At 71.0% G+C, this 57437-nt stretch carries 50 protein-coding genes and 2 pseudogenes (1 of these 52 only partly in view); 23 read left to right on the forward strand and 29 right to left on the reverse strand.

Going from position 1 to position 57437, the window contains the following annotated elements; all coding sequences use genetic code 11:
• Window positions 1-275: 275 nt before the first annotated feature.
• Both ACYVLT_RS08040 and ACYVLT_RS08045 read left to right on the forward strand, forming a co-directional pair.
• Window positions 276-1436 (forward strand): S1 family peptidase, encoded by a 1161-nt coding sequence (locus ACYVLT_RS08040; RefSeq protein WP_461119487.1) that lies wholly within the window; start codon window positions 276-278, stop codon window positions 1434-1436.
• A gap of 391 nt (window positions 1437-1827) precedes the next feature.
• Window positions 1828-3237: an aminotransferase-like domain-containing protein gene (locus ACYVLT_RS08045; RefSeq protein ID WP_461119488.1), complete on the forward strand. Its 1410-nt coding sequence runs from the start codon at window positions 1828-1830 to the stop codon at window positions 3235-3237.
• Window positions 3238-3256: 19 nt separating this feature from the next.
• On the opposite strand, the pseudogene ACYVLT_RS08050 reads toward ACYVLT_RS08045, so the two are convergent.
• Window positions 3257-3862: pseudogene (locus ACYVLT_RS08050) on the reverse strand (cellulose binding domain-containing protein); the annotation flags it as partial.
• Between ACYVLT_RS08050 and ACYVLT_RS08055 the strand changes: the two are divergent.
• Window positions 3750-4133 (forward strand): VOC family protein, encoded by a 384-nt coding sequence (locus ACYVLT_RS08055; protein WP_461119489.1) that lies wholly within the window; start codon window positions 3750-3752, stop codon window positions 4131-4133. The pseudogene ACYVLT_RS08050 and the gene ACYVLT_RS08055 overlap by 113 nt on opposite strands.
• 159 nt (window positions 4134-4292) lie before the next feature.
• Window positions 4293-4517 (forward strand): hypothetical protein, encoded by a 225-nt coding sequence (locus ACYVLT_RS08060; protein ID WP_461119490.1) that lies wholly within the window; start codon window positions 4293-4295, stop codon window positions 4515-4517.
• Window positions 4518-4599: 82 nt separating this feature from the next.
• Here ACYVLT_RS08060 and ACYVLT_RS08065 read toward each other — a convergent pair whose 3' ends face one another.
• The 3 genes from ACYVLT_RS08065 to ACYVLT_RS08075 form a co-directional block, all read right to left on the reverse strand.
• Window positions 4600-5247, reverse strand: coding sequence for a hypothetical protein (locus ACYVLT_RS08065; protein ID WP_461119491.1), 648 nt, complete (start codon window positions 5245-5247; stop codon window positions 4600-4602).
• The gene (locus tag ACYVLT_RS08070; protein WP_461119570.1) at window positions 5244-5894 is read right to left on the reverse strand and encodes an RNA polymerase sigma factor; all 651 of its coding nucleotides are present in this window, start codon (window positions 5892-5894) and stop codon (window positions 5244-5246) included. The genes ACYVLT_RS08065 and ACYVLT_RS08070 overlap by 4 nt, the downstream gene beginning before the upstream one ends.
• Before the next feature lie 68 nt (window positions 5895-5962).
• Window positions 5963-6376 carry a DUF2000 family protein gene (locus ACYVLT_RS08075; protein WP_461119492.1) on the reverse strand — a complete coding sequence of 138 codons (414 nt, stop codon included), beginning with the start codon at window positions 6374-6376 and terminating at the stop codon, window positions 5963-5965.
• A 50-nt stretch (window positions 6377-6426) separates the two neighbouring features.
• On the opposite strand from ACYVLT_RS08075, the gene ACYVLT_RS08080 reads away from it, so the two are divergent.
• Together ACYVLT_RS08080 and ACYVLT_RS08085 are read left to right on the forward strand one after the other, a co-directional pair.
• Entirely contained in the window at window positions 6427-7206 is a 780-nt protein-coding gene (locus tag ACYVLT_RS08080) for an AraC family transcriptional regulator (protein WP_461119493.1), read from the forward strand.
• Between the two features lie 134 nt (window positions 7207-7340).
• The gene (locus ACYVLT_RS08085) at window positions 7341-7790 is read left to right on the forward strand and encodes a hypothetical protein (RefSeq protein WP_461119494.1); all 450 of its coding nucleotides are present in this window, start codon (window positions 7341-7343) and stop codon (window positions 7788-7790) included.
• Here the strand turns inward: ACYVLT_RS08085 and ACYVLT_RS08090 are convergent.
• Both ACYVLT_RS08090 and ACYVLT_RS08095 read right to left on the reverse strand, forming a co-directional pair.
• Window positions 7771-8253 carry a GNAT family N-acetyltransferase gene (locus tag ACYVLT_RS08090; protein ID WP_461119495.1) on the reverse strand — a complete coding sequence of 161 codons (483 nt, stop codon included), beginning with the start codon at window positions 8251-8253 and terminating at the stop codon, window positions 7771-7773. The two genes, ACYVLT_RS08085 and ACYVLT_RS08090, sit on opposite strands and share 20 nt — an antisense overlap.
• Window positions 8254-8344: 91 nt before the next feature.
• Window positions 8345-8632, reverse strand: a complete 288-nt coding sequence (locus ACYVLT_RS08095; protein ID WP_461119496.1) for a hypothetical protein — start codon at window positions 8630-8632, stop codon at window positions 8345-8347.
• A gap of 244 nt (window positions 8633-8876) precedes the next feature.
• Between ACYVLT_RS08095 and ACYVLT_RS08100 the strand changes: the two genes are divergently transcribed.
• A complete protein-coding gene (locus ACYVLT_RS08100; protein WP_461119497.1) occupies window positions 8877-9869 on the forward strand; it encodes a phosphotransferase in 993 nt (330 codons plus the stop codon).
• Between the two features lie 384 nt (window positions 9870-10253).
• Here the strand turns inward: ACYVLT_RS08100 and ACYVLT_RS08105 are convergent, their stop codons facing one another.
• The 3 genes from ACYVLT_RS08105 to ACYVLT_RS08115 form a co-directional block, all read right to left on the reverse strand.
• A complete protein-coding gene (locus ACYVLT_RS08105; protein WP_461119498.1) occupies window positions 10254-11135 on the reverse strand; it encodes a lysophospholipid acyltransferase family protein in 882 nt (293 codons plus the stop codon).
• The gene (locus ACYVLT_RS08110) at window positions 11135-11914 is read right to left on the reverse strand and encodes a GNAT family N-acetyltransferase (RefSeq protein ID WP_461119499.1); all 780 of its coding nucleotides are present in this window, start codon (window positions 11912-11914) and stop codon (window positions 11135-11137) included. Before ACYVLT_RS08110 ends, ACYVLT_RS08105 begins: the two co-directional genes overlap by 1 nt.
• 91 nt (window positions 11915-12005) lie before the next feature.
• Complete coding sequence (locus tag ACYVLT_RS08115) at window positions 12006-12821, reverse strand: lipase family protein (RefSeq protein WP_461119500.1); 816 nt, start codon at window positions 12819-12821, stop codon at window positions 12006-12008.
• 359 nt (window positions 12822-13180) lie between these two features.
• Between ACYVLT_RS08115 and ACYVLT_RS08120 the strand changes: the two genes are divergently transcribed.
• Window positions 13181-14269, forward strand: a complete 1089-nt coding sequence (locus ACYVLT_RS08120; RefSeq protein ID WP_461119501.1) for a ferritin-like domain-containing protein — start codon at window positions 13181-13183, stop codon at window positions 14267-14269.
• A 189-nt stretch (window positions 14270-14458) separates the two neighbouring features.
• Here ACYVLT_RS08120 and ACYVLT_RS08125 read toward each other — a convergent pair whose 3' ends face one another.
• The 4 genes from ACYVLT_RS08125 to ACYVLT_RS08140 form a co-directional block, all read right to left on the reverse strand.
• Window positions 14459-15358 carry an aminoglycoside phosphotransferase family protein gene (locus ACYVLT_RS08125; RefSeq protein ID WP_461119571.1) on the reverse strand — a complete coding sequence of 300 codons (900 nt, stop codon included), beginning with the start codon at window positions 15356-15358 and terminating at the stop codon, window positions 14459-14461.
• A 122-nt stretch (window positions 15359-15480) separates the two neighbouring features.
• Window positions 15481-17901 carry a thioesterase domain-containing protein gene (locus ACYVLT_RS08130; RefSeq protein ID WP_461119502.1) on the reverse strand — a complete coding sequence of 807 codons (2421 nt, stop codon included), beginning with the start codon at window positions 17899-17901 and terminating at the stop codon, window positions 15481-15483.
• Entirely contained in the window at window positions 17898-19715 is a 1818-nt protein-coding gene (locus tag ACYVLT_RS08135; RefSeq protein WP_461119503.1) for a fatty acyl-AMP ligase, read from the reverse strand. Before ACYVLT_RS08135 ends, ACYVLT_RS08130 begins: the two co-directional genes overlap by 4 nt.
• Before the next feature lie 156 nt (window positions 19716-19871).
• Entirely contained in the window at window positions 19872-20564 is a 693-nt protein-coding gene (locus ACYVLT_RS08140; protein ID WP_461119504.1) for a tectonin domain-containing protein, read from the reverse strand.
• Window positions 20565-20988: 424 nt separating this feature from the next.
• Between ACYVLT_RS08140 and ACYVLT_RS08145 the strand changes: the two genes are divergently transcribed.
• The 8 genes from ACYVLT_RS08145 to ACYVLT_RS08180 all read left to right on the forward strand — a co-directional run bounded on the left by ACYVLT_RS08145 (window position 20989) and on the right by ACYVLT_RS08180 (window position 29314).
• Window positions 20989-22059 carry a hypothetical protein gene (locus tag ACYVLT_RS08145; protein ID WP_461119505.1) on the forward strand — a complete coding sequence of 357 codons (1071 nt, stop codon included), beginning with the start codon at window positions 20989-20991 and terminating at the stop codon, window positions 22057-22059.
• Window positions 22060-22094: 35 nt separating this feature from the next.
• Window positions 22095-23075: a TauD/TfdA family dioxygenase gene (locus ACYVLT_RS08150; protein ID WP_461119506.1), complete on the forward strand. Its 981-nt coding sequence runs from the start codon at window positions 22095-22097 to the stop codon at window positions 23073-23075.
• A 138-nt stretch (window positions 23076-23213) separates the two neighbouring features.
• Entirely contained in the window at window positions 23214-24476 is a 1263-nt protein-coding gene (locus tag ACYVLT_RS08155; protein ID WP_461119507.1) for a hypothetical protein, read from the forward strand.
• 451 nt (window positions 24477-24927) lie between these two features.
• Window positions 24928-25953 carry a hypothetical protein gene (locus ACYVLT_RS08160; RefSeq protein ID WP_461119508.1) on the forward strand — a complete coding sequence of 342 codons (1026 nt, stop codon included), beginning with the start codon at window positions 24928-24930 and terminating at the stop codon, window positions 25951-25953.
• Between the two features lie 48 nt (window positions 25954-26001).
• Complete coding sequence (locus ACYVLT_RS08165; RefSeq protein WP_461119509.1) at window positions 26002-27402, forward strand: NucA/NucB deoxyribonuclease domain-containing protein; 1401 nt, start codon at window positions 26002-26004, stop codon at window positions 27400-27402.
• 64 nt (window positions 27403-27466) lie between these two features.
• Window positions 27467-27913 carry a hypothetical protein gene (locus tag ACYVLT_RS08170; protein WP_461119510.1) on the forward strand — a complete coding sequence of 149 codons (447 nt, stop codon included), beginning with the start codon at window positions 27467-27469 and terminating at the stop codon, window positions 27911-27913.
• Entirely contained in the window at window positions 27886-28413 is a 528-nt protein-coding gene (locus ACYVLT_RS08175) for a hypothetical protein (RefSeq protein WP_461119511.1), read from the forward strand. The genes ACYVLT_RS08170 and ACYVLT_RS08175 overlap by 28 nt, the downstream gene beginning before the upstream one ends.
• 223 nt (window positions 28414-28636) lie before the next feature.
• On the forward strand, window positions 28637-29314 hold the full coding sequence (locus ACYVLT_RS08180) for a hypothetical protein (protein ID WP_461119512.1): 678 nt from the start codon (window positions 28637-28639) through the stop codon (window positions 29312-29314).
• Here the strand turns inward: ACYVLT_RS08180 and ACYVLT_RS08185 are convergent.
• A complete protein-coding gene (locus ACYVLT_RS08185; RefSeq protein WP_461119513.1) occupies window positions 29298-29747 on the reverse strand; it encodes a hypothetical protein in 450 nt (149 codons plus the stop codon). The genes ACYVLT_RS08180 and ACYVLT_RS08185 overlap by 17 nt on opposite strands.
• 112 nt (window positions 29748-29859) lie before the next feature.
• Between ACYVLT_RS08185 and ACYVLT_RS08190 the strand changes: the two genes are divergently transcribed.
• Window positions 29860-30711: an AAA family ATPase gene (locus ACYVLT_RS08190; protein ID WP_461119514.1), complete on the forward strand. Its 852-nt coding sequence runs from the start codon at window positions 29860-29862 to the stop codon at window positions 30709-30711.
• Window positions 30712-30922: 211 nt separating this feature from the next.
• Here the strand turns inward: ACYVLT_RS08190 and ACYVLT_RS08195 are convergent, their stop codons facing one another.
• The 4 genes from ACYVLT_RS08195 to ACYVLT_RS08210 form a co-directional block, all read right to left on the reverse strand.
• On the reverse strand, window positions 30923-31408 hold the full coding sequence (locus ACYVLT_RS08195) for a hypothetical protein (RefSeq protein ID WP_461119515.1): 486 nt from the start codon (window positions 31406-31408) through the stop codon (window positions 30923-30925).
• A 46-nt stretch (window positions 31409-31454) separates the two neighbouring features.
• Window positions 31455-34442 carry a toll/interleukin-1 receptor domain-containing protein gene (locus ACYVLT_RS08200; protein WP_461119516.1) on the reverse strand — a complete coding sequence of 996 codons (2988 nt, stop codon included), beginning with the start codon at window positions 34440-34442 and terminating at the stop codon, window positions 31455-31457.
• 164 nt (window positions 34443-34606) lie between these two features.
• Window positions 34607-36634, reverse strand: coding sequence for a HelD family protein (locus ACYVLT_RS08205; RefSeq protein ID WP_461119572.1), 2028 nt, complete (start codon window positions 36632-36634; stop codon window positions 34607-34609).
• Between the two features lie 248 nt (window positions 36635-36882).
• Window positions 36883-37827 carry a GlxA family transcriptional regulator gene (locus tag ACYVLT_RS08210; protein WP_461119517.1) on the reverse strand — a complete coding sequence of 315 codons (945 nt, stop codon included), beginning with the start codon at window positions 37825-37827 and terminating at the stop codon, window positions 36883-36885.
• Window positions 37828-37898: 71 nt separating this feature from the next.
• Here ACYVLT_RS08210 and ACYVLT_RS08215 point away from each other — a divergent pair, with 71 nt between their 5' ends.
• Window positions 37899-38990, forward strand: coding sequence for a saccharopine dehydrogenase family protein (locus tag ACYVLT_RS08215; protein WP_461119518.1), 1092 nt, complete (start codon window positions 37899-37901; stop codon window positions 38988-38990).
• Here ACYVLT_RS08215 and ACYVLT_RS08220 read toward each other — a convergent pair.
• The 7 genes from ACYVLT_RS08220 to ACYVLT_RS08250 form a co-directional block, all read right to left on the reverse strand.
• On the reverse strand, window positions 38987-39553 hold the full coding sequence (locus ACYVLT_RS08220; protein ID WP_461119519.1) for a dihydrofolate reductase family protein: 567 nt from the start codon (window positions 39551-39553) through the stop codon (window positions 38987-38989). The genes ACYVLT_RS08215 and ACYVLT_RS08220 overlap by 4 nt on opposite strands.
• Window positions 39554-39698: 145 nt before the next feature.
• Complete coding sequence (locus tag ACYVLT_RS08225; RefSeq protein WP_461119520.1) at window positions 39699-40214, reverse strand: YbaB/EbfC family nucleoid-associated protein; 516 nt, start codon at window positions 40212-40214, stop codon at window positions 39699-39701.
• Window positions 40211-41128: a hypothetical protein gene (locus ACYVLT_RS08230; protein ID WP_461119521.1), complete on the reverse strand. Its 918-nt coding sequence runs from the start codon at window positions 41126-41128 to the stop codon at window positions 40211-40213. Before ACYVLT_RS08230 ends, ACYVLT_RS08225 begins: the two co-directional genes overlap by 4 nt.
• Window position 41129: 1 nt before the next feature.
• Window positions 41130-41438 (reverse strand): hypothetical protein, encoded by a 309-nt coding sequence (locus tag ACYVLT_RS08235; protein WP_461119522.1) that lies wholly within the window; start codon window positions 41436-41438, stop codon window positions 41130-41132.
• Between the two features lie 105 nt (window positions 41439-41543).
• Window positions 41544-41789: an acyl carrier protein gene (locus tag ACYVLT_RS08240; protein WP_461119523.1), complete on the reverse strand. Its 246-nt coding sequence runs from the start codon at window positions 41787-41789 to the stop codon at window positions 41544-41546.
• Window positions 41782-43458, reverse strand: a complete 1677-nt coding sequence (locus ACYVLT_RS08245; protein ID WP_461119524.1) for a fatty acyl-AMP ligase — start codon at window positions 43456-43458, stop codon at window positions 41782-41784. The genes ACYVLT_RS08240 and ACYVLT_RS08245 overlap by 8 nt, the downstream gene beginning before the upstream one ends.
• The gene (locus ACYVLT_RS08250) at window positions 43455-44513 is read right to left on the reverse strand and encodes an SDR family oxidoreductase (protein WP_461119525.1); all 1059 of its coding nucleotides are present in this window, start codon (window positions 44511-44513) and stop codon (window positions 43455-43457) included. Before ACYVLT_RS08250 ends, ACYVLT_RS08245 begins: the two co-directional genes overlap by 4 nt.
• 162 nt (window positions 44514-44675) lie before the next feature.
• On the opposite strand from ACYVLT_RS08250, the gene ACYVLT_RS08255 reads away from it, so the two are divergent.
• Complete coding sequence (locus ACYVLT_RS08255; RefSeq protein ID WP_360459265.1) at window positions 44676-45152, forward strand: EF-hand domain-containing protein; 477 nt, start codon at window positions 44676-44678, stop codon at window positions 45150-45152.
• 641 nt (window positions 45153-45793) lie between these two features.
• On the opposite strand, the gene ACYVLT_RS08260 is transcribed toward ACYVLT_RS08255, so the two are convergent.
• Window positions 45794-46846 carry a DUF6042 family protein gene (locus ACYVLT_RS08260; protein WP_461119526.1) on the reverse strand — a complete coding sequence of 351 codons (1053 nt, stop codon included), beginning with the start codon at window positions 46844-46846 and terminating at the stop codon, window positions 45794-45796.
• Between the two features lie 66 nt (window positions 46847-46912).
• Between ACYVLT_RS08260 and ACYVLT_RS08265 the strand changes: the two are divergent.
• Window positions 46913-47050 (forward strand): annotated as a pseudogene (locus tag ACYVLT_RS08265) (IS701 family transposase); the annotation flags it as partial.
• Window positions 47051-47202: 152 nt separating this feature from the next.
• Here ACYVLT_RS08265 and ACYVLT_RS08270 read toward each other — a convergent pair.
• The 3 genes from ACYVLT_RS08270 to ACYVLT_RS08280 form a co-directional block, all read right to left on the reverse strand.
• On the reverse strand, window positions 47203-47634 hold the full coding sequence (locus ACYVLT_RS08270) for a hypothetical protein (protein ID WP_461119527.1): 432 nt from the start codon (window positions 47632-47634) through the stop codon (window positions 47203-47205).
• A 149-nt stretch (window positions 47635-47783) separates the two neighbouring features.
• On the reverse strand, window positions 47784-50513 hold the full coding sequence (locus tag ACYVLT_RS08275; RefSeq protein WP_461119573.1) for an Hsp70 family protein: 2730 nt from the start codon (window positions 50511-50513) through the stop codon (window positions 47784-47786).
• A gap of 162 nt (window positions 50514-50675) precedes the next feature.
• Complete coding sequence (locus ACYVLT_RS08280; protein WP_461119528.1) at window positions 50676-52034, reverse strand: sensor histidine kinase; 1359 nt, start codon at window positions 52032-52034, stop codon at window positions 50676-50678.
• Between the two features lie 414 nt (window positions 52035-52448).
• On the opposite strand from ACYVLT_RS08280, the gene ACYVLT_RS08285 reads away from it, so the two are divergent.
• The 3 genes from ACYVLT_RS08285 to ACYVLT_RS08295 form a co-directional block, all read left to right on the forward strand.
• On the forward strand, window positions 52449-53588 hold the full coding sequence (locus tag ACYVLT_RS08285; protein ID WP_461119529.1) for a trypsin-like serine peptidase: 1140 nt from the start codon (window positions 52449-52451) through the stop codon (window positions 53586-53588).
• A gap of 96 nt (window positions 53589-53684) precedes the next feature.
• Window positions 53685-54545, forward strand: coding sequence for a calcium-binding protein (locus ACYVLT_RS08290; protein ID WP_461119530.1), 861 nt, complete (start codon window positions 53685-53687; stop codon window positions 54543-54545).
• A gap of 78 nt (window positions 54546-54623) precedes the next feature.
• A protein-coding gene (locus ACYVLT_RS08295) for a BTAD domain-containing putative transcriptional regulator (RefSeq protein ID WP_461119531.1) crosses the window boundary here: on the forward strand, window positions 54624-57437 show its 5' portion. It continues 114 nt past the right edge of the window; the window shows 2814 of its 2928 coding nt (coding positions 1-2814); its start codon is at window positions 54624-54626; its stop codon lies off the right edge, out of view.

Consider the following 57437-nt stretch of genomic DNA (forward strand, 5'->3'; position numbering starts at 1 on the left):
CCCGAAGTGTCGAGGCCTTGTCACTACGGAAGGACGAATCCGTGCGCATCGGTGACAAGTTCGACATGACTAAGCGATTCCACATGCCGTGAACTGCCGAAACAATCATCGAACGCCACCGGCTCGGCGGTATGGGCGGGTCGGACCGGAAAGTAGCGTCCCGAATCCGCCGGGTTCATAAACGGCGTTGCCGGTCGGCTCCTGGGCTCCGCTCGCTCATCTCGGGCGACCGACCGGTGTGCTTCCCTGCATCCTCGCCTGAAAGGGCTGCCGAAATGACATCTTCACGTACCGTCCGATTAACCGGAGCGGTCGTCCTCGCGATCGGGCTCGCCATTCCGTCCCTGCCCGCGGTCGCCGCGCCGAGCGGCGTGGCGACCACGTCCCCCACCTCCGCGCCGCGCGTCTCGCTCGGCATGGCCGAGGCGATGAAGCGCGACTTCGGCCTCACCGCCGAGGGCGTGCAGACGCGCCTGGCCCAGGAGGAGAAGGCCCGTGGCGCCGAGGTCGTCGCCCGCAAGCTCTACGGCTCCGCCTACGCGGGCAGCTGGTTCGACCCCGCGACCGGCAAGCTCGCGGTCGCGGTCGCCGGTGATGCCGCGGTCGACAAGACCGGCCTCGACGTCACCGTCGTGCCCGTCGCGCACAGCTACGCCCAGCTCGACGCCGCCAAGACCGCCCTCGACCGGCAGGCCGGCAAGGCCGCGCCCACCGGCGTGAACGGCTGGTACGTCGACGTGCGGACCAACGCGGTCGTCGTCACCGTCAACCGCAACAAGGTCGACGCCGCCGTGGGCACGTTCCTCGACGAGGCCAAGGCCCTCCACCGCGCCGTGCGCGTGGTGGAGGAGGACCACTCCCCGGTGCCGTACGCCGACGTCGTCGGCGGCTGGCCGTACTGGATCAACAACGCGGGCCGGTGCTCCATCGGCTTCGCCGTGTACGGCGGGTTCGTGACCGCCGGCCACTGCGGCACGCCCGGCGCCCAGGCCACCGACCAGAACGGTGCGCTCTACGGCTACTTCGCCGGCTCCACGTTCCCCTACTACGACTACGCGTGGGTGCGGACCGGCGCGGGCGTGAACCTGTGGGGCTACATGGAGGGCTACAACGGCTACTGGTACTACGTGCGCGGTTCCGCGCAGGTCCCGGTGGGCTCCGGCGTGTGCCGCTCGGGCTCGACCACCGGCATGTGGTGCAACTACATCCAGGCCCGCAACCAGACCGTGAACTACCCGCAGGGCGTCGTCTACAACCTGACCCGGACGAACGTCTGCGCCCAACCCGGTGACTCCGGCGGCTCGTGGCTCAGCTCGAACCAGGCCCAGGGCGTGACCTCGGGCGGCTCGGGCAACTGCTCGACCGGTGGGACCACGTACTACCAGGAGGTCAACCCGATCCTGGCCGCCTACGGCTTGTCGCTCGTCCTGTCCTGACCGCTGGAACGTCTCCGATCCGTCGACCCGACCGGCCTTCGCCCTCCGCGAGGAGGCCGGTCGGGTCGACCCGAGCGCGGCGGACGTACCCAGCAAGACCGCTCGGCCACGGCCGGTGTCCCACGAATCACCCCCAGTGCGTGTGGCATCACGATCGGGCAACTCGTCCGTCCATTTTGGACGTCGCAACCCCCGTCCCGTGTCCGGCCGATCGGGCGGAGAAGCGGTTCACCACGCCCCAACTGTGGGGTTCGTCCCCGATTCGTCGGTCGGCACCCGAACCGCAAGCTGGGTGCACGACGAGGGGACGGCGGTGGATCGGGAGGCCACCGCGTGTACCTGCCGCCCGGCGCCGGGAGGTGCGGCGGGAGCAGCACGTACGACTGGGGGAATGATGCGCGACCCGGAGAGCCTGACGGTTCCGATCGAGCTGGACCGCTCCGCCCACCGCCCGTTGCAGGAGCAGTTGGCCGATCAACTGGCCGAGGCGGTCGACCGCGGGCTGCTCGCCCGCGGCGGCCGGCTGCCGTCCACGCGGACGCTGGCCGAGCGGCTGGACATCTCTCGTGGGGTCGCACTGGCCGCTTACGAGATCCTCTACACCCGTGGCTACCTGGAGAGCCGTCGGGGTTCGGGCAGCTACGTCGCCGGTCGCACGGCGGACCAATCCGCCGTGCCCCGCGTGCCGCCGGCGCTGCCCACCGATCTCATCGACTGCACGCCCGGACGGGCCACGGGGGAGGGGTTCCCGCTGGCCGCGTGGCGCACGGCTTGGCGGCACGCGAGCTTCCAGCCGCCGCCCCTGGGCGAACTGCCCCGCGGCGGCCTGCCGGAACTGCGGCGGGCGGTCGCCGAGTACCTGCGCCGCACCCGCGGCCTGGTGTCCGACGAACACGAGGTGCTGATCACCGCTGGTAGCTCGCACGGGCTGCGGTTGGCGCTGGAAGCCCTGGGTGGCCGGGGGCGGCGCGTCGCGGTGCCGGACCCGGCGCCACCGGTGCTGCGGCAAGCGGTCGAGCGCGCCGGCGGCACCGCGGTGGCGCTGCCGACCGACCGGGACGGCGGGTGGACCGGCGCGGTGCCGCCGTCCTGCACGGCCGTGTTCGTCTCACCCGACGGGCAGCCACCGCTCGGCGCGGTCATGTCGGCGCTGCGCCGCCAGCAGCTGGCCGACTGGGCACACCGCGAGGACGGTTACCTGGTGGAGGTGGCCGGCGACCACGTCGTGCCCTCGGCCGGATCGTTGCCCCGGTTGCTGCACCTGGCGGGCGAGCGCGCCGCGCTGGTGGGCGACTTCCGCACCCTGTTCACCCCGTCGCTGCGCGTCGGCTACGTGCTGGTGCACCGCGACCTGCTCGACCCGGCCCGCTGCGGCCGCCAGGACCCCGAGCAGCCGTCCCACGTGGCCCAGTCGGCCATGGCGCACCTGCTGGCCATGGGCCGCGTCGTGCGCCGCCCGCACCAGCTCGGGCGACTGTTCGAGCGCAAGGACGCCCTGGTGCGGGCCATGCTCGCACCCCTGGAGCCCGCGATCCGCGTCGCACCGCCCGGTGCGGCGGGCACGGTCGTGCTGCACTTGCCCGATCGGCTCGACGCCGAGCGAGCGCACGTCGAGCTGCGTCGGCGCGGCGTGGTGGTGCCCACCCTGGCCGCGTTCCACCTGCCCGGCCGCCCGGCGGGCAACGGGCTGGTCCTCGGGCACGGCCACCTGCCCGACCGGGCGCTGCGCAGGGCGGTGTGCGAGCTGGTCGACGTGCGTACCGGCCGGGGGTCAGGTTCGGCAGCCAGTCGGGGGCGTTGACCTGGATGTGGCCGCTGTAGGAGGCGAACTTGCCTCCCGACGTCGTTTGGATGAGGGCGCCGGGGGAGAGGTCGAACTCGACCCACCAGCCGTTCACCGGGTTCGGACCGGTGTTCGTCACCTTCAGCACGGCGTTGAAACCGCCCGTGAAGTTGATGGACGTGTAGTCGAAGCGGCAGGTGGGAGGCCCGCCGGAGAACCCGGTGGACGAGGCTGCTGCGGAAGACCCCGCCGAGGCCGCGGGCGCCACGACGGTCGCGGCGACCGTCAGCACCGCGGCGACGGCGGTGGTGGTGACGGCGGAACGGCGAGTGAGGTGCCGCATGACTTTGCTCCTTCGTCGGTCAGCGGCGCGGGGTGCGTCCGCTTCGACGTTGATCGTCGTGCCGGAGGTTGGCGCACGCCCAGGGCCACTACGCGGTCCCTCGCGGTGTACCACTTCGCCGCGGCCAGTCGGGTCGGTGGGACCGGCCGGTTCGGCGGTGGCGAGTGGTCGTTGGCAAAATGTGGAGATGCGGATCAAGTACCAGGTCGTCACCTTCGATGCCGCCGATCTCGCCGCGGAGAGCCGTTTCTGGGCGGGAGTGCTCGGTGGGGAGGTGGCCGAGGACGGTGACTGGCACATGGTCGTGGTGGACGGTGCGCCGCGGGTCGGCGTGCAGCTCGCGCCCGACCACGTGCCGCCGGAGTGGCCGGACGGCCCGACCAAGCAGCAGGTGCACCTCGACCTGTGGGTCGAGTACTTCGCCGAAGCGCACGAACAGGTGCTCGCCCTGGGCGCCTCGGTGCTGAAGCCGGCGGCCGGGAACACCTCGGGGGACGACTTCCAGGTCTACGCCGACCCGGCCGGCCATCCCTTCTGCCTGTGCTGGCTGATCGCCGAGCAGCGGAAGTGACCTGAACGTCCTGAGTGGATACTCCGACAGGGGCGCCGCGCGCCGCGTCGACGTCCGGGGACTGGGTGATCTCGGCGAAGTGGATTCCCGTCACCCCTCGGTGGGTACTCGATCGGGGGAGAAAGACGTGATCCACAACTCTGTGAAGGGACATCACCCGTGGCTGTTTCGGTCAACTTGGACTCCCAGCTGGACAAGGCGTACGAGGGTCTGACCGTGTCCGAGGTCCTCGACGCGCCGGTCGCCGCGCTGTCCGGCGTCAGCGAGGGCGACGCGCAGAAGCTGGACGCCGCCTTCGGGATCAAGACCGTTCGCGACCTCGGCACCAGCAGGTACTTCACGCTCGCCGCGACGCTGGTGGCCCTGGAGGGCGCCACGAAGTAGGGGTTCGCCCCGCCACCTCGCCCAGGCCCGGCGAAACGCCCTGGGAAGCGATGACGCGCTTCCCAGGGCGTTGCCGGCACGATCAGTTGCCGCCGTGCTGGACGGTGCCCTCCGTGGACGCTTCCGGCTGGGCTTCCTGCCCCCGTTCCACCGGGTCACCTGCGCGCGGCGCCGGCGCGCTCACGCACTCCGGTGCGTCGCCCTTGATCATCGCAGCGGCCAGGGAAACGCTGGTGGACGACTGCGCCGCCGCCAGCAGCAGTGTGCTGCCCGCGGGGATGCCGTCGGCGTCGAACCGCACCGAACCGGCGGTGACGTCGCCACCGTCCGTCGCCTCCATCTGCGAAGAGACCCCCGTGCCCTGGCTGGTTGTGTCGACCGGCAGGTCGGCCAGGTCGACGCACCCGTCGCGCATCGGGACCGCGACCGCTCGCACGCCCAGCCTGCGCAGTTCCTCGTTCGCGCCGGTCACGCCGGTGATGTCGGTGATCGACACCGTCACCACGCCGTCGGCACCCTTGGTGACCGCGTAGGCGGCCGGGGCGCCACCGGTGAGCAAGGTGGCGGTCAGCGCGATCACACCCGCCACGCCCAACGCCGTGCCGCCGATGCCCAGCGTGCGGCCGACCCCGCGCCGCCCGGTCGCCGCGCGGTCCGGCACGCCGTCCAGCGCGGACCCGTGGTTGCGCATCAGATCGTCGAAGAGCTGATCCTCGAACTTGGCCATCATCGTTCCATCCCTGTCGTCTTCCGCAGTTTCGCTCGGGCCCGGAACAGTCGGATGCGCACCGCGCCCGCCGAGACGCCCAAGGCCTCGGCGGCTTCCTTCGGGCGTAGGCCGCCAAGATCCACCAGCTCCACGACCTCGCGGTCGAGCCGGGGCAGTTCGGCCAGTCCGGCGAGCAGCGCGGCCCCCGCCTGCTCCGCATCGATCCGATCGACCAGGTCTTCCACCGCGTCCGCGTCCAGCGCCCGCTGTCCGGCGATGCGCCGCGCGCTGTCACTGCGCTGGCTGTGCGCCTCGCAGTGGGCGGCGAACACCCGGCTCGCGATGCCGATCAGCCAGGCCCGGGCGCTTCCCCTGGCCGGGTCGAAGGTGCCGAACGAGGTGATCGCGCGGACGAAGGTGTCCGCGGTCAGGTCGGCCACGGTCTGGGGATCGGAGCTGCGCCGCGCGAAGTAGGCGGTGATCATGCCCACGTGCGCCCGGTAGACCTTCTCGAACTCGGCCGCGGCGCCCGATCGGTTCCCGGGCGGGGGGTGTTGGAGTGGCTCCACGTGGTCTGCCACCGCGTCTGCCATTGTGTCGCTCACACCACCTGGTTGCCGAGATCCCGCGATTGCGTTACGAGATGTCGCTGACCACCGCGAAAGCATAGACACGGGTCGCGGCGGGAGGTCGGGATCGACCAACCCAGGCCGCACCGATCAGGTCGGAACCCGGATCAGGGATGCATCCGGGCGCCCTTGAGGACCTTGTCCACGGCGTTGCGCGGACCGTGCACACCGATCCCGACCAGGTCCAGGGCGTCCCCCGCCACGGCCCGCACCGCGGCCCGGTTGTCGCGGTCGTTGCCGGTGGTGAACAGGTCCGAGGTGAACACCGCGATCGGCATGCCCCGGCCCAGCGCCCTGGCGTGAGCGGCGGTCAGCGCCTCCTTCCCGCCCTGCAACACCAGCACCGGCTGGCGGAACATCGCGAGGTACTCGGTGTCGTCCGCGTCCCGGTACGGCTCGCCGATCAGCTCCGGCAGGGCCGCGGCGATGCCGCTCACCAGGAAGGCGGACACGTTTAGGCACTGCCACGGCAGCAGGTCGTCCCTCAGCAGCACTGCGATCTTGGTGTCGAAGCGTTCCACGGGACGGAAGTCTCACCGAGCCCGACCGCCCGGTCTTGTACGTTCTTAACGTGGAGCAGGTCCGCGCGTGGAGCCCGGCGATCGGCGGTGTCCGGGAGGTCTTCCACGCCCGGTTCACCGACCACGCCTACCCGGCGCACACCCACGACGCGTGGACGCTGCTGATCGTCGACACCGGTGCGGTGACCTACCGGCTCGACCGCCACCAGCACGGCACCCGGAGCTCGCACGTGACCCTCCTGCCGCCGCACGTCCCGCACGACGGTCGCGCCACCACGCCCGACGGCTTCCACAAACGCGTGCTGTACCTGGAGACCGACGTCCTCGGCGCGGACCTGGTCGGTGCGGCCGTGGACGCGCCGGAGCTGCACGACGGCCTGCTGCGGCACCGGATCGACCAGTTGCACCGGGCGCTCACCCCGTTCCAGGAGGACCTGGAGGCCGAGAGCAGGCTCGCGCTCGTCGTCGAACGCCTGCGGCACCACCTGGCCGATGTCCGGCCGCCGCGCCGCCGAGACCCCGGTCTCGCCGCGGAGCTGCGCGACCTGCTGGACGCCAACGTCGTCGAGGGCGTCCCGCTCGCCGAGGCGGCCCGGGTGCTCCAGGCGCACCCGGTGCACCTGGTCCGCGCGTTCACCGGCACGTTCGGCATCCCGCCCCACCGGTACCTGACCGGTCGGCGGGTCGACCGGGCCCGCCGGTTGCTGCTCCTGGGCCACCGCCCCGCCGACGTGGCCCAGGCGGTCGGCTTCCACGACCAGGCCCACCTCGGTCGGCACTTCAAGCGCACGCTCGGCGTTGCCCCGGCCCGCTACGCGCGCAGCCGCTGACGTTCCCGCTCCGGCCCGGACCGGCGCACCGCGAGCCGCCTCCCACCAGGGACGAGCCGGATGGCCGGTGGAGCCCGACACGGCCGAGGGACTGGGATGAGGCGAACCCGTCGCCTCCCTCGAAGGACGTCGCCATGGTCTCTCCTCGGTCGAACCTGACGCTGCCGGCCGTCACGCTGCTCGCGAGCGTCCTCCTGCTCGCCATCCTCAGCCTCGTGCTGCCCCTCAGCGCCACCTACGGCTACGACGAGTACGGGCCCTACGTCGGCGACAACTACATGGTCGACGACGGCAAGGGCGTCATCGTCGGTGTCGGTGTCGTGCTGACCGCGTGGCTCCTGGTCGTCGCGCTCCAGGGTCGGACCGGTTGGGTGCGCCGCCTGACCTGGCCGTTCGGTGTGCTGAGCCTCCTGCCCATCGCGGTCGCGATCGGCGTGGTGCAGGGGGATGCCGAGATCGGGGGAGTGGTCGTGGTCCTGGAGGCCCTCCTCCGCGTGGCCACCGTGCCGGTGCTGGTCCTCGCGTCCCGGCGGAGCCGTGCCGGCGACGGTGCTCAGGGCACGTTCAGCGGGCGGTTCGGGTGAGATCGAGCCTGATCACGACCTCGCCGTTGTCGATCTCTCCGGTGGGCTGGAAGCCGAACCCCCGGTAGAACGGCCAGGGTTCGCCGTCGCCGGGTTGGTAGCTGGTGAGCAACTCGGTGGCGCTGTCCGCGCGGACGAGGTCCACCACGAGGCTCAGGGCCGCACGGCCGAATCCCCGCCCCTGGTGCCGGTCGTCGATCAGCAACCGCCACAGGTAGTACGGGCCGATGATGCCGACACGGTCCGGTGGCACGTTCCAGCTGAGCATGACGAAGCCGACCGGTTGCCCGTCCGAGTAGATCGCGCGGAACCACGGCTCGGCCTCCGGTGTGGTGGCCGCGTCGTCCAACGACGCCGCCACCGAGGCGACGAAACGTTCCTGTCCCGGCCGGATGCGCAACGCGCACACCGCGTCGCGGTTCTCGTCGGTGATCTCGCGCAACTGCACCTGTGGAGACGTCATCGCCCCTCGTCCTCCGCCTGGTGGCCGACGCTACCGGACACCCCGACACCTCCGGCGTGCCGGAAGTCGATCATACGGTCCGACCCGCGCGTCAGGCCGTTGGTCCGGTGTCGTCGCGCATCGAGCGCCGGATCTCCTCAAGCTTGTCGATCCCCGCCTGCCTGCGCGCCTCGAACTGGTCCTCGACCGCCTGGGCCTCCGGGACGGCGCTGGCGAGTTCACCGGCGCCGATGCCGACGGCCATCCGCTCCTCGATCCGGTCCCGGACGTGCTCGAAGGTCGGCACGCCGCTCTCCGTGTAGTCACCGGCCGGCACCGCGCTGGGCACCTCGCCCTCGACGATCTCGGCGTCGATCACCGGCTCCTGCTTCCCGTCCATCTCCAACTCCATTCGCCGTCCCGACCCCGAGGTTACTTCGCGAGCACCGCCCGAGCCTCTTGTCGGCACGGCTCGCTCGGATCGACTGCGCCGTAGACCCGCGCATCCGGCCCCGGAGCGCAAGTCGGCACGCACGACGCCCCGCCGCCGAAGAACCGGGTTCAAGGCGTGGAGGTCGGAGATTGTCGGGCAGGACGCGCAATTCGGTTTCCGCCCGCGTGGTGGGCGGGTTGTATGACCGGCTATGGACCTGGCACAGGCGGCCGAGCGGCTCGGGTTGGGGCGGTTGCTGGATGTCCCGCTGCTGCTCAAGGATGACGAGCAGAGCCCGGTGTGGAAGACCGTCACCGATGCCGGCTCATGGGTCGTGAAGATGGCCCAGCCCTGGGGTGACTTCTGGCTCGCCATGGCTGCCCAGGCAGGGGCGCTCGAAGCCGCCGCGTGGGAGATCGGTGTCGCGATGCCCGAGCCGCGATCGACGACCCTGGGAGAAGCGGGTCTGTGGCGGCCGGTCGGGGACGGTGCCTACGCCCGTGCGGTGCGCTTCGTGGAAGGCGCGCATCCGACCGCGCCGACGTCCGAACCGTTGGCGGCGTGGGCCGGAGGGCTCGTCGCCGACCTTGCACGGTGCGCGATCCCAGCCGACCCGACCGTCGACGGCGACTACCGATCGTGCTCCCCGCAAGAGTGGGAGGAGTGGTTCGACCAGGCCGAACGCCTCGAAGTCCTCAGTGCCGAGCACGTCCGCACCTTGAAGCTGTCGGTGGAACAGGCCGACGCCATGGTCGAGGACCAGCAGGAGTTGTGGCGAGCCAAGCTGGTCATGCACCGCGACATCCGGCACCAGAACGTGCTGACCGGCTCCGGCGGACCGGTGCTGTTGGACTTCGACGCCGCCGGGGCGCAGGACCCGTGGTGGGAGCTGGTCTTCACCTCATTCGGTCTCGCCGGCTTCGGCCGCGGGTTGGAAGTGCCCGAGCGCCGCATCGTCGAAGCGTGCCTCTCCGGGTATGTCGCTGCGGGAGGGGTGGTCGGGGCGGTCGATGAGTCGGCGTTCACCGGTATGTTCACCGGACGCGTGGGCGCGGCGGCTTGGCAGCTGTGGATGGCCTGCGGCCACCGGGGCGGGAGCCCGGAGTACCAGGCCGGCTTCGCCAAGACCCTCAGGGAGTCGGTGGAGGCGATGGCCGTGATGCTCAAGGCCATGCCGACCTGGGCCACGTGGCTCAAGGCGTAAGCGGGAACACCGGGCACAGCGCCGCCATCAGAGCTGACGGGGTCGCCGAGTCGCCGCCTCCCGATGCGATGGCATCCGGTGGTGCTCGTGCGGGCGGCGCAAGCGTCGGCGTGAACCTGGGTGACCTCGTAACCCTCGTTGAAGGTAGCGGCGGTCACGCCAACCGCGCGGGCGATGCCGAACATCGGTCATCACGTCCCTGATGTCGAGCCTTCGACCCGGACAACCCGACATGCGTCCGGATCAGGGGCGGAAACCCTGGTGCTGCCGCGTCCGATGCGGCAAGCGGGCCTTGCTCACCGGCCAAGCCCATCGGGAACCACCTCACCCGACCGTGCCCGAAACAGCACGGACCGCAACCCGCACAGTTCTCCTGCGGTCCGCTCAGGTCGGCGGTGCCACCGTCGGCAGCGCCCGGGCGGGTGAGTCGCGTCGGTGCAGTGCCGCGACCACGGCGGACTCGGCGAGCGCGGCGAGTTCCTGTCGGTTCGCCGTCGAGCGGGCGGGCAGGTCGGGCAGCACCTCCAGCTCGATGACCAGGTCGCGCAGCGCGCACACGCGGCGCATCGAGTCCCAGAACTCCACCTCGCCGACGAGTGCCGGGGCACTGGTCGGGTGCCCGCCGGTCAGGAAGCGCAGTGCCACCGGGCGCACGGCGGCTGCGGCGTCCAACGCCGCCTGGAACGGAGCGTGGCGGAAGTGGCCGGTGTCCACGCCGCATCGGGTGGTCCCTTCGGGGAACACCGTCACCGCACCGCCGTCGCGCAGCATCCCGGTCAGCCGGGCGACGGTGCCGGGCAGTGCGGACAGCCGTGTGCGGTCGATGAAGACCGTGCCCGCCGCCGCGGCGATCCAGCCGAGCAGCGGCCAGCCGCGGACGTCCACGTTGGCCAGCATGGTCGTCGGCCGCACGGCGTTGAGCGCGATCACGTCCAGGCATGAGCGGTGGTTGCACACCACGAGCACGCGCTGCCACAGCCTGGGCCGTTCACCGCGCACCACCAACCGGATTCCCATGGCACGCAGGGCGAGGAGGGACCACCCACGGTCGACCGCCCGGCGCGTTCGGTGGCCCAGCGCCGGGTAGAGCAGCGAGATCACGATCCGCAGGGTGATCATCACCGCGGTGGCCGCCAACCGCACCGTCGACCGCGCCGCCCCGATTCCCGGGTGCTCGTGCGGACGGGGCAGGCAGTGCGCGCCGCACGGGGAGGCGGGCATCCAGGGGTGACCGGCCGGTCGCGTGAACACCGCGTCCTCGTGCATCAGGCCGGCTCGCCCAGGAAGAACCGGAGGTAGCGCTGATCGACGTGCGCCAACGACAGCAGCACGAACAGGTCGGCGCCGTCGAAGTCCGGATCGTGCGCGGGCCTGCCGCACACCCGGGCGCCCAGCCGCAGGTATCCCTTGAGCAGAGGCGGAACGGCGATGCGCGTGTGGCGGGTGATGTCCTCGACCTGCCACTCCCGTCGCGGGTGGACCCGGTGTTCATCCGGGGCGTAGTGCTTGGCGCGCACCAGGTCCCAGACACCCGCGGCCTGTCCGCCGCCGTCGCCGAGCGGCACCGTGGCGCACCCGGCCAGGTACCGGTGTCCGCTGTGGAACATGTAGCGCGCGATGCCCGCCCACATCAGACCGACCACCGTGCCCGTGCGGTGCTCGGGGTGGACGCAGGCCCGTCCGGCTTCGACCAGCGCGGGCCGCAACGGGTCCAGCGCGGTGAGGTCGAAGTTCGTCTCGGAGTAGAGGCGTCCCGCCCGGGTGGCCCGATCGGGAGGCAGCATCCGGTAGGTCGAGACGGCCTCGCCCGTCGCGCACTCCCGGATGAGGAGGTGGTCGCAGAACTCGTCGAACTCGTCGACGTCGCGACCCGGCCGGGAGCCGTGCAGCCGCGCGCCCAGTTCCTCGGCGAACACCCGGTACCGCAGGCGTTGCACGTCGTCGACGTCCGCGGGCGTGTTCGCGACGACCAACGAGTACCGGCCGGTCGCGACCAGCGGCCGCGCGTGCCCGGCGGCAATGCCCGCCGGCGGCGACTGCGTCATGACCTCCGAGCCCTCTCTGCTCAGGCCCCACCCGGGGCCGCCCGTTCCCCACCTTCGGCACCACTTCCGGACCCGTGCGCCAGGATCGGCATCAGGGCAGGTTCTTCTCCAAAGCGGCCACGTACGCCTTCATCAGGTGGTCCCGCATTCCGTCGCCGGCCGGGGCGAACGGGTCGGCGACCATGCCCTTGCCGCGGTCGAGCAGGTTGGACACCGCGGGCATGGACTCGCGGACCCGGCCGGAGGAGTCGATGTAGCGCAGCGACGCGACGTGGTGGAACACCGGCTCCGGTGGGACCTGGGCGACGATGTCGTTGTTGTTGACCACCCGGAACGTGCGCCCTTGCAGTGCCTTGTCGTAGGCGGAGGCCAAGGCGCGGTCGCAGGTGCGGGGCTGGCCGAAGGTGTAGACGCCCTGGGCCGAGAGCCGGGGATCCTCGAAGTGCAGCCACGCCGCGGCCAGCATCGCCAGCCCGCCACCGAGGCTGTGCCCGGTGAACCACACCGTCTGCTCTTCGTCACGCAGCTCCTCGATGGCCGCGAGCACGGACGGCATCACCGCCCGCAGCGCCTCGGCGAACCCGTAGTGGACCAGACCGGTGCGCGCTGGACCGGGCCACGGCGGGGTGGTCGTGTCCGACAGCCAGTCGCGCAGCTGGACCGGCTCCGTGCCGCGGAAGGCGGTGACGATCATCGTCGGACTGGCCATGGTGTAAGCCTGGGTGTCGCTGAGCGCGAACGGCGGCTCGAACGTCGAGTGGTGGTGGACCCGGTCGAACCCCCACTCCGCGGCGGTCGCCTCGATCCGCTCCCGGTCCTGGTAGGCCAACTCGGCGGCCTTGGCCATGCAGTACGCCTGACCGGCGTCGTACCCGGTGGTCTGGTGGTTCAGCGTCGGCGCAGACATCATCCATCCTCACGAAGACAACAAGTCGCGCGGCGGCCACGAACCCGCCCGCACCTCCTGCCTACCTGCGCCGCAGCCCGCCCGACCACCGCACACCGGGTCCTTCACCCCACCGAGGCGCCCTCTCACCCTGTTCGTGTGTAACAGGCGCAATCCGAACCGGTCGGCGGCACATCCAGGACGCGTCGCACGGAACGGGCTTTCTTGGGCGAGTGCAACCACCTCGCGGCGCCCGGTCGTGTGGTCGGTCTAACTACGATCGGGTCGACTTCGTCCAGGGACTGGTGTCCGAGGTCGCGCCTGTGGGCACGATGAGGCGTTTCTACGGTCACATCCGCGATGGCCCAGGGGAGACGCCCATGACGACGACAGTGGATCAGGACGCGGTGATCGTCGCTCGGATGGGGACCTCGGACGGCGACCTCGACATCGAGTGGCTGAAGAAGGCGCTGCAACACGCCATGATCCTGGAGTTGGCCACCATCCCGCCGTACTCCTGCGGACTGTGGTCGATCATGGACCCGGCCAGGTACAAGGACGTCCACAGCAGCATCCGCGAGATCATCTTCGACGAGATGTCCCACATGGCGTTGGTCGGCAACATGCTCAACGCCATCGGCGGCACCCCGGTGCTGGCCGAGGAGGACGTGGTGCCCCGCTACCCGGGCCCGCTGCCCGGCGGCGTGCGCCCGGAGCTGGAGATCCACCTGGCCGGGCTGACCCGCTCGACGGTGGAGATGTACTCGTTGATCGAGGAGCCGGACGAGCCCATCGTCTCCTTCTCCCCGGACGCTCCGGAGACCTACACCTCGATCGGCGCCTTCTACCGCAAGATCAAGACCGCCTTCAAGGCCATCGGCTCTTCTGCGATCCAGGCCCGCAGGCAGATCGTCTTCGACCTGTCGCTCAAGCACGGCAAGGGCAACGCGATCATCCCCATGGCGGACCTGGACACGGTGCTCAAGTGCCTCGACATCATCATGGAGCAGGGCGAGGCGACCTCCACCTCCCCGGAGAACCCCCACTACCTCAAGCAGGGCGAGCTCTCCCACTACTACGCCTTCCGCGAGCTCTACCACGGCCGCAAGCTGCAGCGGGTCGGTGAACGCTGGTCGTTCACCGGCGCCAAGATCACCATGCCCCGCACCTACGCGGCGGCCGAAGTGCCCCCGGGCGGCTGGGCGGCCCACCCCACCATCACCCAACACGACCCCAAGGTCCTGGAAGTCCTGCACGCGTTCAACCGCGAGTACAGCGGCATGCTGCGCACCCTCCAGACCGCGTGGGGCACCGACGACCCCGCGACGGCCAAGGAGCAGGTCACGCACGCGATCGCCCACATGGGCAAGATGCGCCAAGTGGCACAAACGATCATGGCCGCACCACTGCCAGACAACAGCGGCTGGCACTACTGCCCCGAATACCGCTTCACACGCGACGCCCAATAGTCCCTGTGACGGCCGCGTCCCAAGTCCTCGGGCATGGTCCCCGGGCTGCCGCCACGTCCCCGGCTGGCAGGCCAGTCAGGTGGCCTTGGCGTTCTCGCCCGGAGTGAGGGGACGGGTGGTTCAGACTCGACTGCTGACCCCCGGCGCGGCGGGTCGGGTCGACCGGGCAGTGGCCGACCGGTGGCGGACTCACGTCGACGACGTGTCCGCCAGGATGCGCGCCAAGGTGCGTCGGCCCATCCTGCTCATGGCCGGGTTGCTCTCGACGTAGTACCAGACGGCTCCCATCGCTTGTTCGAAGGCCCAGGCCTTGCCGCGCTGCCACTGAAGGTCGTCGCACCCGAGGTCGTCGCGGAAAGCCTGCCGTGGGCCGGGTTCGAGCAGGTGCCACGCACCTACGAGATCCAAAGCGGGGTCCGCGGCACCCAGTCCGCCGACATCGATGATCCCGGTCAGGCGCCCGTCGGACACGAGCACGTTGCCGGGGATCAAGTCGCCGTGGGTCATCGTGTCGCCGGCGGTACCACGCGGTAGGTCGCGCAGGGCGTTCCACTCGCGGCGAAGCCTCGGGACGTCCAGGAGTCGTCCGCTGTTCTCGAAGCAGACCTCCATCCAGGCGTCGTGGGATCGCAGGTCCCCTCCTCGGCCTTTCCCGCTGAACGTCCGGCCCCGTGTATCGATGGCGCGCACACCGCGGACGAGCTCGGCGAGGTCGTGCGCGAACGCGACGGACTCGCCCGGATCCTCCTCCGCGGCCACCACTCCAGGCAGCCAGGTCTGTACCGACCACGGAAGCGGGTAGTCCGTTCCGGGTTCACCCAGCGCGACCGGTTCCGGCGTGCGGAACCGCGTGCGACCCGCCAGCTCTCGCGCTGCCTCGGCCTCGACCTCCAACCACCGCCGCACCGACCCGACCTCACCGGGCCGCAAGGGAAAACGAGCGGCGAGCCGGTCACCGATGCGGAAGATCGCGTTGACCGTCCCCTGCGAAGCGACACCCCTCACGGGCAGGTCCCGCCACTGGGGGAACTGCTCATCGACCAACGCGCGCACCGTCTCCAGCGCCACGGTCAGTTGGGTGGCATGCATCTTCACGACAGCGAGCTTCAGTTACTTCGATCTCCGAGCGCAACCTCGTTTCCCTGTCGAGCCACCTCCACAAGTGCGACGCGACAGGCGGTCATCGACCGAGGCTCGTCGCCGGCTGTCCGTCAGGTTCTGGGTGTGCGGGCTGATCGGGGTGTGGTGAGGCTGTGGCGGATGGCTGTGGCGAGTGGGGTGAGGTGGGGTGGTTGGAAGAGGGTGAAGTGGTCTCCTGGTACCGGCACGGTGGTGAGGTTGGGCAGGAGTCGGGGGTTCCAGCCGTTGTGGGGGTCGTCCAGGGGCAGGTCGATGTGCCGGTCGCCGCGCAGGACCGGGGGGAAGCCGTCGGTTGCCGTGAAGAGGGTGACGGGCAGGTCGGAGGGCGGTGGCTGGTAGCGCACGTACGCTTCCAGGCTGGCCTGGTAGGTGCGGAGCATGGCGAGGATGAAGTTCTCGTCGGGCAGCATCCCGGTGGCGCCGAGGAGGCGGGCGAGCTGTTCGCGCCGGTGTTCGGGGGAGGTGTCGGCTTCGACCACCGGCCGTTGGGCTGTGCCGGTGGGGTCGACGATCCGGTTCATGGTCGCCAGTTCCTCGATGGCCGCCGTCTCGTCCGGGGGTGGCGGGTGCTGGCCCGGGAACGGGACGTAGGTGTCGAGGAGGAGGACGTTGGCGATCTCCTCACCGGCGGTTCGCAGTTGCAGCCCGGTCTCGTAGGCCACCAGGCCACCGAAGGAGTGGCCGCCCAGGAGGTAGGGGCCGTGTGGTTGTGCCCGCCGGATTTCCTCGGCGTAGCGTGCGGCCAGTTGTTCGACGTCCGTGTACGGTTCCTCGCTGCCGTCGTGGCCGGGTGCCTGGATGGCGCAGAACGGGTGCGCGGGTCCGAGTTCCCTGGCCAGGGGGCGCAGGTACTGGACGGTTCCGACCGCACCGCCCGCGCAGAAGAGCGGGTGTGAGGTGGTCATGGGGAGCAGCAACGGGGATCGGCCGGGTGCCGGCGCCGTGCTCCGGCCGGCGGTGAGGTGGTGGGCGATGGCACCGATCGTGGGCTGGTTGACCAGGTCGATGGATGCCACGTGGGTGCCCAGCAGGTCCGACAGGGCGGCTTGCAGGGAGGCGAAGCTGATGGAGTCGAAGGGGTAGTCGTACAGCGGCGCGTCCAGGTCGATGTCCTGGAGCGGGATGTCCAGTTCGGTGGCGATGGCGGCCGAGAGCCAGACGCCGAGTTCGGCCTCGTCCAGCGGTGCGGTCCGGGACGTCGGCGGTGCCGGTGGCGCGACGGCGTGGGCGGTGGGTGCGGGGAAGAAGCGCCGCGCGAGGTCTTGGGCGTAGGCCACGGTGCACTCGATCAGTTCGAAGGCGGGCAGGCTGCCCGCGTGGTAGGTCCGCCGTCGGCCCTGCATGTCCTCCAGCCGGTCGAGGACCCCTTCCCGCAGGTCGTCGCTGCCGAAGTGCGGCATGAACTCCCAGCGGCGCTGTAGCGTCACCGACCGCACCCTGCCGCCGAGCTGTTCCGTCTGCTCACCGAGCAGTTCCGCGGTCTTCTCCTCGGAGTGGTCGGGACTGCCGTACACGTAGCCGGTGTACACGTCGCGGTCGTGGTGGCGGTGGTGGAACGACGCGCAGTGCCCGACCGCCGAGCTGCTTCCGGTCCGTTCCGGCAGGAGGTAGAACCCGGAGCGTGGCAGGTCTTCGGCGGTGAACACGAGGGTGCGGTAGTCGATGTGGCGTACTTTCGCCGCGATCTCCCGCTCTTCCGAGGTGGCGTCCAGCACCGGCAGGAGCCTGCCGAGCGGGACGGTCAGGACGAGGTCGTCGGCTTCCACGACACCGGCCGCGGTGGTGATCCTGACGCCTTGGCCGCCGCGTTCGACGCGGTGGATGCGGGTGGTGAGCCGGATGTCGGGCAGGGTGTCGGCGATCCGCTGCCACAGCCGACCGAAGCCGCCGGCGATGGTGAACGCACCCGCGGTCGCCATCAGCTCGGGGTGGTCCGAGACCAGGCCGGTGAGCTCCGCGTACTTCACGAAGTACAGCGCGGGTAAGTCGGAGCGCAGCTGCCCGTAGCCGGCCGAGGTGTACCCGGTGCCCAGTGCGGCGGCGAGTGGCTGGAGGCGGTTGTCGGCCAACCACTGGTCCACCGGGGCGGCCAGGGCGCGTGCGGAGTGGGCAAGACCGGGTGAGGCGATGTCGGGGAACCGCGCGGCGCGCAGGGCGGCGTAGCGGCGGTGGCCGTCGGAGCGGGTCAGGGGCGAGAGGTCGGGCGGCGCCCAGGTGCGGGTGACCGGGTCGTGCACGAGGGTCGGCGTCGCCTGTTCGGTGGGGATACCCAGGTGGGAGGCGAGCTGGGCCAAGGCCGTGTACCGGGGCGTGCAGATGTGTCCGCCCAGGTCGTAGCCGCGGCCGTCCACGTCGATGGAGGCGCACTTGCCGCCGGGCGTGTCGGCGGCTTCCAGGACGATGGGGTGGTGGCCGGTGCGGTGCAGTTCGCGGGCGAGGGTCAGACCGGTGGGCCCGGCCCCGACGACGCACACGGTGCGGGCGGAGGTCATGGTGAGGACTCCTGTCCGGACGTGGCGGGCTGCTCGTGCACGACGAGGGTGGTGGGGGCGCGGTGGACCGCACCGGAGAGGAAGGCTTGCTTGCAGGCGCCGCGGCGCACCTTGCCGCTGGTGGTCTTGTCGACGGTCCCGGGACCGCCGAGGACCACGGCGTGGCACACCAGACCGTGGTCCATGCGGACGTGGTGGCGTACCGCCTGGATCAACTCCCGCAGCCGCTCGGGGCCGAGCCGGGTCTGGCGGGTCTCGACGAAGACCACGACCCGCTCCGCGTCCCCGCCGGGCACCGGTTCCAAGGCGAACGCGGCCACGCCGCCCGGCCGGACCAGCGGGTGCGCCCGGGACGCGCTCGCCTCGACGTCCTGCGGGTAGACGTTCCGGCCGCGCACGATCATCAGGTCCTTGAGGCGCCCGGTGACGAAGAGCTCCCCCTGGTGGAAGAACCCGAGATCCCCCGTGCGCAGATACCTTCGGGGATCGTCGTCGTCCGCGACCGAGGCCTCGAACAGTCCCCGGTTCTCCTCGCCGAGCCCGTAGTAGCCGGCCGCCTTGGTCGGGGAGTCCACCCAGATCTCCCCGACCCGATCCTCCGGGCAGGGCCTGCGCGTGCCCGGATCGACGATCCGGACCCGGGAATCCGCCTTGGTGACGCGGCCACTGCCCACCAGGGTGATGCTCTCGGCCGTGCCGGAGCTGTCCGGCACCGGCACGACGCGCCCTCGGTCCAGTGCGGCCCGATCCAGGCGCAGCACCGCGCGACCACCCATGGTCACGCCCAACGTGCACTCGGCCAGACCGTAGGCGGGGTAGAAGGCATCCTCGGCGAGTTTCGCGGGGGCGAAGGCGTCGAGGAACCCGCGGACGGTTTCCGGACGTACCGGCTCGCCCCCCGAGCACACCACCCGCAGCGAGCTCAGGTTCCAACGGGCGCGCTGCTCCTCGGTGCTCTTGCGCACCACGAGGTCGAACGCGAAGTTCGGTGCGGCGGTGTGCGTGGCACGGACGCGGTCCATGACCTCCATCCACAGCGCGGGACGGCGCAGGAAGGACATCGGGGACATCAGGTGGGTGCTGGAGTTCCCGACGACCGTGGACAGGATGAAGCTGATCAGGCCCAGGTCGTGGAAGTGCGGCACCCAGCACACGCCGCGGGTGTCCGGCCCCAGGCCAAGGGCCTCGGTGTTCGCCTCCACCTCGGCCTGCACGTTGCCGTGGGTGACCACGACACCGCGCGGGGCGCTGGTCGAGCCCGAGGTGTACTGCAGGAAGGCGATCTGCGCGGGGTCCTCGGGCAACCGCCACTCCAGCAGTAGGGGTGCGCTGGGTCGGGCACGGTCGGTGCGCCGCCAGGTCAGGTCCGGCCAGCGCATCCGGTGGCGAGCGAAGAGCGAGGTGAAGTTCCCTGCCGTCCTGGCCAGCTCGTAGGTGCTGTTCGTCAGGGCGGTCTTCGCCCCGCAGTCGGCGGCGATCCGGGTGAAGGCGGCCACGTCGTGGCGCAGGTGCAGCGGGTCGGGTGGGCACACCGGAACCGGCAGCACACCGGCGGCCAGGCAGCCCAGGAAAGCCCCGACGAAGTCCAGGGAGGGGGGATAGACCAGCAGCGCCCGGTCACCGGGGGCCAGGCCCCACCCCGGCAGGGCGCGCGCCACCGCGTCGGCCTGACTCGCCAGGTCCGCGACGGTGAGCCGCCGGCGGTCCACACCCTTGTCATCGACGAAGGTGAACAGGACCCGGTCGGGATCCTGCTCGTACAGGAACAGGAAAGATTCGAGCAGACTCCGCGTCATCGAAGGGACAACGGTCACGCAGCACCTCGCAACGAGACTATCTGCTGGGGGCGATTCGGCCATCCGTCCGGCCCCACCTCACGGCCGGACCGGTGGAGCCGCGATATCGGACGTGCGAGGTGAGTGCGCATCGGCTCGCACCACCGCGCTGAACGGGTCAGCGGGCCACCTCGATCAGTTGGGTGCGTCTCCGGTGTAGCGGAAGATGCTGCCAACGGAGTCGACGCCCCACACGGTGCCGTCGGCGCCCGCACCGATGTCGGACAGAGTGCCGGAAATGCCCACCCACGGGTTCTCGTCGTCGTTGGTGTAACGGTAGACCTGGCCGCTGGAATTCACCCCCCACACGCTGGTCCGGGAGCCGACGTCGATCCGGCTCAGGCCGCCGGGGATGCCGATCCAGTGGTTGGCCGCCCAGGTGTAGCGGTAGATCTGGTCGGATGAGTTGACCCCCCAGACCGTGCCGTCCGCCGCGGCGCCGATGTCGACGAGTCCACCGGGGATCCGGTCCCACGGGTCGGCGTCGTCGCCGGTGTAGCGGAAGATCCCGCCGATCGGGTCGACGCCCCACACGTTGGTCCTCGACCCCACCGAGATGCGCGCCAGCTTGCCGGGGATGTTGAGCCACTCGTTGGCGTCGGTGTCCCCGGTGTAGCGGAAGATGCTGCCACCGGAGTTCACGCCCCAGACCGTGCCGTCGGCGCCCGCACCGATGTCCGCCAGCCCACCGGGGATGCCTGTCCACGGGTTGTTGTCGTGGTTGGTGTAGTGGTAGATCTGACCGCTGCTGTTGACACCCCACACCACGGTTCGCGAGCCGACTGCCATCGCCGAAAGACCACCCGCGATGTTCTTCCAATGAGCCACTGATCGCGCCTTTCATGCCGTATCGGATATTCGCGAGAGCGGGATGAACAACGCCTGGTTGCCGGCTGGATCGTCCACCCCGGCGGCCACTGCTTTCTCATTGCCGGCCGATTGGAACGTATCAGCCTCGGAGTCGTCGAAGAGCGGGCTCGATCGTTGTCACTCCAATCGATCCAGAGGATCACCTCCGTGCCGCGAGTGCCCGTCGGATGAACTGTCTGGGTGTTGCCTGAAGGTGGACGTGGGCTGTCCGGGTGAACCTCCACCATTTGTGTGGACTTCGTGGTGAAATCTTCGACGTGCTGGACGCTTGCGGACTCACTCGCACCGCGTAATACCCGATCAGCGGATCCTGCGAGGTCTGCTGGGCGGAATACTCGCGGTTGTGGACGCATCAACGGCCTCCCGGTATCCGCCTGTTGCGGTGTTCAGGGACCCGCGCCCCGGCGGGACCGTCCCCGAGTTCGACCTCCCGGTCCGCGTCCTGGCGCAGCGGACCGCGGCGGCGTTGACCGCGGTGCCGACGCACGCCGGTCCGGTTGACCGCACCGCCGCCCTGCGCCGGGCATCGGCGGTCGCGGACGGATTGGTGGCGGCACTGTCCGCCCGGGGCGCGGCGGTGGTCGGCGAGGACCTGCCGGCCGGCTCGATCAGCGAGTCGTTCTTCCGCGTGCGTGAGGTGGACCTGTCCGACCACCAGGCCGCCCTGCACGGCGCGTCGATCGTGCAGCGCGGCCTGGACGACCTGTGCGAGGCGCCGCTGTCGGGCGCCGACCTGGCCGTCGAGGTCGCCGGCATGGCACAGGCCGTACTCGACCTCACCGGCGCCACCACCCCGGAGGCCCCACTCGACGAGCTTTCGCCTGCCGCCGCGACGGGCTGCACGTCGCTGGAGGCCCAGTGGACGGCGCGGTGGATCGTGGGCCACCAGGTGCACGTGCTGTTCAACACCTGTGCGGCGGTCGCGGTGACCGACGCCGCGCACCACCTGCGCCACGGCGCCGTCCAGGCAGCCCTGCGGCGGCTCGGGCACGCGACCACCTTCGTGCGCGGGTTCCCCGCCGCCATGACGCACGCGAGCACGATCCCGGTCGAGTACTACACCGCCGCCGTCCGTCCCACCATGCAGCCGCCCGAGGTGGAACGTCCGTTGAGCGGACGGCAACACCGCGGCTACAAGACGTTCCGCGCCGCGATGAAGGACCTGCTCGCCGTGCTGCCCGAGCCCTACGAGCGGCTGGCCGCCCGCGACCCGCAACTCGCCGCCGCACGCGACGCGCTGCTCGAAGCCGACCTCATCGACGGCGAACGGCACGTCACGCTCGCCTACTCGATGGTGCGCCTGCAACGCTCCATCGCCCAACTGCCCGACGGCCCGGACAACGCCGTCGGCGAACTACGCCTGATGCGGCACCGACGAGCGGCCCGGTACGCGCCGCTGCTCCGCTTCGGCGACCACTACGTCGCCGAGGCCGTGTCCGCCTTGCGGCACTGACCCGAAGACCGCACCGGAACCAGGAGCCGACGCCGATGCCCGAGCTCGCCGCGACCGCCACCGCCGAACTGGCGTTGTCGCCGTCCGACACCGCTCAAGTCGAACGCCTGGCACGGGAGCTGTGCTCCGACGACCGGGACCGGGTGGACGCGCCGGAGTGGGTCGCCCGCGCCCGGGACGCCTGGGACGACGCGCCGCTGTCCTTGCGACGCGGGGTGCGCCGGTTCCGGCGGCACTCGGGCCCCCAGGGGGTGCTGGTGATCCGCGGGTTGCCGATCGACGGGACCGCGCTGCCCGCCACGCCGTCCGCGCCGGACTCGGTGCAGCGCGAGCCCACCGTCGCCGCGGCGGTGCTCGCCATGGTGGCCTGCGGACTCGGCGACCCGGTCGCGTACCTGGCCGAGAAGTCCGGTGCCCTCGTGCAGGACGTCGTCCCCGTGCCCGGCAGGGAGAACTTCTCCGGCAACGCCGGATCGGCGCTGTTGACCTTCCACAACGAGAACGCCTTCCACCCCCACGAACCCGACCACGTCCTGCTGCTGTGCCTGCGCGCCGACCACGACCGCAGCGCGGGCCTGCGCACCGCCTGCCTGCGCGAAGTGCTGCCGCTGCTGCCCGAAGCCACCCGCGAGGTGCTGTCCGAACCCGAGTTCGTCCTCCGGCCGCCACCCTCCTTCGGCGCCGACGACACCACCCGCGCACCACAGCCGGTGCTCTTCGGAGCGGTCGAGGACCCCGACATCAGGATCGCCCAGATCGCCATCACCCCGGTGACGGAGCGAGCCGAAGCGGCCTTGGCCGATCTCGCCCGCGCCTTCGACGACGCCTCCCGCACCACCCGGCTCACCCCGGGCGACATGGCGATCATCGACAACCGGGTCGCCGTGCACGGCCGCACCCCCTTCCGCCCCCGCTACGACGGAGCCGACCGCTGGGTGCAGCGCACCTTCGCCGTCACCGACCTCCGCCGCTCCCGCGACCACCGCCTCGACGACGGCTACGTCATCACCCGATGACCTCGGCCGCCTGCCTTCGTGTGCCTGATTCCTGTTGGCACGTAATGGAATCGGCCTGCGCGACAGTCGAGCGGTGATCGGGACGCGTCACCCGATCGATACGTAGCCCGCCCGGTTCAGGCGTGATTCGATCAACAAGTGAACCCGATCGAGGAAGTCGGCCGCGGGCCGAGAGCCGCCGACTACCCCTACGCGTTCCACATCGCCCTGGACGGCAACGGGCTCAACGGTTTGGAGGGCCGGGCCGGGGTGTGCGTGTTCCACTACAACCCGGTCAGCGGACGGCACACCTCCCGGATCGAGTACTACGACGGTCTCTCCGGCGGGCACGCGATCAGCCTCAGCCCCGACCGGCGCACCGGGTTCCTCGGCAACACCGGCCAACACCTGGCCTTCTACGACACCGCGAGGCCCGAGGAGACCGAGCGGGTGTCCACGCTGCGCTTCGAGCCCACCGACTCCTCGATCAAGGGCAGCACGCACGCCGTCTGGCTGGACGGCACCACGGGCATCACCGCCGTCGGCGAGTCGTTCTGGCAGTTCGACGTCACCAAGCTGACCGCCGCCGAGAACATCGGCGCCCACGGCCTGAAGCTCCCGCACGCGATCAAGCGCACCGCCTCCGGGCGCCACCTCGTCTACGGTGGCATGGACCACCCCCGCCGCGGCGAGGCGTGCGAGGTCGGCATCTTCGACCTGGAACGCCGCACGCACCGGGTGGTCGAGCTGCCCGCCACCTGCTGGCACGTCGCCACTCACCCGACCGAGGACCGCTTCTACGCGCTGTCCTTCCGCGTGGTCCCGCAGGAGGGCCGTGACTGGCACGAGTGGGCCATGGCCTACTTCAAGGAGTACGTCTTCGAGATCGACGCCGAGTCCGGCCGGGTGCTGCGGCACTGGACGGCCGCGGGCGACATCCCCGCGCACATCAACTCCGACGTCTGCCTCTCCGACCGCGAGCTCATCTACTGCACCGGCGGCAGCAACACCGTCGTCCTGATCGACCTGGCCGACTTCTCCTCCTACCGGATCATCGACGAACGACCCGACCTGCGTCACCAGGTCAAGGCCGGACGCCAGGCCGCACGACAGGTCCTCGACGTCCTGACCAGGGGTTCGGCGCTGGCGAGCACGAAGCACTTCCTCGCCGCGCTGCGCGTCAGCCGGGGCACCCTCATCGACGGCGTCTACGCCTGCCAGCTCTCCGCCGACCAGACCCTGCTGTTCACCGCCAACCGCGGCCTCAACACCATCACCGTCTACGACTACCCCTCGTGCACCGTGCGCCTCCGCGTCAAGATGCCCGACCTGCACGACCACGTCGACGGCCTGCGCCCCTGGTCCGACCCCCGCCTCGGCTTCCACCACGGCGCACTCATCAGTCCCACCGCCCACCGGTAGGGCCGGGCGGCCTCGCCAGGCACACCCGCTGATTTCGAATTCGCTCACCGCTTGCGGCCCCGTGCGATTCAGCCGGGACCGGCCACGGTCCGGACGCGGTGGTGACCGCCTCCTGCCGGCGGGACACCCAATCCACCGCAGCGGCAGGTAGGGCCGTGCCGACGCACGTCGAGCCGGCCCGGGTGGCGGCAATCCGCGCAGCCACAACGAAATCACCGTCGACGACTCGACCCCACCGCGCGCTTTCGGCTGCGCTGCACGTTCCTTGACGGCCTCAGCGCCGCCGTGCCAGGTTCGAGGGCGAATCACGCACCAGATCGGCGGCAGCCGGTCCGCGGGGCACAAGAATTCACTCTCCTCGCCGAATCCCGACGCGAACGTCGGCCGTATTTCCCATGCGCATTCACATGTTCCGTGAAGGGGTGGCATGCGTCATCGAAGAGGTTGGTCCGTGAAGACCACGAGCATCCTCCTGATCATTTCGGCACATCTCGCACTGGTGGTGGCACCGGTCTCGGCAGCTCCCTCACACAACGAGCCGGACGGTGGGCCGGCGATCCAGGCCAACACCGACGCGGGGCTGTCCGGGGGCCGCGCCTACGACGTCACCGGCGACAACTGGCCGGACCTCGTGACGCGCAACCGCGCGTCCGGCGTGCTGCAGGTGCACCCGCACTCCGGCCTGGTGAACGGGACGTCGACGTTCCTGCCCGGCGTGCAGGTCGGCACCGGTTGGCAGGTCCACAACTGGATCGGCGTCGGCAACTTCACCGACAGCGTCGCCAAGGACGGCACCGAGCAGGACGAGCGCGAGGTCTACCTCGGTGACCTGATCGCACGCCGGGCGAGCGACGGCGCACTGCTCCTGTACCAGCACAGCGGCACGTTCAACGGCACTTCCACCTGGCTGCCACCGGTCGTCGTCGCGACCGGCTGGGGAACCGTGCGGCGGATCTGGGTCGCCGACGCCGACCTCGACGGGTTCGACGACCTGATCGCCATGGACAGCCAGTTCACCGTCTGGGTCTACCCGAACTCCCGGTTCCTCAACGGCGCGAGCACGTTCACCGCCAGGATCAAGGTCTCCGCGTCGGTGGGCGGACCGTCCAGCGACGTGCGGGCGTACCACTTCTTCGCGCCCTGGTACCAGGACGCGCCCGACTTCATCTCGGCGTTGCCCGGCAGCGGCGGGTCGGTCTACTACATGCCGAACAGCCACGGCCCGGTGAACGAGAGCACGTGGGCGCGCTGGAACGGCGCCGGCGCGCGGGTCGTCTCCTACGACGCGGTCGTGTCCAGCGCCACGGTCACGCTCGCCGACGTCACCGGCAACGGCAGCGAGGACCTGGTGACCTCCCTCTACAACGGTGAGCTGTGGCTGCACCCGGTGCGCGTGCCCAGGCTCGGGCAGGCAGCCGGCGTCGACGCCCGCGTCTTCCTCGGGGGCGGGTGGGACGTCTATGACGTCATCACCTGATCCCGCGCCCACCACCCGCGTTCCCCAGCCGAGATCGAGGTGTTCACGTTGAGCAGGCGCAAGACCGTCGTGGCCGCTGTCGCCCTGGCGTTAGCGGTGATCATCCCCGCCGGCGACCTGACCGCCAACCCACCCGCCGTTGCGGCGCCCGCCGGCACCCCGGTGCCCACCGGCACCCCGGCACCGGACGAGCCCGGCACGGACCGCGAACCGGCGCGGCTCAACGCAGGCGGCCCGGACCAGCACTCCCCGAGCCGGGAGGAGGCCATCGAGCACTTGCTGCGGCAGGCTCCCAAGGGGGACGACCTCTACCACCTCCACCGGGACCGCAAGTACAAGGTCTCCACCCACCCCTCGGAGTACGACGAGCAGAGCGGCACGTTCCAGGCCCTGGCGGACGACGTCGGCTACGAGGAGTGCGAGGAGAACACCGAGGTCGAGAAGTTCTGGTTCAAGAACCGGTTCAACCTCTGCATGACGCAGGAGGTCGAGGTCGCGCACTTCCAGCTGCCGAACCCCGTGCCCGTCGGCCACTCCTTCTTCGAGGCGACCGTCATCGCGACGGCCGTGCCGGGCACGCAGGACACCCGGTTCGGCATCCGGCTGCGCCACCTGCGGGATGTCGGGACGACCGTGCCCTCCGTCATGGGGATCACCCTCGACTGCTTCAACGCCGACCCGTCGCGCACCAGCACCTGCGCCGCCGAGGCCGACGAGCCCGCCCTCGCCGTGGGGTACCCGTTCGCGGCCTGGCAGGGGGCGCTGAGCGGCCTGCCCTTCGGTTTCACGACGCGCACGACCACCACCGCCGTGCCGGGCACCGACAAGTACGCCGCGGAGCTGCGGGGCTACTTCTCCTACCTGTTCCACATCCGGATCGCGTCGCAGGGGCTGCCGCCCAACTCCACCGCGCTGCGGCACGAGTTCTGGCGGTGCGACTCGGCCCTGTACGTCTACAACACCAACGGCCGGTGCGTCTTCCACCACGCCATCTCGTCGATCCAGATGAGCGCCACCAGCGCCACGATGGGCAAGTCCGCGTCGTTCATCCGGGACGCCCAGAACGGCGGCCCCAACGTGGCGCCGATCATCTCCGGCAAGAAGGTCCCGGGCCGGTTCGGGGAGAGCGAGCTGCACCGACTCTACAAGGCCTACGACACGAACAAGAAGATTCCCGCGTCCCGACGCAAGATCAAGCGGACCTGTCGTGACTACTTCTCCAGCAACTACACCCGCGGACCGGGCGGGATGAAGATGGAGTGCGACGAGTACCCGTTCGCCACGACCTACGAGAACGCCGCCCTGGTCGACCCGCAGTCGGTGTGGAACTACGCCGTGCGGCCGGTGCCGAGGACGGACAACGGCGCGGCCGGCAACTACTACGGTGAGTGGCTCAGCCGGGACCGCCTCCTCGACGGCGACCCGTTCTACGTGATCATCACTCCCTGACGCCGGGCTGACGTGGCGCGGACGGCGGCCTCGACCCGACGCCGTCCGCGCTAGCCTGTCGACCGTGACGACCCCCGCACGCGGACCCGTGACGGCGTTCGACGACACCGTGGACGTGGAGTACTCGCGGTTCTGCCTCCAGGACATGGCGCGCATGGACGGCGCGTTGTCGCTGCGGCCGCCAGAGGACGACGACTGGCTGATCGTCGGCGGCCCGGGCGGGGTGTTGTTCCGCAGCGCCGGCAGCGACCACAACCCGCCCATCCGGCTGGAGCTGTGGGCCGTCCGCCCGGAACCCCCGGAAACCCGGTGGCGGGAGTCCGCCGAAGCGGTGTTCACCACCGCCGGGACGGAGCTGCGGCTCTGGTCGGTGACGGCCGCGCTGGGGGAGAGGACCCTCGTCCTGCCCGCGCCCGGCGACTACCAGGTGGAAGCCTTCGTGCGCGGGGAGGCGGACCCCGACGAGGAACCGGAGGACGAGGAGTGGCTCGTGCGCATCTGGCCGGCGTGACCGCCCTGCTGCTCGCGCTCGCCGCGTGCGCGGAGGAGCCGACCGAACCGGAGGTCCCGAGGTCGGGCGGGTTCAGCTGCGTCGCCGCCGGCGACACCGGCACCCGGCACTGCGCGCGCATCGCCGAGGACATCACCCGCCGGGCCCCGCTCGACGAGGCCGGCCGCCGCCGGGCCGAGGAGGTCGCCGCCGCCGTCCAGCGAACCACGTCGCTGCTCGGCAGCTGCCCGGTGGCCGAGGCGAAGTGCGCGACTTCCGCGCCGCGCCCGCCCACCGCCGACGACGTCACCGCCCTCACCCGCGAGCTGACCGCCAAGGGACTGACGACCACCGCGCGGCTCGCCGCAGCCGACGACCCCGCGCCGACCGGATCCCTGCTGTACGCGGTGGACGTCGAGCCAGGGGCCTGCGTGGTCGGCCACCTCACGGCCATCCCGGGCGGCGGCGCGGGGCACTACGTCGCCGGACACCTCCCGGAGGGCGGCTGCCTGACCCCCTGACCCACCGCCGCCGACGCCGGTCTGGCTGCGTCGGCGGCGGTACTGGCGGACGAACCCCGCACGACGTGGTGCAGGAACAGCCGGCCGGGACGTTCTGGCCTGATACCGACGGTGACCTCACCGGCACCACCCCAGTCGACCTCGACGTGGGGTGTTGTCCCGGTCGGCTGGTTTGCGCGGTGACGTCGTGCGGATAGTGAGGCGGGGTGGGAGAGTGCGCTGGGTGGTCGATCGGTCGGTGGTGGCGTGGATGCTGGGGGCCTTCGTGGTCGCGTTCGTCGTCACGCGGTTGGTGACGCGGATGATCCGCGCTGGGCGTGGGCCGTTCCGGGATGTCAGTGCGGGCGGGGTCCATGTGCACCACCAGGTGTTCGGCATCTTTCTGCTGCTGGCGGCAGGGGCGGTCGGCCTGGTGTTCCGCCCGGCGGAGGGTTGGGCCGACGTGACCGCGGTCGTGTTCGGGGTGGGGGCGGCTCTGACGTTGGACGAGTTCGCGCTGTGGCTGCGGCTGGACGACGTGTACTGGGGTCCGGAGGGGCGGCAGTCGGTGGACGCCGTGTTGGTCGCGGTGGTCGTCGGGTTGCTGTTGCTCGCCGGGTTCTCGCCCTTCGACGACGACCCGGACGACGGCAGCGTCGCCGCGGTGCTGCTGGTGGCGGTGAACCTGGTGTTCGCCGTGGCTGCGATCCTGAAAGGACGGACGCTGCTGGGCATCCTGGGGCTGTTCGTGCCGCTGCTGGCGCTGTTCGCCACCTGCCGCGTGGCCCGGCCGGGATCACCGTGGGCCCGCCGCTGGTACCGGCCGGGCTCGCGGCGGTTGGCCAAGGCGCAGCACAGGTTTCCGCCGGGCCGCCGCAACCGCTGGGATCCACTGGTCGACCTGTTCACCGGGTCGCGATGAACGGCCCGCTTCGGGCCGATCGGCACAGCTCGCGATGGACGGCGCGCTCGCTCAACGGTCCACTGTGGTGCATGGAGCGGCACGAACCGGTGACGTGGCTGGTTGTGGTGGACAGGTCGGCGTGCACCAGGTAGTCCGGGTGGACGCCGTCGTCACTGGTGCGGCGTTCGAAGACGATGTCGAGTGAATCGCCCGGCCGGACTTCCACGGCGGTGTCGAACAGCGGCAGGTAGGCGGGTATCCAACTGGTGCGTTGCCGCAGCGAGTCCACGATCGGCGCGCCGCCTCCGGTGCGGGGTGTTGTTTCGTGTCCCACCGGTTCGCCACGGTCCGGGCCGCCGACCCGGTCGTCGTGCTCGACCATGGCCGCGTGTCGCAGGTCGGCACGCACGACGCCCTGGTGGCCGGCGGTGGTCTGTACGCCGAGCTTCACGAGATGCAGGCACGTGTCTACCGATAGGAGTTCCGACCCAGTGGTTGATCTACCTGTGCACCCGTCCTCGGCCCGGTTCGTCCCACGATCGGGTGGAGGTGAGCTCCTCGACGTGACCGGTCTGCTCGCCGACCTGGCCGGGGAGGACGGGATCGCCGCCCGGCTGCTGGAGCGCTTGGCGCCGGGCGACCTCGACGGCGGGACGGTGGCGGTCGCCGACCTGATCGGCGCCGCCTCGTGGGAGTCGGACCGGCTCGGCGACATCACCGTGCGGCCCGAGCACCTGGTGCTGGGGTGGGCGCGGCTGGCCGCCGAACGCGACGACGGGCGGGCACCGGCCCTGGAGCGGGTCCGGGAGGAGTTGCAGTGGGTGATGGCCGAGCGGGCTCAGCTGACCTACGAGCAACTCACCCCGGTGCCGCGACCGGACGCCGTCCGGCCACCCAGGACGGTCCTGCTGGCCGGGGTGCCGGGCACCGGGAAGAGCACCCTGGCGGAGGCGCTGGCCTGGCGGCTGCGCGCGCCGGTGTACTCGATGGACTGGCAGCTGGGTGCGCTGGTCCCGTTCGGGGCGCTGCGATTGGACAACTCCCTGCCGTTGGCGGAGGCGAACGTGACCGCGTCCATCGCCCGCCAGGTGCAGCTCGGGTTGGACGTGATCGTGGACGCGACCGGTCACCGCCGTGAGGTGCGGCAGCGGTGGCGTTCGGTCACCGAGCGGCTGGGTGGGGTCTTCGTCGGGGTGGAGTGCGTGTGCTCGGACGAGGCGGTGCAGCGGGGCCGGGTCGAGGGCAGGTCGCGTGGCATCCCCGGCTGGCACTCGACGGTGTCGTGGGAGCACGTGCTGCGGATGAAGGGGCGTTGGGAGCGGTGGGACGAGCCGCACCTGGTCGTGGACTCGGCGGTCGGGTCGCCGGAGCAGGTGCTGGCCGAGGTGCTGGCCGCGGTCGACGCGGCGGGATGAGGGCTTCCTGCTCGTCGAGGACGTCCTGGTAGCGGGGGACGTCGGACGGGTGCGGGCGGAGGCCGAGCGGTTGTGCACTCGACCACGACGAAAGGGTGATGGAGAAGGACGGTCTGACCGTTCGGGCTTTCGCAGGCAGATGATCGGACAGGCCAGGGCGATCATTGCCTGGTGGACGCCCGGCGCCGACACCCACACCGCCCCGACCCGCTCATTGACCGCTTGCGACGGACACCAATTCCATCCACGTCAGAGTCGCGATCATCGCCAGGGTGTCGCACAGCGACAGGGAGTCCGCGGCGGCGGAGGGAGGGCCCATGCCGTAGCACCCGCCCTTCTTCATGACGTTCACCGCGCCCAGGACGTCGTCCGCTACTGCGACGATCTTGTGGGACTGCTCCGCGGTGGTGGTCTCGTCCGCGATGACGGCTTCCTTGAACTTCTCGACCGCTCTGCCGGCGCCGATCAGTTCCTTGGCACAGCGCGCCTGGTCGAGATGCTCCGGCGAACACGACCGAAGGGAGTTGACCCCGTAGGTGGTGCTGAGTTCCCGGAGCCGCTGTTCGGGGTCGAGCGGTACGACCCCGGACGTGGATGCGGCTGTCGAGGCGGTCGGTGGTGCCGGTTGATCGGCTCCGCCGCACGAGACGATCGCGAGCACCGCCGAGACCGTGACCAGGATGCGGCTGCGGATCACCGAGTCCCCTCCGACTCCTCGCACCGGCGCCGTCCGGGTATCCGGGTCATGGGCACACCTGCCGGTGCGGCACGTCCGGCGCGTACGTGGCCCACTCCTCGGCCGTCAGCGACCGGCTCACCTGGGCGCACAGCGCGCGTTCGACGTCGACCAGGTGGCCGGCCCGCCACAGGCGCACCGACCCGTCCTCGCCAACCCCGGCGAGCATCGTGCCGTCGGGGCTGAAGGCCACCGCCCGCACCGCGCCGTCGTGGGCGAGGTGCTCGGGCCCGATCCGCTGCCGGGAGTCGACCTGCCAGAGCCTCACCGTGCCGTCCCCGCCGCCGGAGGCCAGCAACTCGCCGTCCGGGCTGAACGCCACCGAGAACACCTGCCCGCTGTGCCCGGTCAGCGGTTCGCCGATCCGCCGGCGCGTCTCGACGTCCCACAGCCACACGAGGTTGTCGGAACCGGCGGTGGCCAGCGTCGTGCCGTCGGGGCTGAACGCCACGGAGCGGACCGGTCCGTCGTGCGCCTGCGTCAACGTGACACCGTCGCCCCCGTTGACGGGCCACAGGTGCACGGCGCCGTCCTCCGCGCCCGCGACCAGGGTCCGGCCGTCAGGGCTGAACGCGGTGGTGTACGCCGTCCGGCCCTTCAGCACGGTTCGGGTCGACGTCCCGGTCACGGGATCCCAGTAGTGGACCGTGGCCTTCTCACCATCGCGTTCGAGGCTGTTCGAGGCCAGGGCCGCCGTCCGGCCGTCGGGGGAGTAGGCCAACGACCACACGGGACGGATCGGACCGTACTGCGCGGCGACGCGGACCGCGCCCGTGGTCGGGTCCACAGTGGACACCGTGCCGGCGGTCGCGACGCCCGGCCCCGCCTGTGCACCGCCGACCAGCAGCGTCGAGCCGTCCGGGCTGTACGCCAACGAGCGCACGGTCCGCGTGTCGCCCGTCGTCAACCGGCCGACCGAGGTGCGCCGGGCGGTGTCCCACAGCAGTACGGTCGGTCCGTCCACGACCCGCGACCGGAGGTGGGCGACCTCGTCGTCGTCCAGGAGCCCCGGGTCGAACCCGAGGCGGGTCAGGGACGCCTCCCATCCGTCACCGTAGACGCAGACGTCCCAGCTGCGTTCGGCGCAGTAGGAGCCCTGCGCCGGCGGGGCGAAGTCCCTGCCGTAGTCGCCGCCGGTCGCCAGGAACCGGCTGTCGGGGCTGAACGCGGCGGCGTGGACCGGGCCGGGGTGGCCGGTCATCGGGTCGGCGGTCCGCAGGTGGTTCTCGACGTCCCAGACGCGGATCACGCCGTCGCCGTCGCCGGAGACCAGCGTCGGACCGTCCGGGGCGAACGCCACGGACAGCACCGGACCGGCGTGCCCGGCCAGCGGGTCGCCGACCTGGCGCCGGGTCGTGACGTCGAACAGCCGCACGGCACCGTCACGGCCACCCGTCGCCAGGAGGTGCCCGTCGTGGCTGAAGGCGACCGACGGGCGTGCCGTGGTCGGGTCGCCGCCGGTGGGCGCGGTGAGGGGTTCGCCGATCGGACGGCGCACGGCGGTGTCCCAGAGCCGGACGACGCCGTCCGGGCTCGCCGTGGCCAGCAGCGCGCCGTCCGGGCTGAAGGCCAAAGCGGGTGCGGCGTGGTCGGTGGTGTCGGTCGGGTGGGTGGTCAGCGGCTCACCGACCGGGGCCAGGGTGGTCGCGTCGCGGAACCGCAGCCGCCCGTCGCGCCCGCTGGTCGCGATCAGCGACCCGGCCGGGCTGAACGCCACGTTCGAGGTCCACGTGGTGACGGCGGGGAACTGCGGCCCGAGGTCGCCGTGGGCGACCCGCTGGGAGGTGCGCAGGTCCCACAGCTGCACCGAATGCTCCGACCCGCTGACCACCAGCAGGCCCCCGTCGGGGCTGAACGCCACCGTCCGGTGCTCAGGGCGATCGAGGTCGTCGAGGGGATGGGTGGCCACCAGTCGCGGGTCGCTCGGCACGCCCCGCTCGTCCAACCTCCACACCTGCACCTTGCGCCGACTCGTGACGGCGAGGTGCGAGAGGTCGGGGCTGAACACGACCGTCTTGACGGGGCCGTCGTCCAACGGCTGCGTGGGCGCGACCTCCCGGCGGGTGGCGAGGTCCCAGTGGCGCACCTCCATCGTCCCGGCGACCAGCGTGCCGCGCGGACCGACGGCGACGGCGTGCACCGGGGCCTCGCCGCCGTCCATGGCGGCCAGACCGGCGCGGTCGGCGGCCAGGAGCATCGCCGTGCGGGACTCGGCGGTCGGGTCGACCGCGTGACCGGCCAGGGCGAGCAGCCGTGCCAACTCCGGGTCCCGGTCGCCCACGGCCTGGCTGCGGGCCGCGAGCCCGCGCGAGAGGTCCGCGGTGTGCTGGTCCTCGGTCCGGGACCAGAGCAGGGCGCTCAACACCAAGGCGACGGTGAGCAGCAGTGCGACCCCGCCCACCGCGATCCGGCGTAATCGCCTGCCGAGTCGGTGTTGTCGCGCGTCCTCGCTGTCGATGGCGTCGACGTCGCTGCCGTGGATCGGCGCGGCCACGGCCGCCACGGCCCGGCGGAAGCCGGCGTGCCCCAGCGACAGCTGACTCTCCTCGCGCGCCCAACTCAAATCGACCCACAACGGCTCGGCGGTGAACCAGCCACGCAGCCGCGGCGGCAACGCATCGGTGCGGTCCCAGTCGAAGTCGTTCCCGCCCCAGGCGATCGTGCCGCCGGTCAGCACGATCAGGAAGGTCTCCCGCTCACGGTGCTCGACCCAGTGCTCGACCTCGCGTCCCACCCACGGCGACGCCGCCGCCTCGGGTGAGGCCAGCAGGACGAAGAAGCGGGAACGACCCAGCGCGGCGGTGATGGTGCCCCACAGGTCCGGGTTGGCGGCGAGGTTGGTCTGGTCGCGGAACACCCGCAGCGCCCGCAGTTGGTTCCACCGCTTGGCCAGCCGGTGCAGACCCACTTCGACCGCCGGCGCGAGCCGGTCGTCCGCGGCATGGCTGTAGGACAGGAAGGCGTCATAAGAGGTGCTCGGTCGTTCGTCAACCACCCGATCCCCCGCCAGTGCTGGGTGACATCAAGTAACCATCGGTGACCTTACGCGACTGCGTGCGACGAGCGGCGCCGATTCCGACAGCTCCTGGCTTCGCCGCGGCGCGATGTCGCCGATCTTGCCTCGCGCTGAGCGGAGGAGGTTCTCCGACCGGGGAAGGGTCACCGTCGGTCGGCTGGTGTGATCGGATCGGGTGGGAGTTCCGGGATGGCGGCCAGTTCGGCTGGTGGCCGACCGGGGTGCACGACGCCCAACTGGTGGGTGGCCCTGGTCATGGCGACGTACAGGTCGTTGTGGCCCAGTGGTGCGGTGAGGATCTCGGCCGGGTCGGCGATCAGGACCGAGTCGAACTCCAGGCCCTTGGCCTGATCAGGGGTCAGCAGTACCACCTTGCCGGTCAGGTCCGGTCGGATGGTGAGGGACAGCGCGTCGGCCAGGGACTCGATGTGCGTGCTCGCGGCGATGATCGCGAGTTGGCCGTCGGTGTGTGCCGTGGCGAGGTCGGTGATGACCGTGGTCAGGCCGGCGCGGGTGGTGCCGATCCGCCAGGGTGTCCTGCCGGTCGAGCGGACCGACCGGGATGGCGGCGTTCCGGGGTGGTGGACGGCGAGCAGGTCCGCGGTGGCGTCCATGATCTCGGCCGGTGTGCGGTAGTTGACCGTGAGCCGGGCGAGTTCCCAGCGGTCCCGGACGTGTGGCCGCAGCACGCGGTCCCACGACGGGGCGCCGGCCGGGTTCCCGGTCTGGGCGAGGTCGCCGACGATGGTCATCGACCTGGTGGGGCACCGGCGCATCAGCATCCGCCAGGCCATGTCGGACAGTTCCTGGGCCTCGTCGACGACCACGTGCCCGAACATGGCGTGGTCGTCGCCCTGGCCGACGAGGGCCGCGGCCTCGTCCAGCAAGGGGACGTCCGCGGCGCTCCAGCCGTCGGTCCGCTCACCCTGGACGTCCACCACGAGGTCGGACACCACGTGCTGCGGGGTGAGCGCCGGCCACAGCAGGTCGAGCGCGGCCCGGACGCCGGTGTCGGCGAGCAGTGAGTCCCGCAGACCGGCCCGGTCGGTCTCGTCCAACAGGGTCCTCGGTCCGTCGTCGTGCTCATCGTGGTCGATCACGACACCCGCGGCGGCCAGCGCACGCAGATCGGCCTCGCCGAGCCGGCCGTCCGGGCTGCCGCCGTCGATCGCCTCGCCGGTGTCGGTGAGCACGACCGCCTCCATGCCCTCGATCAGGCGCCGCGCGAGCACGTCCACGATCTCCCGCTGGAAGACCAGCCTGGCCTGGTTGTGCGGAAGTCCGGTCCCCCTGGCCTTGCGCACGGCACGGCCGCAGCCGCGCGGGTCGAGCCGGAGCACCTGCTGCTCGAACTCCACGTCGACCGGGTGGTCCGGTGTCCGGACCCGTGACCGCACCGCCGCCGCCAGCCGCTCGGCCATGGCCGCCTCGCCCTTGAGCCGGGCGATCCCGGGCGGGTCCACCCGGCTGACCTCGACGTCCGGCCGCAGGTCGGCGATGGTCGCGGTCACCACGCTGCTCTCGCCGAGACCGGGCAGGACCTGGCCGATGTAGTCGAGGAAGATCCGGCTGGGACCCACCACCAGGACACCGCGGGTGCGCAGGTGCGGACGGGTGTAGAGCAGGTACGCGACGCGGTGCAACGCGACGGCCGTCTTTCCCGTGCCGGGACCGCCCTGCACCACCAGCACCCCACCTGACGCGTGCCGGATGATCCGATCCTGTTCGGCCTGCAGGGTGGTCACGATGTCGTGCATCCGCCCGGTTCGCTGCGCGGTCACCGCCGCCAACAACGCCGCCTCGCCGACCAGACCGCCGTCGCCGGCACCGGCGGGGTCCAGCAACTCGTCGTCGAGCGCGACGACCGTCCGGCCTCGCGTGGTGATGCGCCGCCGTCGCCGCACCCCCTGCGGCGCGGTCGCCGTCGCGGTGTAGAACGCCCGGGCCACCGGCACGCGCCAGTCCACCAGCAACGGTTCACCGCCCTCGTCCCGGAACAGGCCGAGCCTGCCGATGTAGACGCGCCGACCGTCGTCCATGTCCAGCCGCCCGAAGCACAACCCCTCCTCCACCGCGGCCAGTCGCTCCACCTCCGCCTGCCAGACGGCCACCGCCTCCCCGTCCTCACCGGCCCGCGCCGCCACCAGCCGCTCGGCTGCCTCCTCGCGCATGGCGTCCAGCCGGGCGTACAGGCCCGCCACGTACTCCTGCTCGACGTCGACCTCACGATCGATGCCCCCACCGGTCACCGCCACACGATCCCCCCAGCTCGACGATCAGTGCTTTCGAGCGTGCACGGCGGCACCGGGGAAGAAACAGTCTTGTTCTTCCCCGCCACCTCAGCCGCCCATGTCAGGCAGCCGCCTGGGTGATCATCGGAACGCCTGCCGTCGCGGGGCGTGGTCGTTGTTGCGCGGTGTCATCCCAGGCGGAACGTTGCGCGGTAGGCGGTGGGGGTGACGCCGAGGACGCGGTGGAAGTGTCGGCGCAGGGTGGTGGCGGTTCCCATGCCGCAGCTGGTCGCGATCTGGTCGATCGAGGCGTCGGTGCGTTCGAGGAGTTCCCGGGCGCGGGTGATCCGCTGGTGGTGGAGCCAGTCGAGCGGCCCGGCCTGGAGTTCCGCCCGCATGCGGCGGGCGAGTTGGCGGGTGCTGAGGTTGGCGCGTCCGGCGAGGTCGCGCACGGTCAGGGGCTGGTCGAGACGACTACGTGCCCATTCGAGGGCGGGTGCGAGACCGTCCGGGCCGCGTGGCTCGGCGGGTGTGGTGATGAACTGCGCTTGACCGCCGCTTCGGTGGGCGGGCACGACGAGCCGCCTGGCGATCCCGTTGGCGACGGCGGCGCCGAGGTCGCGACGCACCAGGTGGAGGCAGAGGTCGAGCGCCGCGGTCTTGCCGGCCGAAGTGAGCACGTCGCCCTCGTCGACGTAGAGCACGTCGGGTCGGACGTCGACCTGCGGGTAGCGGCGGGCGAGGTCCTCGGCGTGCATCCAGTGCGTCGTGGCGACCCGGCCGTCGAGCACCCCGGCCGCCGCCAGGACGAACGCGCCGGTGCACAGGGAGGCGATGCGGGCGCCGCGGTCGCGTGCCGTGCGCAGCGCGTCGATGAGCTCCGGGTCGGGGTTCTCGTCGAGGTCGTCGGACGAGGGCACCAGGACGGTGTCGACGTGCGCGATCCCGGCGTACGACGTGGTCGGCAGGTGCGCCAGCCAGGGGTGTGGAGCACCGTCGGCGGTGCAGACCACGAGGTCGTACCACGCGCCGGTGGGGGACAGCTCCGAACGGTCGACGCCGAAGATCTCGGCAGCGATCGCGATCTCGTACAGCATCGCCGAGCCGTGCATGACGAGCGCGAGCCTGAGCATGTCTCATATTGTACGGGGCAGGTCGTTTCGGACACTCGTGCCGGACCGGTGTCACGTCCGACGATGATCTCGTGAACGCGACCGATCGAGTCCTTGTCTACGGCGCCACCGGTCACACGGGGCGCTTCGTCGTCGACGAGCTGCTGCGGCGCGGGTTGGTTCCCGTGCTGGCCGGCCGCAGTGCCGAGCGCCTGGCCGCCGTCCCGCCGCGACACGCGGCGCTGGACCGCCGGGTGGTGGGCATCGACGATCCCGACCTGCTCCGACGTGCGGTGGTCGGGACCGGCGCGGTCATCAACTGCGCCGGTCCGTTCCTCGACACGGCTCTCCCTCTCGCCCGCGCCGCGGTCGAGGTCGGCGCCCATTACCTCGACGTCACCGCCGAGCAGCCGGTCGTGCAGGCCCTCTACCGCGACCTCGACGCGCCGGCGCGTGCCGCGGGCGTCGCCGTCGTCCCCGCCATGGCCTTCTACGGCGGTCTCGCCGACCTGCTGGTCACGGCCGCGCTCGACGGTGGCTCGCGAGCCGACGAGGTCGACGTCGCGATCGGCCTGGACCGCTGGTGGCCGACCGCCGGCACCCGGATCACCGGCGCGCGCAACACCGCGACCCGCCTGGTGATCCGCGGCGGCGCACTGACCGCGCTGGACAGCCCCGCACCGTCCGGGACCTGGTCCTACCCGTCACCGCTCGGCGACCAGTCGGTCGTGCGGCTGCCGTTCTCCGAGGTGATCACGATCGACCGCCACCTCGACGTGGGCGAGCTCCGCTCGTACCTCAACACCGCCCCGCTCGACGACCTCCACGACGCCGCCACACCGGTGCCGACCTCGACCGACGAGCAGGGGCGATCGGCACAGCGGTTCGTCGTGGACGTCGTCGTGCGTCAGGGCACGGACACCCGGCGGATCAGTGCGACCGGGCGCGACATCTACGCCGTCACCGCGCCGATCGTCGTGGAAGGCGCCGTCCGACTCCTCGACGGACGCCACCGCGGCCCGGGCGCGGCGGCACCCGGCGAGGCGTTCGACGCCGCCGACACCCTCGCCACCCTGATGCGGAACGCCGGGGCCATCACGGTCCGGTCCGACCAACAACAAGCCGCGACCACCCTGGTGGGTGACCGCCGACTCGACGGCGGCGACCGAGGCGGAGTCCGCTAACCGCAGACGGACTTGTAGCGCAGGAGGACCGCGCCCGATGCGAAGGTGCGGTTCTCCACCAGTTCCAGCTTCAGCCATGCGTCCAGTGGCGGGAAGAACGGTGTGCCGCCGCCGATCGCGACCGGCGTGACGACCACGTGGAACTCGTCCACCAGGCCGGCCCGGACCAGGGGCGCGGCGAGCGTGGCACCGCCCACCTCCATCAGGCCGTCGGTCTCGGCCTTGAGCCGCCTGGCGACCTCGACCACGTCACCCCGTTCCAACCTGGAGTTCCAGTCGACCGATTCCAGGGTCCGGGAGAAGACCACCTTCGGCATCGCGAGCCACAGCCGGGCGTACTCGGCCTGCACCGGGGGCACGTCGGGTGCCTGGCCGGCGGTCGGCCAGTGGCCCGACATCAGCTCGTACAGCTTGCGCCCGTACAGCGACAGCGCGACCTGCCCGGTGCGGTCGTTCCAGTACTGGTGCAGTTCGTCGTCCGGCGTGCTCCAGCCGAGGTCGCCGTTCGCGTCGACGGTGTAGCCGTCCACCGAGACGTTCAGGCCATAGGTCAACCTGCCCATGGTGGTACAGCATGCCCGAGCCTGGAGTACTCCACGACCGAGGACAGGCTCACCGCCACGTTCCCTGTCGTGGCGAGTCGGGTGATCGTCACGCGACGTACGTCGGGCAGGGCTTCACCCGTGGACGCTGGACGGCGGTTGATCGCTACCAGCTCTCGTCACGCAGCACGGCCCGCGGTTCGTCGTCGTCATCGTCCCGGCTCGCCGGCTTGGGGCGGGACGGTGCGGGTCGGGACGACGCGGGACGGGGCGGTGCCGAGCCGGAAGGCGTCGGCGGGGGCGCAGGCGGTGGGGGCGCAGGCGGTGGGGGCGGCAGGAGCGGGATGTCGCGGAGTACCCCCTCCACACGCAGCTGCTCGTGCAGGCGGTGGGTTTCGGAGCGGATCTGCGCGGCTGCCCGTTGCGCGGTGTCGAGCACGAGTCGGGCGATGTCGCCTCTGGCGGTCGGGGAAATGCGAAGGTCGATGAGCATGCCGCCGGAGTCGACGGTGGCCTGCACGGCGTTGTCCGGCGATGTCGCCGTGGCGGTGGTGCTCTTCATCCGCGACTGGGCTTGCAGCAGGGCTTCGTTGCGGCGCTTCATGCGGCTCAGGCGCTCGCCGGTGGCCTCTTGCAGCGCTGCCGCCCTGGCGTTGATCGTCTCCGGGTCGAAGTCCGTCATCGGCCCTTGCCCACGCCCGCGCCCGCCTTGCCGGTGCCGTCGTCCGGTACGAGAGGGCCGGTGTCGACCTTCTCGTTGATCTCCTCGTCCTGCGCGGGACCGAGGTTGAACTCGCGCGGGTCGAAGTTCGCCCGGGTCGCGATGGTGGGCGGCTCGGGGTTGACGTCCGGGAGGTGCGGTTTGTTCAGCAACTCGTCGAGGATGTTCCGCAAACCCTGTTCGAGCCCCGCGAGTTGTTCCTCGTAGAGGCTGCGTAGGCCTTCCAGCCCGTCCGCGAGGCGTTGCATGACGTCGATCTCGCTCTCGCCGCCGTCAGCGAGTTCGATGATCACGCTGCCGATGCCGGACAGGAAGCCGAGGGCGGCGCCCAAGAGACCGCCGCCGCCAACGGCGCCGCCCAGGGTGCTCGACAACACGCTGACCACCGCGCTGCCGACCTTCCAGCCCTGCATCTCCTCGTCCGCCTCCGCGGCGGCGAGACCTCCGTCGGCCTGCTGCACGAGGTCGAGCAGGTCCGATCGCACGGCGAGGAGCAGCGCGTGGTAGCCCTTCATCACGATGGCGACGGCTTCCAGCGCCTCACCCTGCCGCAGGACGGCGGCGTGCATGTTGTTGAGGTAGGCCTCGAAGTTGTCCGCGGCTGAGCCGTGCCAGTCGGCGATGTCGGTCGCGGCGCTGCCCAGCGACTGCGGGGCGTGCGATCCGACCTGCACGGAGGCGTCCTCGAACGACTGGCGCATCAAGTCGGCCGCCTCGTCCTCACCGGCGGTGAACGGCAGGAAGCCGTCGTGCACGCGGTGGGTCAACGGCGTGACCGCGCCCCACGTGGCCGTGGTCGTGATCTCGGCGAAGTACCCGGCGAAGATCATCACGCGGTCGTTCCACGTCGCGTTGGCCGGGATGAGCCTGCCCACGTCACACCTGCCCGTCGGCGTAGCGGTAGCGCTCCACGATCTCCAGCACGGCCTGCCGGGCGAGGTCGAGGTTGTCGCGGTTGTCCTTGATGTCGCGGAAGACCTGGTCGAAGACCTCCACCCAGGCCGTCGCCACACCGTTCAGCACGTCCGTCCCGCCCGTGCCGGATGCGAAGGCGCTGAGCGACGTCGGGAGCGTGCCGCCCACGTAGCCGCCGGTTACCTCCAGGTCGGTGATGGCCATCGGCAGCTTGTCGGTGGCCACCTGCCGCAGTTCGTCCACCTCGACGGAAAACCCGTCCGCGTTCATGTCAGCCCCCCATTTCGGCTTGTCGGCCAACGTAACCGAGTGGCCGCAGTGGTACCGGGGAACAGGGCAAGTCGACGTCGATTCACCCACTTGACCGACTACGGCTCACGTCCGGTCGATCTGGCCCCCGAGGTGCGTCACGATCGCGTCGATCGTGGGGAAGTCCCACGCCAGCGTGGGTTCGACGAGGATCCCCCAGCGTTCTTCGACGTCGACGCACAGCCCCATGGCGTGCACGGAGTCGAAGCCGAGCGAACGCAGTGCCACGTCGGTGCCGACCTGCGCCGGCGGCAGGCCCAGGTATCCGGCCACGGCGTCGACGAGCCACGCTCGCAACAACTCGTCAGACATGGTTTTCCTCCGAGGGGGCGACGACGGTGGCGACCGCAGGGGACAGCGCGCTGTGCAGCGCCGATAGCCCACCGTCGAGGAACAGCTCACGCATGTGCCCCCGGCGAACCTTGCCGCTCGTGGTGTGGCGGATCGAGTTCGACCGGACGACCACGACGCTCACGAACACGCCGAACTGCTTGGTCACGGCGTCGAGCACGGCATCGGCGAACCGGCCGGGGTCTCCCCGCGAGGCGCGGCGCATCTCCTGCACCAGCACGACGTGTTCCACCGAATCCGCATCCCGCACGCCGAAGGCCGCGCCCCTGCCCGCGTCCGGGTGCGCCTCCCGCGCCGCGTGCTCGATGTCGTGCGGATACAGGTTCCGGCCGCGGACGATGATGAGTTCCTTGAGCCGCCCGGTCACGTACAGCTGGCCGTCGAGGAGGAAGCCCAGGTCACCGGTCCGCAGCCACCGACCGTCCAGGCCGGTGACGAACGTGGCGCTCGTCGCGGCGGGATCGCCGTGGTAGCCCGCCGCCAGGCTGGGACCGGCGACCCGGATCTCGCCGGTGGTGCCGTCGCCCACCTCGACGCCCGCGGCGTCGACGATGCGCACCTCCATGCCACCCGGCTCGCCGCACCCGACCAGCGGCACACCACCGTCGTCCGACGTGAGCACGACCTCGCCGGCCGCCAACGACGCCGGGGTGAACGAGCGGACGGTCGGTCCGCGACCACGCGACGTGCAGGTGACGACCAAAGTGGACTCCGCGAGCCCGTACCCGGGGTTCAGCGCGGTGCGCCGGAACCCGACGGACGCGAACCTGTCGGCGAACGCGTCCAGTGTGGCGATGCGGATCGGCTCGGCTCCGCTGACCGCCATCGTCAGGCACGACAGGTCGAGTCCGTCAAGTGCCTCATCACCGATCCGGCGGGTCGCCCACGCGTAGCCGAAGTCCGGGGCCACGGTCCAGTCCACCCGGTGGTCGCTGATCGCGCGCAGCCAGCGGATCGGACGGGCGACCACCGCCTCCGGCGAGAGCAGGACCAGGTCGGCTTCCGCGTGCAGGGCCTGCAACTGGAGTCCGACAAGTCCCATGTCGTGGTGGTGCGGCAGCCAACCACCGATCCGCCGGACGGGCACGTCGCCGCTGATCTTCCCGAACAGCTCCAGGTTGTGCGTCAGGCCGCCGTGGGTGACCTCGACACCACGCGGACGGCTGGTCGACCCGGAGGTGTACTGGAGGTAGGCGACGGTGTCGGCACCCACCTCCGGCGGCTCCCAGGAGTCGGGGTCGTCGGTCTCGTCGAAGGCCCGCGCCGACAGACCACCCAGCACGGCCACGTGCGCCTCGTCGGTGAGCACCAGGCGCGCACCCGAGTCCTCGACCAGGCGGTCCACCCGGTCGACCCGCGAGGACCCCGACAGGGGCAGCGGCGCGGGCACCGCCACGGCACGCGCGTAGAGGCAGCCGAGGAACGCAACGAGGAAGTCCAGCCCGGCCGGGTAGAGCAGCAGCACCGGTCGGCCCGCCATTCCGGACCCGGTCAGCCAGGACGCCACGGCCCTGGCCCTCCGGTCGAGTTCGAGGTGGGTCAGTTCCGCCGCCGGACGCCCGTCGGCGAGGTAGGTGACCGTGCGGTCGGCGCGTGGGTGCGCGCGGAAGCGGGAGACGAAGTCCGTCATGCGGGGAGTCCCTCGCGGACGTACCAGGAGATGAGGAGGTCGAGGACCCGAGGTGTGACCGGTGGCGGCTCGGCGTCCGCGCTGGACTCGAACTCGTACTCGTAGCGCAGGTAAGGGGAGGTGAACTTGCACCGCATGTTGACGATCGCCTCGAACCTGCTGAACGGCTCGGCCGCGACGTCGTCGGCGGTGACGGCGACCAGCTCGACGGGCAGGTGCGCGGAGATCGCGGAGAACAGGTCGGTCACCGGCACCGCGACCGAGGGCACGAGGTGCCGCACCGGCCGGTCCAGCGGACCGCTCGCCAGCGCCAGCATCCGGTCCACGGTGCCGTCGACCGGTGTCAGGTGCAGCGCCGCCCTCGGGTGGCAGACGAAGCGGACGCGTTCACCGGGGGTGCGCCTCGCGAACAGCGCGATGACCCGCAGGAAGTCGTACATGCCGAGGTCGGTCAACGCCCGACCGGTTTCGGAGTGGCCGACCATGACACCCAGCCGAGTGACCAGCACGTCACCCTTCTGTGCTAATCCGGTCTGCGAAAGTGCGACTTCCGCCGCCCTTTTGGAGTGCTCGTAGTCATTTCTGAACTCAGACGGATGACTATATTCAGGCCATTGCTCGGGTGCTCTACCCTGAGTGGTCCCGTGTTGGTAGGCCGTGCTGACGTGGACGTACCGGGAACCGGGTTTCGCGTGCCTGGCGAACGCGGCCGCCGTGTTGGCCGAGCCGACCACGTTGACGGAGTGCAACTCGGCCTCACGACGCGGGAAGAACGTGATGAGAGCGGCGCTGTGCCAATACGTGCACGGTTCGACGAACACCTCCGACGCCGGGATCCCCAGCCCGGGTTCTGCCAGTGAGAACGCCCTGACCTGGACTTCCTCCGCCAAGGCGGGGTTCAGGTGCAGCGTGGCCAGGGCATCGGATACCTTTCTCCTGACGACTTCCCCGCTGGCGCGCGCCAAAGCGACCACGGTGTCACCGCGCGCCACGAGCGCACCGATGAGATGGGAAGCCACAAACCCGTTCGCCCCATCTACCACGTGGTTGGCCATCAAGCAACCTTGGTCCGGTCGCATCGCCGAGTAGCGTTCACGTCGTCAGCGTAACGCCCCTCGAAGAAAGGGCCGCTCCCGATGCTCAACGAACTGCTCCGGCGGAAAATCGCACACCTCTTCGCCCTGCTGGACGTGGATGACGACGGCACCATTGACAGGATGGACTACACGGCTTCGGCCGACCGCCTCGTCACCGCGTTCGGGTACGCGCCGGGCTCGTCCGAGAGCGAACTCGTCCGGGAGCGCTACAACAGGCTGTGGGAGGCGGTCACGCTCCCGATGGACACCGACGGGGACGATCGCGTCGACGTCGACGAGTACTCCTCGGGCATGGACCGGTTCGTCACCACGTCCGACGAGGGGTACCGGACCCACATCGCACCGGTCGCCGACGCCTTCTACGACCTGATGGACGTCGACGGCGACGGCCGGATCACCAGGACCGAGTACGTGCGCATGGCGGCCAGCGCCTTCCGCCTGTCCGAGGAGGCGGGGAGCGCCGCGTTCGACCAGCTCGACCTGAACGGCAACGGGTGGCTCGACCGCGACGAACTGCACGCCGCCAACGAGCAGTTCTTCCGCAGCCCGGAGGAGGACGCCAAGGGGAACTGGATCTTCGGCCCGATCGCGGCCTGACCGGCGCGTCGACGCCACCCGGACAGCCGAGGCCTTTCGGGTGGCGATGGCGTTCTCGCCCGAGTTTCCCGGACCTGTTCCCGAAGGTATCCGTCTCGCCGGGGCCGTTCGACACCGGCGCACCCGGGTACCTGACCGAAACCGACATCCTGGTTGACGGAGGAACGAACGCCGGTCTGGACCTCAAAGGATGATCGCCATGGCACGTGGCATCTGACGCCGGCCCAACCGCCGCCGAGCGACGGAGAAGCCCGCCTGGCCGGTCGAGCGGCCCGCCGATCCGGTCACCGGCGTAGCGGGAAATCCACAGGTAGGGTCCTGCGTCTGAACAGGTCGAGCGGTGGTTCGGTCTGCTCACCGGCAGACCACTACGCCGCGCCGCACAAATCCCCGCGCGTCCTGGAGAACGACATCCGCGACTGGATCAAGGCATGGAACGAGGACCCCGACCGCGACACCGACCACCGCCCCGCGCCCCAGAACGCCATCAGCGACAGGGACGTCGCAGAAGGCGGTGCTGCCCACTGACAAACCGTTGCGCCACACCATCCACCCGAATCGACCAGCCACATCCGCAGTCTCGCCGCCCGACTCACCGGAGACCACCTGACCAGCGCACAACGATCTTCCTCGATGCGTGGTTACAGCGTCATGGTGAACGTTGCGTCGAGGGAACCCGCGACGTGCAGGAGGTTCTGACGCTCGGCCCACTCGAGAGTGGCGCGGACGTCGACCTCGGGAACGAGTGTGCGGTCGGCGAGCCCGCCAAGTGTTTGTGTCGAGCCGTTCCACAAGGCGACGGACACCAGGTCCGTGGCGTAGTCGCGGAACCGGTCGTGGTCGCGCTGCCTGACGATCCGATCCCGGTGCGTTTCGGACATGTCGATCACGTCCTCCGGATTCGGTGCCACGGCCGGCTTCCGGTAGCTGCCGCCATCCTCGACCAGTGCCCCGACGGCGACGAACACGTCCAGCGTATCGATCAGCGTGTCCGGCTCCCGAATGCCGAGTTGCCTGGCGAAATCCGATGGGTGCAGCAGGACCGGGACCCGGTCCCGCACCGACCAGTCCAGCCAGTGCCCCTGCTTGCGCCGGACGAACCACTGCCGCAGCGACTCGATCGTCGCACCCCCTGGCTCCTTCTGCGTGTCCTCCACGGCCCGGAGCAGCGCTGTGAACTCGGTGCTGAACAGGTTGTCCCACCCGGGTTCGGCGGGCGGCACGGCGGTTTCGCGCCGTTTCCACCACCGTGGTGGGGCCGGTTCGGCGGGCCAGAAGCGAAGCAGCCAGCGATCAGCCCGCGCACCCTCGGCGATACGTCGCCGGGTCACCCGCACGCGATAGGCACCCGCACCGGAGAGCGCGAAGGTGGCCCCACTGAACCCGCCGGTCACGTAGCCGAGACCCACCTTGCCGGACGGGCTCCGATACGGGATCTCCACGACATCCGCCCAATCGGCGGTGTCGTCCTCCGGCGCCGAGTCGTGCACCTCCAGACGCACCACGTCCGGGCCAGGACCCGCCGAGCCCTCCAACCAGCCGTCGCCGGTGCGCACGATCGTGCCGCACGGCTGCACCTTCGGATTGTTCTGGCCGAACGGGCCCCGCCGCTCGTACGGACCGTCATCACGCACGATGAGCGTGCCGGACTCCGGCCGGTAGCCGTCGTCCTCGAACGTCCCCAAGATCGCCATGACGTCAACCTAACAGCGACACCGGACTCACTCGGGCGATCCACCCTCCGACGTCTCGATGCGATGGGGTGGCGCATCGAGCACGACTACCGCGAACTCAAGGACGACCACTTCGAGGGCCGCTCCTGGCTCGGCCGGCACCGCCACGCCACGCTGGCCTCGGTCGCCCAGGCCGTCTGCACGAAACCGCGCCGCACCCCAAAGCGCCTGCGCAGGACTGACGCTCTACGCCGTCCTGCGCCACCTGCAACACTTGCTCGCGGTCTGGACAGGCCGCTGCCACACCTGCCGACAACCTGTCCAGGCCACGAGCAGTCCAACAAGACCCCAGCTCGACAGCACCTGGCGAAGTCCTACTAGTAGTCCAGTTCGAAGTCGTGGTGGTCGTCGGGGTCGACCGTGGCGGCGAGCTTGTTCCCCCGCTTCAGGCTGGAGTCGTACCTGGTGTCGTGCTCGATCACGAACTCGGGCACGTCCGGGCCCTTGATCAGGAGCCGGACGCGGACCGTGGCGTCCTCGCTGATCGGCTCCACGGACAGGACCACGGCGGTCGCGGGCAGACCCACCTCGTCCAGGCGCAGCAGCCGCCGCTTGGCGCGCGCGACACCGCGCCACACGGCGATGCCGAACGGCAGCAGGACCGCGGTGAGCACGATGCCGACGGTGCCGCCGTCGTTGGCCGCGTGGACGATCGGTCCGGTGAGCATCAACGCCACGGCGAAGAGGTGCAGGACCACGTTGTTGGCCCGGTTGGCCCCGCGTACTTCGACGAACCCGCCCTCCGCCATTCCGGCATCTTAAGCGGGTCGTGGAATGCCGAGGGCCGGGTTGGCGCGTGTGCGGCCGGACGGCGGACGGGGGTGCAGTGCTGCATCACGCAACCTTGGCCGGGGTGATCGGTCCAAGTGGGGCATACCCATGCGCTCACCGGGCCGCATCAGGTCGGCAACGCCTCCAGGTCGCGCACCTGCGGGAAGTCGCCCAGTCGACGGATGGCTTCGATCTGCTCGCCGATGCTGTGGCGGTCGATCGGACGCTGTCGCCAGAACGCCACGAGCGCTTTCACCAGGTCGGCGACGACCGGCGCGCGGTGGCGTTCGGGCGACAGCGCCAACGCCTTGCACACCCCGATCGTGAGGTCTCGGGCTTCGTGCGCCTCGTCGATGCCGTAGACCATGACCTGGTAGAACAACCGCATCGCGGTGTCGGGGCGTCCGGACCGGATGGCCAGCCCGCCCTTCGCGATGCGGACGTCGTTCTGCTCCACGAGCAGGGCGGCACGTGTCCCGTGCACGTCGGTGTCCGTCGGCCGCAGAACATGGTCGTCGGTCGTCACACCGTCGTGCTGCAGCTTCATCGTGGGGAGGACGAGGTCGACGTCCGCTGCGCGAGGCGTGCTGGAGCCATCGCGGTAGAGCTGGTTGAGCTGGAACGAGCGCCACACGCTGTTGGTGCGGTCGTGCACGCCGAGGATGGCCATGCTGTTCGCGTCGAAGTCGATGAACAACTCCAGGACGACCTCCGCACCGGGCGAGGTGAACCGGACGACGCCGATCTCCAGGTCGTCGTCGGGTACCTCGGCTGTCTCCACAACGCTGATCTCCACGTGTTCACCGGCCCCGGTGAACACGTAGGTCTCCGACCGGAGGCTCGGGAAGAACGTGAGCCGCTGCGTGATGGTTTCCGTGTGGTCGGGCGCGTCGGCCGACTTGTGGAACGCCGAGCCGTCGTCGGTCAGCCGGGCGCGGAAGCCGATGCCCCGCTGTGTCACGTCGAGCAGCAGGAGGTCCGTGGCACGGCCGGTCAGCACGTTCGCGTAGGTGGCGAGGCCGCGCACCACGGCCAGCTCCTGGAACTGGTCCACGACCTCCGCGCGCGGGGCCAGCACCCGGATCCTCTCCGCGACGGTGAAGATCTTCGCGCCCTGCCCGCTGAGCAGCACGGCGTCCACGTCCGCAGGCGGGACCTCGGCGCCGTCGAGCGCTGACCGCACAACCCTCGTGACCTGATCGTCCAGGTAGGAGACCGCGAGGCGCACGGCGTCGCGGGTCACGACGACCTCGACGTCCTGGAGACCGTCGTCGGTTTCCAGGTCGCGCAGGACCACGCGGGCCTTGTCGTGGGTCGTGAGGGCGCGTTTCGCCCGTTCGGCCTCGCGCCGCAGCTCGGACACCACCTGCTCACCGAGGATCAGGCCGCTGTGCCGCAAGACCAGCTCGCGGCGGACGTGACCGAGGATCGCCTCGTCGTAGTCCAGACCGCCCAGCTCGTTGCTGCCGGCCACCGACTTGATCTCGGCGACCCCGTCGCCCAGCTGCGCCACAGCCACGTCGAACGTGCCGCCGCCCAGGTCAACCACCAGGACCAGCGCCTCCCGCAGGTCCGGCCTGGCGGCGTAGAGCAGGGTGGTGGCGATGTTGGGCTCGCCGACCATGCGGTCCACCCGGATCCCGGCGAGCTGGAACGCGCGCAGCAGCGCGTTGGTCTGCCGGATCCCGAAGTTGGCGGGGTAGCTCGCGATGCACCGCCGAACCGGCACACCCAGCGCTTCCTCCGCCGACGCCTTGAGACTGCCGATCACCAGTGACGCCACCGCCTCCGGTGCGACGCTGCGGTCGCCGACGGGGACGAGCTTCCCGGTCCCGAGGTGCCGCTTGACGTGCCGGACGGTCCGGTCGACGGCGTAGGACTCCATCTCGATCGCGCCCGTGCCCACCCGGTAGTCCAGGTCCGGTGTGAACGACACGACCGACGGCACCAGTACCCGGTGGTCACCTCCCTTGACCAGCCGCACCTCGCCGCTCTCGTCGGTGAACGCGATCGCCGAGTAGCTGGTGCCGAAGTCCACCGCGACCAGCGGGTCGTCGGCGACGGCGGGCGCCTGCGGGCGTCGGGGGCGGAGCTCCGCGCCGAACGTGGTCTCCAACCGCCACGAATCGCGGATCCAGGGCTCGACGATCTCCAGGTCCCGCACCGGTAGCGGCTCGACACGCGTGTGCGCGTGCTGGACGGGCTTGCCCGTGCGGTGGCTCAGGTTCGGCACGGCGACCCGCAGGTAGTCGTCCAGGTCCTGCACGGTCACGCAGCGCCCGGCCTCGCTCAGGCCCTCGGTGAGGGCGGCGGTGAACACCCCGCCGCCCAGTTCGTCCGCCTCGTAGGACACCGCACCCGGCGCACATGAGCAGAACGACACCATCCCGGGCGGGCACAGGTCCTCGACGTGCGCCAACGTCGACTCCGCGGCCTTGCCGCCGGCGATCGAGGAGCGGCACGCGTCCAGGTAGAGCACGGTGTGCCGCGCGCCGCTCTCCTTGATGAGCCTGAGCAGCAGTTCGAACCGCAGCGACGTCTCCTCCATCGCCTCGGCGATCGAGTCCACCACCATCAGGTAGTCGGACCCGTCAGCCCACGAGTGGTAGCCGTGACCGCTGAAGAAGAAGTGCAGGGTGTCGATCGGTTCCGGGCGGGTCGCCAGCGAAGCCAGGGTGCGCAGCACGTTGGAGCGGGTCGGGAGCGCACGTGGACTGGACTGCCCACGCCGTCGTGCAACACCAGCATGTCGCGGTGCGCGACTCCGGCGACGGACGTGAGGGTGCCCGCGAACCGCGCGGCGTCCTCGTGGGCGTACTTCAGATCCGCGACCCGCGGGTCGTCGTAACGCGAACAGCCGATCGCCACCCCAACGTGCACCATGCGTACAAGGTCACTTCCGTGCGGTCAGGCGTTACCGGGGCCCGCGACGTGCCGGGTGCTTCTCACGACCAGGCTACTCAGTGCATCGCGCGAGCTACCGCCAGATCCTGTCGTGGCGCACCCGGCGGGGGACTGCTCACCGCAGGGGAAGGGTGGCGGTGAGGCGTGCGCCGCCGGTGGGGTGGTCGGTGACGTGGAGGCTGCCGCCGTGGGTGGTGGCGATGCGGCGGGCGATGGGCAGGCCGAGTCCGGTGCCGCCGGTGTCGCGGGTGCGGGCGTCGTCGAGGCGGGCGAAGCGGTCGAATACGCGTTCGCGGTGTTCGCGCGGGATGCCGGGGCCGTCGTCGAGGACGTCCAGCACCGCGTGGTCGCCGGCGGTGGTGAGCCGGACGGTGACGGCGGTGGTGGCGTGGCGTTCGGCGTTGTCGAGCAGGTTGCCCAGCAGTCGGCGCAGCAGTGCCCGGCTACCGCGCACGGGCACCGGATCGTCGGTCGCGTCGATGGTGAGGGCGTGCCGGGTGCGGCGGTGCTCGAACTCCTCGCGGACCAGGGCGGTGAGATCGACGGTGTCGTGGTCGACCCCGACGGCCGGGTTGTCGTCGAGGCGGGAGAGCAGGAGCAGGTCGGTGGCCAGGTGTTGCAGGCGGTCGGTGTCGGCCAGCGCGGCGTCGACCACGGCCGGCCAGTCGGCGAGGTCGGGGTGGGCGGTGGCGATCTCCAGCTCCGCCCGCAACGCGGTGATCGGGCTGCGCAGCTCGTGCGAGGCATCGGCGACGAACCGCCGGTTCTGCACCACCGCGGTCTCCAACCGGTCGAGGGTGGTGTTGAGCGTGGTCGCCAGGACCGCGATCTCCCGGTAGGTGCGCGGCACCGCAACCCGGCGGGTGAGGTCGTGTTCGGTGATGTCGGCGACCTCCTGCCGGATCGCCTCCACCGGCCGCAGCACCCGCCCGGTGGCGATCCACACGATTCCGCCGAAAAGAGCGATCAACAGCACCGCGCCGTAGGCCAGCAGCACGATCTGCTCGTTGAGGGCCTGCTGGGCGTTCGACAACCGGACCCGCTGCTCGGGCGACAGCAGGCGTTCGGCGTCGAATCCGGCCAGGATCCGCTCGTCATCGGTGATGAGCCGGTAGGTGACCCGCTGCGGATCGGTCCACGGCCACAACGACAACTGCGGGGTCAGCGCGATCTCGTGCGGCGTTGTGGCGGATGCGACCCGGCCCGTCGACTCCTCCGCCGTCAGCGGGGTGTCGACCCGCTCGACGCGTTCGACGCAGTAGTGGGGTCTGCCTGCCTGGACCGCCTCGGTGCGGTCGAAGCCGAGATCCCGTTGCGTCGCCTCGGTGACCGGGCTGCACAGGAGGCGGGAACTCAGCGCCACGGTGTCGGGCCACATCGCCTCGTCCCGCACGAACACCGCGGCGAAGGCCGCGACCACGACAACCGGGGCGGCTATCCCCGCGGTGACCGCGATCGTGACCGACAGCCGCAACGAATGGTGTCGAGGACGGCGCCACATCACTTCGCACTCCCGTCGTGGTTGACCAGTCGGTAGCCGGTGCGCCGGACGGTGCGCTCCCCGGCTGGCTGTGACGTGGTGTCCCGGCGTGCCGCCGCCTGCGGCCGCGTGGCGAAGACTATGCCCCAGCCACGCGGCGACGTCCCTGAAATCCGGTTCAGCCGACTTCAGCGTCCCTTCAGGGTGCTCCGATCAGGGTGCCGGCCGCCGAGCCCGCCCGGATGGTGACCGGCCGCAACCGGAACCGCTGGTTCGCGGGGCTGTCGACAGCCCTGGTGGCCCAGGCCGCGGCAACCCGACGGCAGCCTTCCGCCAACCCCGCGGCAACCACGCGGTCCTCTGCTGTGTCCCACGGCCCGGACCACCGGGCCAGAGAGGTGGGACACGATGAGAAGGGAACACCTGCCGGCCCTGGCGATCGGGGTGCTGCTGCTCGCGGCACTGGCCCCGGTCGTGACGGCGTCGGCGGCCAAGGCGGAGGACCCGTGTGCGGACCGCCCGGCGACCGAGTTGGACCGGCGCGGCGACTGGCGTTGCGTCGGGCTGGCCAAGTACACCGACCCCAGCGCCCAGCCGAAGGTCGCCGCGCTCACCGACGACGACGCCAGACGGCTCGACACCACCCGGCCGACGACCTGGGAGCTCGGCGTCGCGATCTCCCCGGACGGCCGGCTCTACCGGCAGACCGCGCTGTCACCGACCGGCCCGCAGGAGGTCCGCCCGCACAACCCGACGCCACCCGACCAGGACCCGGAGGGCGAGCCGAAGCCGGGGACCACGAGCACCGCCGACGGCGGGTTCGGCACCCGGACGATCGTCGGCCCCGACAACCGGGTGCTGCGCCCGGTGACCACGGGCTACCCGTGGCGGACGATCAGCTCGATCCTGGCCCCCGGTGCGAGCACCTCGAACTGCTCGGGTTCGCTGATCGGACCGCGGCACCTCCTCACCGCCGGTCACTGCATCCACCAGGGCGGCGGCGGGGCGGGCGCGGGCTGGTACCCCAACCGCAAGGTGGCGCCCGGCCAGGACGGGATCGGCGTCTTCCCGAACGGCCTCAAGAACAGCCACTGGTACTTCAGCGTGAGCGGGTGGTACGACTGGGCCGACCCGGCCTACGACTACGCGATGATCGTGCTCCAGGACCTCAACTCCACCGCGAACCTCGGCTGGCTGGGGTGGCGCTCCAGCGGGCACACGGGTGACCACTGGACCGCCGGCTACCCGGGCTCGTCCTACCAGTGCGCCGCCTCGCCCTCGGCCGACGGCCAGTGCGACAACTACCAGTACGGCGGCGACGGCACGGCGCAGCTCGTGCTGGCCAGGCAGATCAAGACCACCGTCGACGCCCAGAACGGCCAGAGCGGGTCGCCGGTCTACAAGTACAACAGCGGTGACCGGCGGGTGATCGGGGTCCTCGCCTACCACGGCAACTGGGCCACCAGGGTGACCCCGGCCCGGTCGAACAACTTCTGCGACTGGATCCACGCCTTCCCGAGCGCGTTCAACAACCACCCCTGCGAGTAGGAACCCGGTTGCCGAGGGCCTTCGCGGGTCCTCGGCAACCCGACGGCAACCGTCCCCGGATACCAAGAGCGCACACGTGAAGAGACAGGAGAGATCATGCGCACGATGGTGAACGCGGCGGTGGTTGCCGTGCTGTGCGTCGCACCGGCGCCCGTGGTGACGGCCGAGGAGGGCGACCCGGCGGTGGGGTCGCTCCAGGTGGTCGGCTCGGTCCTGGAGTTCAGGGCGTCCGACGGGGTCGCCAACGACGTGGAGACCTGGCGGTCGAACGCCACCCACATGGACGTCGTCGACATCGGCCCGCTCGACGCCCAGGGGCCGGGGTGCGTGCCCAGCCCCGATGAGTACTTCCCGGACAAGGTCACCTGCGACCTCTCCGGGGTGACCTCTGTCCGGCTGGACCTGGGTGACCTGGACGACCGGCTGCTGGTGCGGGACCCGATGTCGGCGCTGGTGACGGGTGGTGGCGGCGATGACGTGCTGTGGGCCGGGTCGGGAGACGACACCCTCAAGGGCGGGCCCGGCGCCGACTTCCTCGACGGCGGACCGGGGAACGACCTGCTGCTGGGCGGCACGGGCGCCGACCGGATGGCCGGCGGCCCCGGCGTGGACACGGTCAGCTACGCCGACCACCTCGTGACCGTGAACGCCGACGCCGACGGCCAGGCCGAGGACGACGGGCAGACCGGCGAGGGCGACACGATCGCCACCGACGTGGAGAACATCGCCGGCGGCTCGGCCGCGGACTTCCTCGGTGGCAACAGCGCGGCGAACGACCTCGTCGGCGGCGGCGGCGACGACCTGCTGCTCGGGTACGCCGGGGTCGACCGCCTGCACGGTGGTTCCGGCTTCGACCTCCTGGACGGCGGCACCGGACCGTCCGGCGCCGTCGAGTCCGACCTCTGCGACCCCGGTCCGCAGGGTGCCCGGCTCGTCGGCTGCGAGCGGACCCGCTGAGGAGTTCGGCATCGGCGGTATCAGCCGCGGGCGTGCGGCCTCCTCCTCCCGAGGACCTCGGAGGGGGCGCCCGCGGACATGTTCCCCGACACGCTCGACATCCGACTGCTCGGCCCGGTGGAGGTCATCGGGCCGGGCGGTCCGGTGGCGCTGGGCAAGCCGCGGCAACGGACCCTGCTCGGCCTGCTGGCGCTGCGCGCCCGGCACGTGGTGTCCCGTTCGGCGCTGATCGACGCGCTGTGGGACGAGCAGCCACCCGGTTCGGCAGTCAAGACGCTCAACGCGCACGTCGCCCACCTGCGCCGGGCGCTGGGCACCGCGGGGCTGGGGTCGTTGATCGGCACCCGGTCACCGGGCTACCTGCTCGACGTTCCGGTCGAGCACGTCGACGTGCACCGCTTCGACACGTTGCTCCGGTCGGGCCGCACGGCGTCGTCCGCGGAGGAGGCGGCCCAGGCGTTGCGCGCCGCGTTGGACCTGTGGCGGGGTGACGTGCTCGCAGGCTGTGCGGTGGGTGAGTGGGCGCGGGCCGAGGTGGCGCGGCTGCGCGAGGCCCGGCAGTACGCCGTGGAGGAGCTGTGCGGTGCCGAACTCGCGTTGGGCGGGCACGCCAGGGTGGCCGTCGAGCTGGAGCCGCTGGTCTCGCGGTACCCGTTGCGGGAACGGCTGTGGGAGCTGCTGATGTTGGCCCTGTACCGGGGCGGACGGCAGGCCGACGCGCTGGCCGCGTACCACCGGGCGCGCACCACCCTGCTGACCGAGCTGGGGGTGGAGCCGGGACCGGCGTTGCGCCGGCTCGAAGCCGCCATCCTGGCGGGTCGGGAACCGCGGACGCCGTGGGAGCGGACGCGCCACGCCCTCGTTCCCGCGTCCGTTCCCGCGCCGTTGACCAGTCTGATCGGCCGGGACAAGGACGTGGCGGAGCTGACCAGCCTGGTCGCCGAGCGCCGGCTGGTGACGCTCACCGGTGTCGGTGGCTGCGGCAAGACCCGGTTGGCGATCGCGGTCGCCGCCTCGGTCGCCCACGGTTTCGTCGACCTCACGGCGGTGTCGGAACCGGGGCTGGTGCCGCGGGCGGTCTGTGACGCGTTGGGCGTGCGGGGCGACCCCGACGTGACTGTGCTGGCGGAGCGGCTGCGTGACCGGGAACTGCTGCTGGTGCTGGACAACTGCGAGCACTTGGTGGACGCGTGCGCCGGGTTGGTCGAAGGGCTGTTGCGGTCCTGCCCGCGGTTGCGCGTGCTTGCCACCAGCCGGGAGTCGCTGGCGGTGGTCGGTGAGGTGGTGTGGCCGGTGGCGCCGCTGCCGGTGCCGACCCGTGCCGCGGTGACGTTGGCCGAGGCGCGTGACTTCGACGCGGTACGGTTGTTCCTGGACCGGGCTGCGTTGCCCGCCGTGCGGGAGCTGACCGACGCCGACGCGCCCGCGTTGGCCGCGATCTGCCTCGGGTTGGACGGGCTGCCGCTGGCGCTGGAGCTGGCCGCGGCCCGGACGGCGGTGCTCACCGTGCGCGAGATCGCCGATCGGCTCCGGGATCCGGCGCTGCTGCGGGCGCACCGGCACCCGGACCGGCCGCACCACCGGGCGTTGGACGACACGTTGGCGTGGAGCTACGACCTGCTCGATCCGGCGGGCCGGTCACGGTTCCGGAGGCTGGCCGTGTTCGCGGGCGGGTTCGACCGGGCCGCGGTGGAGGCGGTGTGGCCGGAGACGGCCGGGCGTGCGGTCGACGTGCTGTCCGACCTGGTGGCCAAGTCGCTGGTGATGGTGGACCGGCGGCGTGGTCGCGCGCGGTACCGGTTGCCGGCGACGATCCGTCATCACGCCTGGGAAAGGCTGGCGGGGGAGGCTTCCGAGGAAGCCGAGACCCGGCGCAGGCACGCCGACCACTACCTGACCCTGGCGGTCGAGGCCGACCGGCAGTCGCGCGGACCGGATTCCGCCGTGTGGCTGGACCGCCTCACGGTCGACGACGACAACCTGCGGGCCGCGTCGGGGCACCTCGCCGGTACGCCGGGTGAGCTGCGGATGGCTCTGGCGCTGGCCCGGTACCGCCGGTTGCGCGGGCGGTACCGGGAGGGGCGGAGTTCGTTGCTGGAGGCGCTTCGGCGGTGTCCGGACGCGCCGGCGGGGGAGCGGGCCCGGGCGTTGTCGTCGGTGGCGTTCCTGAGCTACTTCGAGGGTTCTTACGGTGTGGCGGCCGACTTCGCTCGTCGTGCCCTGTCCGCCCACGGCGAGTTGGCGGATCGGCAGGGGATGGCGCAGTGCCGGCGGTTGTTGGGCTCGATCGCGTGCGAGCGCGGTGAGTATCGCGCGGCCATGGCCTGGTACGCCGAGGCTCTGGCGACCTACGAGTCGGCGGACGACGAGTCGGGGCGCACGGACGTCGTCCAGATGACCGGGTTCGCTTCGTGGCTCGCCGGTGATCTCGTGGGGGCGAAACCCCTGCTGGAGAGGGCGTTGCGTGACTACGGGGCGTTGGGTGATGCCGAGAACGTGTCGTCCACGCGGGTGCACCTGGCGGCGGTGTCGCTGTACTCGGGCGACCTGACGCGGGCGCGGGTGTTGGCGGGACAGGCGTTGAGCCACTTCGTCGAGCTGGACTTCCGCGAGGGGATCGCCTGGACGCACAACATCCTGGGCCTGATCGCGTTGCGGGAGGGCGGTGACGCGGTGCCCGCGCTGCGGGCCGGGCTGCGGGTGCACCACGAGGTGGGGGACCGGTGGCGGCAGGCGAGCGTGCTGGAGGCACTGGCGGCGGCGCACGTCGATCGACCGGTGCACGCGTACCGCTTGCTGTGGCTGGCCACCACGATCCGGGAGGAGCTGGGAGTGCCGGTGCCCGCGCAGGAGCGGGCTTGGCTCCAGCAGACCCAGGAGACGCTGTCCCGG

The organism is Saccharothrix stipae (genome assembly GCF_054781895.1).

Excerpts from the sequence above, each read along its gene's own strand:
- ACYVLT_RS08040 (WP_461119487.1), top strand. The coding sequence starts at position 276 with ATGACATCTTCACGTACCGTCCGATTAACCGGAGCGGTCGTCCTCGCG.
- ACYVLT_RS08045 (WP_461119488.1), top strand. The coding sequence starts at position 1,828 with ATGATGCGCGACCCGGAGAGCCTGACGGTTCCGATCGAGCTGGACCGC.
- ACYVLT_RS08055 (WP_461119489.1), top strand. The coding sequence starts at position 3,750 with ATGCGGATCAAGTACCAGGTCGTCACCTTCGATGCCGCCGATCTCGCC.
- ACYVLT_RS08065 (WP_461119491.1), bottom strand. The coding sequence starts at position 5,247 with ATGATGGCCAAGTTCGAGGATCAGCTCTTCGACGATCTGATGCGCAAC.
- ACYVLT_RS08070 (WP_461119570.1), bottom strand. The coding sequence starts at position 5,894 with ATGCTTTCGCGGTGGTCAGCGACATCTCGTAACGCAATCGCGGGATCT.
- ACYVLT_RS08085 (WP_461119494.1), top strand. The coding sequence starts at position 7,341 with ATGGTCTCTCCTCGGTCGAACCTGACGCTGCCGGCCGTCACGCTGCTC.
- ACYVLT_RS08090 (WP_461119495.1), bottom strand. The coding sequence starts at position 8,253 with ATGACGTCTCCACAGGTGCAGTTGCGCGAGATCACCGACGAGAACCGC.
- ACYVLT_RS08095 (WP_461119496.1), bottom strand. The coding sequence starts at position 8,632 with ATGGACGGGAAGCAGGAGCCGGTGATCGACGCCGAGATCGTCGAGGGC.
- ACYVLT_RS08100 (WP_461119497.1), top strand. The coding sequence starts at position 8,877 with ATGGACCTGGCACAGGCGGCCGAGCGGCTCGGGTTGGGGCGGTTGCTG.
- ACYVLT_RS08105 (WP_461119498.1), bottom strand. The coding sequence starts at position 11,135 with ATGCACGAGGACGCGGTGTTCACGCGACCGGCCGGTCACCCCTGGATG.
- ACYVLT_RS08110 (WP_461119499.1), bottom strand. The coding sequence starts at position 11,914 with ATGACGCAGTCGCCGCCGGCGGGCATTGCCGCCGGGCACGCGCGGCCG.
- ACYVLT_RS08115 (WP_461119500.1), bottom strand. The coding sequence starts at position 12,821 with ATGTCTGCGCCGACGCTGAACCACCAGACCACCGGGTACGACGCCGGT.
- ACYVLT_RS08120 (WP_461119501.1), top strand. The coding sequence starts at position 13,181 with ATGACGACGACAGTGGATCAGGACGCGGTGATCGTCGCTCGGATGGGG.
- ACYVLT_RS08125 (WP_461119571.1), bottom strand. The coding sequence starts at position 15,358 with ATGCATGCCACCCAACTGACCGTGGCGCTGGAGACGGTGCGCGCGTTG.
- ACYVLT_RS08130 (WP_461119502.1), bottom strand. The coding sequence starts at position 17,901 with ATGACCTCCGCCCGCACCGTGTGCGTCGTCGGGGCCGGGCCCACCGGT.
- ACYVLT_RS08150 (WP_461119506.1), top strand. The coding sequence starts at position 22,095 with ATGCCCGAGCTCGCCGCGACCGCCACCGCCGAACTGGCGTTGTCGCCG.
- ACYVLT_RS08205 (WP_461119572.1), bottom strand. The coding sequence starts at position 36,634 with ATGCGCGAGGAGGCAGCCGAGCGGCTGGTGGCGGCGCGGGCCGGTGAG.
- ACYVLT_RS08210 (WP_461119517.1), bottom strand. The coding sequence starts at position 37,827 with ATGCTCAGGCTCGCGCTCGTCATGCACGGCTCGGCGATGCTGTACGAG.
- ACYVLT_RS08220 (WP_461119519.1), bottom strand. The coding sequence starts at position 39,553 with ATGGGCAGGTTGACCTATGGCCTGAACGTCTCGGTGGACGGCTACACC.
- ACYVLT_RS08225 (WP_461119520.1), bottom strand. The coding sequence starts at position 40,214 with ATGACGGACTTCGACCCGGAGACGATCAACGCCAGGGCGGCAGCGCTG.
- ACYVLT_RS08235 (WP_461119522.1), bottom strand. The coding sequence starts at position 41,438 with ATGAACGCGGACGGGTTTTCCGTCGAGGTGGACGAACTGCGGCAGGTG.
- ACYVLT_RS08240 (WP_461119523.1), bottom strand. The coding sequence starts at position 41,789 with ATGTCTGACGAGTTGTTGCGAGCGTGGCTCGTCGACGCCGTGGCCGGA.
- ACYVLT_RS08245 (WP_461119524.1), bottom strand. The coding sequence starts at position 43,458 with ATGACGGACTTCGTCTCCCGCTTCCGCGCGCACCCACGCGCCGACCGC.
- ACYVLT_RS08250 (WP_461119525.1), bottom strand. The coding sequence starts at position 44,513 with ATGGCCAACCACGTGGTAGATGGGGCGAACGGGTTTGTGGCTTCCCAT.
- ACYVLT_RS08255 (WP_360459265.1), top strand. The coding sequence starts at position 44,676 with ATGGACTACACGGCTTCGGCCGACCGCCTCGTCACCGCGTTCGGGTAC.
- ACYVLT_RS08260 (WP_461119526.1), bottom strand. The coding sequence starts at position 46,846 with ATGGCGATCTTGGGGACGTTCGAGGACGACGGCTACCGGCCGGAGTCC.
- ACYVLT_RS08270 (WP_461119527.1), bottom strand. The coding sequence starts at position 47,634 with ATGGCGGAGGGCGGGTTCGTCGAAGTACGCGGGGCCAACCGGGCCAAC.
- ACYVLT_RS08285 (WP_461119529.1), top strand. The coding sequence starts at position 52,449 with ATGAGAAGGGAACACCTGCCGGCCCTGGCGATCGGGGTGCTGCTGCTC.
- ACYVLT_RS08290 (WP_461119530.1), top strand. The coding sequence starts at position 53,685 with ATGCGCACGATGGTGAACGCGGCGGTGGTTGCCGTGCTGTGCGTCGCA.